Origin of the sequence: Rhodococcus sp. SORGH_AS_0301 (genome assembly GCF_030818285.1) — a bacterium.
Lineage (GTDB): Bacteria > Actinomycetota > Actinomycetes > Mycobacteriales > Mycobacteriaceae > Rhodococcoides.
In genome coordinates this window covers 2,632,038-2,689,708 of record NZ_JAUTAC010000002.1, presented here as the reverse complement: position 1 = coordinate 2,689,708, position 57,671 = coordinate 2,632,038, and the positions used below count along the sequence as shown (strand labels likewise).

The window sequence follows — 57,671 nt, the reverse complement described above, 5'->3', positions numbered from 1 at the left end:
TGCCAGGTGGACGGGAACACCGCGTTGGTGTCCACGACGAGGCTGTTCGGTCCGGCGATCGCGCGCACACGCGGGTCGATGTGACTCTGGATGGCCGCATCCCCCTCGTGCGGCCACCGCAGGATCGCATCGTCCCGCGCACCGTCGTAGACGAAACGCCCACGGGCGTCGCTGACGCCGTAGCCGACCAGAACGGTGGTTCGGGCATCCACCCCGAGAGGGGGGAACGACGCCTGGATGACCGTCATCGCGCGGGACGGGTCCGCCCAGTCGAGACTGCCGAAGACCACCGGGCCGCCCTGTGCGGGTCCGAAGTCCTGGTCGAACGTCGTCCACGAGTAGATCCTGTCCGCGTTGGTGCCCCAGCCGTCGCCGAGCGCGTCCGGCATGTCCGGGATCCGGCCGGACGCTGCCGCCCGCATCAGCAGTCGCGTGGTGTTCATGCTGCCCGCAGCCATGATCAGGGTCGGCGTGGTGAGGATCTTGTTCTCCACGACCGCCCCCGAGGTGTCGATGCGGTCGACGTAGACCGTCCACCGGCCGTCGGACGCCCGTTCGACGTCGGTGACCTGGTGCAGGGTCTGTACCGTCGCCAGCCCGGTCGCCTCCGCCTCGGCGATGTACGTGACGTCCACGGAGAACTTGCCGCCGTTGTTGACGCCGATGGCGCCGTCGCCGTTGGTGTAGGACGGGGCCATTTCGCCACGAAGTTCGTCGAGCGCGAAGTTCCAGTCGATGGGCATCGGGATCTTCGACACGGGGAGTCCGAGTCGTCGTGCACTGTCCCGGAATGCTCGTGGTGCAGCGTAATTGGGGCTGTCGACCAACTCGTCGGGCGCGACCGCGAGGTGCAGCATCCGGGCGACCCGCGGGTAATGGACGTGATCGAGCAGGCCCCAGTCCAGTGCGCCGGGGAACTGCGACGCGAACACCGCCTCGGCCGGCTGCAGCGTCATCCCCTGATAGACGAGGGACCCGCCGCCGACCCCGGCCGCACACAGCGCGGTCATGTTCTCGCCGGGAACCGCCTCGACGAGGCCGGTGTACGCCGGGACGTCGATCGGACGTCCGAACACGTTCTTCGCGGATCCGTACCAGAGGAAACGACCGTCGGGTGAGCGAGCGTGCGGAAAGGTCTCGGCGTTCGGACCGGTCGGCCATCGCAGACCGCGCTCGAGCACGGTCACCGGAACGCCTGCCTGTGCGAGGCGCAGTGCGGCGACGCCGCCGCCGAACCCGGAGCCGACGATCACCACGCGGTGATCCTCGCGGGAGAGCGGAACTCGTTGTGTGCGTGCGGCGATGCCGTGAGCAGAGGCGCGGGCGGCATGGTTGCCGGCGATCAGCGCACCGCCGGCCGCGGCGGCGCCGGAGAGGAACGTGCGGCGAGTGAACGGTGACATGCGGCTTCCCCCGGATCGTTCGTGGAGTCCGCCGATACCTGTGGGCACCCCCCGGCGAACACCCGATCTCGATGCCGGGTGCTCAGAACCTAGACAGTTCTGTCAGCGAGTGTCAAGGTTTCGTCCCGACTAGGCTCGAACGATGGCTACCAGACGCATCGCAGTGATCCCGGGTGACGGCATCGGCAAGGAGGTGGTTCCCGCCGGTATCGAAGTACTGGACGCCGCGGCGGCGGCGTTCGACCTCGACCTCGAGTACGAGTACTTCGACTACGCCAGCGCCGACTACTACGTCGAGCACGGAAAGATGCTTCCCGACGGCTGGTTCGAGGAAATCCGACCGTTCGACGCGATCTTCTTCGGAGCGGTGGGCTGGCCGGAGGTGGTGCCGGACCACATCTCGTTGTGGGGCAGTCTGCTCCAGTTCCGACGTCACTTCGACCAGTACGTGAATCTGCGGCCCATCCGGCTCATGCCGGGCGTCACCAGCCCGCTCGCGGGACGCGAGGTCGGCGACATCGACTTCTACGTGGTGCGGGAGAACACCGAGGGGGAGTACACCGATCTCGGCGGCCGGATGTTCGCGGGGACCGAGCGTGAGACGGTGATCCAGGAGACGGTCATGTCGCGCATCGGCGTCGACCGAATCCTGAAGTACGCCTTCGAACTCGCCGAGACCAGGCCGAAACGCCACCTGACGTCCGCGACCAAGAGCAACGGCATCTCCATCTCGATGCCGTACTGGGACGAGCGGGTCGCCGCCATGGCGTCGCATCACCCCACGGTGGACGTCGACAGCTATCACATCGACATCCTCACGGCGAACTTCGTGCTGCACCCGGACTGGTTCGACGTGGTCGTCGCGAGCAATCTGTTCGGGGACATCCTGTCCGATCTCGGACCGGCGATCGCGGGCACCATCGGCATCGCCCCGAGTGGAAACATCAACCCGGAGGGGCTCTTTCCCAGTCTGTTCGAGCCGGTGCACGGATCGGCACCGGGTATCGCGGGCAAGAACGTCGCCAATCCGATCGGACAGATCTGGAGCGGCAGCATGATGCTCGATCACCTCGGCGAACCCGATGCCGCGCGCACGGTCCTGACCGCGGTCGAGAACGTGTTGGCACGGGGCGGCGCCGCGCTCACCGCGGACATGGGCGGAACGTCGGGGACCGACGAGTTGGGGCGCATCGTCGCGGACGAGGTGACCGCTCTCGCTCGCTGATGATGTTCTCGAAATTGACACCGTTTCGGGGCGTTGTCTGTGAGCACGACCAAGTCAGTGACAGGTCACCACACCGTTCATCGTCGTCCGTGACGACGGGTCCTTCATGATCTGTGTGCGCGAAACAATCGCGACATCACTCACTCGGGAGACATCATGCTCAGCATTCTCAACGGCCTCAGCTTCCTCAATTTCTCGTTCGGAGATCTGCTGCCTCTGACCGATTTCCTGAACATTCTGAAGAGCCTCTCGATCGCGTCCTGACGCCGACGGCCGGGCGGGTCCACCCGCCCGGCCGTTGCGTCCGACGTCAGCGAGGAATGATCCGCGCGTCCCGGTACCGAGCGAGGTTCTCCGCGAAACTCTCACTGGTCGAGCGGAATCCGAGGAACCCCGCCTTGCGGCTCTTCGTCATGTCGGTCAGGCACTCCATGTCGCGGCCGAGGTCGCCGTCGGTGTGCCACCACGATGCGAGTCGAGTCACGTCCGACTCGACGAGGTCGTACTTCTCGGCGATGCGCCGCCACGCGTCGGGTGCATCGTCCATTCGCGTCGCCAACGGTCGTGGTTCGGTGTCGAAACCGACGGGTTCGACACCGAAATGGTCGGCGATGCGCGGCCACAGCCATCGCCAACGGAACACGTCGCCGTTCGCGACATTGAATGGCTCGTCGGCGCCGTTCTCGTTCGTGGCGGCCCAGATCATCTGCTCGGCGAGCAGATCGGCATCGGTGACATCGGTCAGACCGTTCCACTGGGTCTCCGAACCGGGGAAGACGAACGGCTCGCCGGTCTCCTTGCAGAGAGTGGCGTACACCGACAGGGTGAGTGCCATGTTCATGGCGTTGCCCACGGCGAACCCGAAGATGGTGTGTGCCCGGTGCACGCTCCAGGTGAAGCCCAGTCGCTCTGCGCCCGAGAACAACTCGTCCTCCTGGGCGTAGTAGAAGTTCGGTGTGTCGAGGCGCTCCTCGCTCTCGTGGAACGGGGTCTCCGCCGTCACCGCGGCGCCGTAGGCGTCGAACGGGCCGAGGTAGTGCTTCAGACCCGTCATGAGAGCGACGTGCTTCACCGAGTTCTCCGGCGCCAGCGCGTCGAACGTGTTCCGGAGGGTGGCGGTGTTCACCTCGATGTTCTCCGCCTCCGAGTCCTGCATCATCCACGCCGTGAAGAACACGAGGTCGGGCGCCGTTCCGCGCAGTGCCTCACTCAGCGCATCGGCGTCGAGAAGGTCGGCCGTCACGGGTGTCACGCCGTCGACCGGCAACTCGGTCTTGCGCGACAACCCGTAGGTGCGCCACCCCGCGTCGACGAGTCGTCGACAGATGGTCTGCCCCGAGATGCCGGTGGCTCCGACGACGAGCGCCGTGCCCGGACTTCGTGCTGCCATGTGTGTGATGCCTCCGATCGGTGATCGTGTCTCGATCCTGCATGGGCTACCCATGGGGGCAACGGAGCAACCAGTGGGGCCGAGTGGCGCGGCGCACTGGTCCGCTACGAGGCGCCGAGCGCACCGCCCGGTGCCGAGCGCGCGCTGCACCGTGCGCGGAACGCCGTGCGCAGCGCGCGGGCGCCGGAACAGCTCGAGTGGTGCGGCGCACTCGTCGACGTCACGGCCGATCGCCTCTCATCGAGCCGGGCGAAGTGGACAACTTACCGGCGAGTAAGGAAGCTTCAGCGCATCCGCTGCCCGTCCGCGACGCCCGCGATCACCTGCACCGGGTGGAGAGAAGCGTCGACATGCAGTGGTCGAGAAGACAGTTCCTGGGCGCGATGGGCGTCGCGGGCCTGATCGGGTCGACGGGACCGGGAGCGGTGTCCCGCGCGGCTCCGATACTCGACGGTCTGTACCGGTCGGCGGTGCCCGAGCTCTACGCACCGATCGATCCGGCGCCGGCGCATTCGGAGGCCGTGGTGGTCGGATCGGGCTTCGGTGCCGCGGTCACCGCGCGGCGCCTCGCCGAGGCCGGCGTTCGCGTCACCGTCCTGGAGCGCGGGTCGCAGTGGCCCACGGATCCGCGTCGACAGATCTTCGCCAACGACTTCCTGCCGGACGGGCGCGCGTTCTGGCGTCGCGGTGGCACTGCTCCGCTGACCGGACTGCCCACGGTTCCCACCGACCGCTTCGGCGGCATCTTCGACGTGAGTGAACACGGCACCATCGACGTGTGGTCCGGAGCCGCGGTCGGCGGTGGTTCGTTGGTGTTCACCGGCGTGATGATCGCCCCCGAACGACGGTTCTTCGACCAGCTCTTCACCGGGCTCGTCTCGTACGACGAGATGCAGGCGCTGAACTACCCGCTCGTCCGTTCCGAGCTGCGGCTCGCACCGATGCCGGAGGACGTCTATCAGTCGCTGCCGTTCACGCATTCACGGGTGTGGGATCACCAGGTCCGCCGCGCCGGGTACACACCACAGCGCATCGACGGTATCTGGGACTGGGACGTGGTGCGCGGAGAGATGGCCGGTCGGTCCCGTCCGTCCGCGATCATCGGGGAGTCGAATCTCGGCAACTCCAACGGCGCCAAGTTCGACCTCAACCGCAACTATCTGGCCGCTGCTCGCGCCACTGGCCGGTGCACGATCCATGCGCGTCACGAGGTCACCGCCGTGACCAGGGAGGCGGACGGTCGCTATTCGCTGACCGTGGATCTGCTCGACCCGTCCGCCGAGGTCCTCTCCACCCGCACGGTGACCTGCGACGACCTGTTCCTGGGAGCCGGGTCGATGGGAACGTCGCGGCTTCTCGTGCATGCCCGCGACACCGGACTGCTCCCCGACCTGAACGAACACGTCGGTGAGGGATGGGGCACCAATGGTGACGCGGCACTCGTCCGCGGCATGAGCCCGGAGGGCAACGGCATCGTGCAGGCGTCGCCCTCGGCGTCGAGGATCTCCGACGACTCGGGCGCCCCGCTCACCCTCGAGAACTGGTTCGTCCCCGGATCGCCCGTCGATCTGACGCTGATCGGCTCGTTGGGCATGGTCATGGACCCGACGAGAGGGCGGTTCGTGTGGGACGAGTCGACGCGGTCGGTACGGCTCGACTGGCCGGAGGCCGGCAACATCGCCGTCTCGGACGCCCTGCGACCGGTGCACGACCGCATCGCGGAGCGCTCCGGAATCGGTGTGGGGTATCCGCCCCTGCGGGTTCCGGACGTGAACACCTCGTTCACGGCGCACCCGTTGGGAGGGGTGGTGCTGGGCCGAGCCACCGACGCGCACGGCCGCGTCCTCGGCCACGACCGGTTGCACGTCGTCGACGGAGCGCTGATCCCGGGCAGCACCGGCAGAGTCAATCCGTCGCTCACCATCGCGGCGCTCGCCGAACGCAACATCGCGACGGTGATCGCCGATCGCTGAGCGCCCCGTGGAGCGAATGACGGGAATCGAACCCGTGTGCACGGCTGTGCAGGCCGTTGTCTCACCACTCGCCCACATCCGCAGTGAGTCCCACGTCGGGAAACCCGGACCTGTCGGGACAGAGTTGCGCTCACGGTGATTCTCGGGCTGTCGCGGTGAGATACCTCGCGGCCTCCGCCGGGTTCTCGTCCGCCAGTGACGCCAGCGCTCGACACAGTGCGCCGAGTGAGGTTCCCTCGGCGTGCGCGGCCGACTGCAGGAGTGCCGCCGCGGTGTCCCGGTCCACCGCGAGGTGTTCCATCGCCATGCCGATGCTCTGATCGAGCGCGGCCGCGGAGCGCAGTGCCGCGGAGTATCGATCCGAACGGGACGTCGTCGCCACGTCGATCTCCGTCTCGAGGCGCCGAGACAGCATCGCGAGTCGGACGGCCGTGTGTTCCGGCCCGAATCCGCGGGTCTGGAGCGCGACGAGGGTGGCAGCGACCGCCGCGGCGGCCTCGGTGCGCGCGCGTCTCTGCACAGCCTGCCGTCGACGGGACCGGAGGTGCTCAGACGACCGTGCTCGCAGCAGTGACGGCGGGTGGAACCGAGTCGTGTCGCCGTGCTCGACGCGGTCACGACCGAGACGCTTCGCCCGGTACATCGCATCGTCCGCGCGGGAGATGAAAGAGTCGAGCGTCGACTCCACGTCGCCGAGGGCGAGCGCGGCGCTGTCGGGAGCCGTGGCCACGGCCGTCGTGGTGCCGATGCTCACCGTCACCGAGCACCGTGTGCGCACCGATCGCAGGACACGGTCCGCGAGATCGGCCGTACGCGCACCGCGGGCGACGACCAGGAACTCCTCGCCGCCGAGACGAGAGACGACGGCGCCCGCCGGAGTCGCCAGCACCACCGCTCGCGCGACGGACTGCAGCGTCCGATCACCGTGGGTGTGTCCGTGGGTGTCGTTGACGGCCTTGAAGTTGTCGATGTCGATGACGAGGGTGGTGACCGATTCGTGCCGCGACGCCGCGGCACCCAGCAGTTCCGTCAGACGGGGGAGTACGCCCCGGCGGTTCAACAGGCCGGTCAGGACGTCCGTGCGTGCGAGCACGTCGAATCGGTGACTCACCCGCACCATCGACCGCCGCAGGCCCCACACCAACACGACGGGGACGACGACGATGGTCAGGGACGCGCCGGCACTGATGAACGCGATGGCCGCAGATCCTGCCGAGGCGAATGACACCACGACGGCGGCTCCACCGGCAGCCACGGTGAACGACCACGCGATCGCGGGCGGCGACGCGGCCGCGGAGAGCACCGGGACGATGGTGAGCAGCGCGGCGATCGCGAGGGAACCCGCCGGATCGGTCACCGCCACCGCGGAGAACGTGCGTACCGCACAGCATCACCATGCCCATGGCGACGAACTGGCGTTCGGTCAGCCGCCCCGAGCGCCAGATGATGCCGGCTCCCACCACGGCCGCAGCGACGGCGAGAGCGGTGGCGAGCATCGGGGCGATGCCGGGGAAGAACAGACCGGGCACCACCCAGCCCGCTCCCAGTGACAGGGCGGAACCGGTGATCGCCGCTCCCATCGCGATCGACCGGATGTCGAGCACCTGCCGTGCGGGTGTCTCGAGAGGCGACTCGGTGAGCGACGTCCGCGCGCCGCGGTGCGCTCTGTCGATGTGTGGCGTCACGCGAGCACCCCGGTCCCCGTCACCGGTGATCCGTCGTCGGCTGACCTCCACCGTGTACCCCGTGAATGTACCGACCGGGACGGTTCCGTCGCGGCGATCCGGCGCACGTCTGGCCGTGAGACCTCGGGCGCGTGACCACCGCGAACACGCGGTCGGTGCGGTTGTCACCCTTTCCGGTCATCCTGATTCGAACTCGACGGAGCCGAAAACTGTTGCGCGATTTGACGTCTCGAGACGTCGGCGCTACATTTTCCTCACCATCCAGAGCGACCGAGAGACCTGGCTCGTCGACGTCGCAGCAACCCGCCTCGAGTTCGAGTGTGTGGGTGCTACCGCCAGGACCGATGGAGGAGATCCGCCGATGAACACTGTGACGAGCCGACGCCCGCACGTCCTTCGCCTGCACCTCGAGTCGTGTCGAGAGTGCTGCTGCGCCTGTACGCGGCGCTGACCGGGTCCCTCACTTCGTCCTCTCGAAAGGCACAGCGATGTTCGCTGCCCTCACGCACCGGTGCAGCCGGTGACTCAACTCCACGATCGACCGGTCGCCACCGACGCCGGTGACGTCTCGGATCACGACCTCGTCGTCGCACGCACGGTGCACCCGTGGCGGTGGATCATCGCCGTCGCGACCCTGGTCCTTCTCGCACAGTTCGTCCACGGGCTGGTCACCAACGCCGGCTGGGACTGGGGCACCTTCGCTCAGTACTTCACGGCGCGGTCCGTCGTCACTGCTCTGTGGCTCACGATCCAGCTGACCTTCTGGGGCACCCTCATCGGGTTCGCACTCGGCATCGCTCTCGCGGCGGCGCGGTTGTCGCAGAACCCGGTCCTGCAGATCATCTCCTGGTTCTACATCTGGGCGTTCCGGTCGATCCCGCTGATCGTGCAACTGCTGTTCTGGTTCAACATCGCCTACCTGTATCAGCGGTTGTCCCTGGGCATTCCGTTCGGACCGAGCTTCGTCGAGTTCGACGTCAACAGTGTCATCAGCGGGTCCACGGCGGCGATCATCGGTCTGGCCCTGCATCAGGCGGCGTACTCGGCGGAGATCGTGCGCGCCGGCATCATCTCGGTCGATCAGGGGCAGCTCGAAGCCGCTGCGGCGCTGGGGATCCCGAAGCGACGCGAATTCTTCGCGATCGTGCTGCCGCAGGCCATGAGGGGAATCCTCCCCAACGCGGCCAACGAGGTGATCAGTCTCTTCAAGGGCACCTCGATCGTCTCGGTCATGGCCATCGCCGAGCTGTTCTATCAGGTCCAGGTGATCTACGGACGGACCGGCCGCGTCGTCCCGATGCTCATGGTCGCGACGGTCTGGTACGTGATTCTGACGTCCGTCCTGTCCGTGGTGCAGTTCTACGTCGAGCGGCACTACTCCAAGGGCGCACTGCGCACGGTGCCGCTCACGCCGATCCAGAAGTTGCGTTCGCGCATCGCTGCGCTGCCGCTGTCACCGAGGGGAGCAACTCGATGACCGCCGAGATCGAGACTGCGCGGTATGCGGTCGAGGTACGGGGAGTGCACAAGTCCTACGGTGCTCTCGAGGTCCTGAAAGGCGTGGACCTGACCGTGCGGCCGGGGGAGGTCGCGGCCGTTCTCGGACCCTCCGGGTCGGGCAAGTCCACTCTGCTGCGCACGGTGAACCACCTCGAGAAGGTCGACGCCGGATCCGTCCGAGTGGACGGTGCCCTCGTGGGATACCGCCGCAGAGGGCGGAAACTGCACGAACTGACGCCGAAGGAGATTCGGCGCCAGCGCTCGCAGATCGGCTTCGTCTTCCAGAACTTCACCCTGTTCCCGCATCTCACGGTGCTCGAGAACGTGGTCGAGGCACCCGTGTCCGCACAGCGACGTCCGCGGTCGGAGGTGGAACCCGAGGCTCTCGCACTCCTGTCGCGGGTCGGTGTCGGTGACAAGGCGCACGACTACCCGCGGCGGTTGTCCGGCGGACAACAGCAACGCGTCGCGATCGCCCGGGCGCTGGCGCTGCGCCCGAAGGTGATCCTGTTCGACGAACCCACGTCGGCACTCGATCCCGAGCTGGTGGGCGAGGTGCTCGATGTCATCCGCGGTCTCGCCGCAGACGGCGCGACGCTCGTCATCGTCACGCACGAGATCGGCTTCGCACGCGAGGTCGCCGACACCGTGGTGTTCATGGACGGCGGCGTCGTCCTCGAACAGGGTTCTCCTGCAGAGGTGTTCGACACCCCGACCCACAGTCGCACTCGAGAGTTCCTCTCCCGGGTTCTCTGATTCCCACGCACACCTCTCCCGAAAGTGACCTCTCCCATGTCTCGATCGTCCCGTCGCCTCGCGTCGGTCCTGTCCTCCGTCGCCGTCCTCGCGCTCGTCGCGTCCGCGTGCGGCGAACCCGCAGCCGAGAACACCGTGGTGTCCGAAGCCGGTGTCTCCTATGATCTCTCGCCCGAGCAGTCCGGGCGCATCCACACCGAGAAGGTGGACGACATCGCGGCGAAGGTGCCGCAGGCAATCCGTGATCGCGGAACCCTCGTCGTCACCGGAACAGCGGGTGCGACTCCGCCTCTCGGCTTCTATGCCACCGACGACACCACCGTCGTCGGATCCGAGATCGATCTCGCGAGCCTCTTCGCCGACGTCCTCGGTCTCTCGGTCGACCGCCGCACCGCGGACTGGGCCCAGAACTTCGTGAAGATCGATTCGGGCGAGAACGACGCCTTCATCTCGAACGTGACGGTCACGGAGGAGCGCAAGGAGAAGTACGACTTCGCCACCTACCGCCTCGACAACGTCGCCCTCGAGGTTCCGACGGACTCCGACTGGACGTTCACCGACCGCAAGGACATCGCCGGCAAGAAGATCGGTGTCTCGTCCGGTACCAACCAGGAACAACTGCTCGTCGACTGGAACACGCAGAACGGGGCGGAGGGCATCGCGCCCGCCGAGATCGTCTACTACCAGAACGCCGCCGACTACTACCTCGCCCTGTCCTCGAAGCGCATCGACGGGTACCTCGGACCCAATCCGTCCGCGCAGTACCACTCGTCGAGCACAGGGGAGTCGAAGATCATCGGCACCTTCTCCGGTGCGGGCGAGGCGCTCCAGGGTGAGATCGCCGTCCTGGTGAAGAAGGACAGCGGGCTCGCCGAGGCGTTCGCGGAGGCCATCGATCACACCATCGAGAACGGGACCTACCAGCAGGTGCTGGACAAGTGGGGGCTCGGCGGCGAGGCCGTGTCGGCCTCGGAGATCAATCCACCCGGGCTCCCGAAGAAGTGACCTCGGTCCGACAAGGAGCACCCGTGGCCGGCAGCGATCGCCCGCAGCTCGAGGTCGCGCGAGTCGACCAGGGCGATCCGCTGGCACGACCCCTGCTCGCGGAGCTGGCGATCGAATACAGCACCCGCTACGGCGGGACCGCCGACCAGATGTACTCGGCTCTGTCCACCCATCCGGCAGAGGACTTCGCGCCGCCGCACGGCGGGCTGATCGTGCTCCTCGAGAACGGTGAACCTGTTGCCGGCGGGGCGTTTCGGCGTCACGACGAGCAGACCGCCGAACTGAAGCGCATCTGGACGTCCGCATCGCACCGCCGACGAGGACTCGCTCGGCGCGTTCTCACCGAACTCGAATCGGAGATCGCTGTCCGAAACTACGAGAGCATCCACCTCACCACCGGGTGGCGCCAACCGGAGGCTGTCGGCCTGTATCTGGCGGCGGGGTACACACCGCTGTTCGACCCGGTGGCCCCGCCGGCCGAGGGCGTGCCCCGTGCGTTCCGGAAGACGACTCGACCCACCAACTGACCCCCGTTCTTCGTTCCTGCACACACACCTCTTGGAGTTGACCCAGTGATCGACCGCCATCAACGGACACCCGCCGTCAGTGCCGCGATCGGCCTCGTCGCCCTGACCACGGCCCTCACCGCCTGCGGCGGCGCTGCTGGTTCGGCGGGCGCCGACGCCGGCCCCGCTCAGCCGGGAGGCACCCTGAACTACGGACTCTCCACAGCGCCGACGTGCTCGGATCCCGCGCAGGCAGGGACCAACCAGACGATCTACGTCACGCGCGCCGTGGTCGACTCACTCACCGATCAGGATCCCGACACTGGCGAGATCGTGCCGTGGCTCGCCGAGAAGTGGGAGACCGACGCGGATGCGACGTCGTTCACGTTCACACTGAAGGACGGGGTGTCGTTCAGCGACGGCACACCGGTCACCGCGCAGTCGGTCAAGAACAACTTCGACGCCATCGTGGGCACGCTCGGGGCGGCGAAGGCGCCGCTCGCCGCCAGCTATCTCGCGGGATACGTCGGGACGACCGTGGTCGACCCGCGGACCGCGCAGGTGACCTTCTCGTCGCCCAATGCGCAGTTCCTGCAGGCATCGGCGACCTCACAGCTGGGACTGCAGGCCGATGCCACCACGTCGCTGTCCGCCGAGGAGCGCTGCCAGGGAGGAAACATCGGCAGTGGCCCGTTCACGTACACCGACTACCAGCAGGATCGATCGGTGAGTGTGGCCAGGCGAGCCGGCTATTCCTGGGGTTCGCCGGCGTTCGGTCACACCGGTGAGGCCTACCTGGACGGCATCGAGTTCACGGTGGTGCCGGAATCGGGCGTCCGGACCGGAAGCCTGTCGTCGGGTCAGCTCGACGCCGTCAGCGACGCGCTCCCGCAGGACGCACCGACCATCGAGGCGACCGGCGGTCGAGTGCTGACGACGTCGAATCCCGGAACACCCTTCGGTATAGCGCCCAATGTCTCGCGAGGCGTACTGGCCGACCCGGACGTGCGCCGCGCACTCGTCCCCGCGATCGACCGTCAGCAGTTGGTCGACACCGTCCTCGGCCCGAACTTCCTGCCGGCGACCAGCACTCTCGCGAGCAGGACGCCCGGCTACGTGTCGTTGCCCGACGTGACCTTCGACGCCGACGCGGCGCGGACCGAGCTCGACCGTGCGGGTTGGGTACCGGCCGCGGACGGGATCCGCGAGAAGGACGGTCAGCGGCTCAGCTTCTCGATCCTGTTCAGCGCAGTGTTCGCGGGCAACCAGGCAATTCTCGAGTTGCTGCAGCAGCAGTTGCGGGACGTCGGTGTCGATGCCCGGCTCGAGCTGACGTCCGTGCCCGAGTCGATCGCACGACAGAACGCCGGTGACTTCGACGCGACGTACTACAACAGCACGCGTGCCGACGGCGACATACTGCGGACGTCGTTCGCGGCGGACGGCCGAAATCTCAACCAGCGTGGCCCGATCGCCGATCTGGATGCCTCGTTGACCGATCAGCTGCGCACGACGGACACGACGCAGCGCGGCGAGTACCTGGCGAACGCACAGCAGCAGGTGCTCGACAACGGACTGTGGATCCCGACCGTCGAACTGTCGCAGGCGGTCGGCGCGAGCTCGGCGGTGCAGGACCAGAGGTTCGACGCGTCTGCTCGGCTGCAGTTCTTCGACACCTGGTTGAGCAGGAGCTGACATGCTTCGCTACCTCGGCCTGCGCGTCCTGCAGGCGATCGGTGTCCTGTGGGCCGCGTTCACCATCTCCTTCGTGGTGCTGTTCCTGCTGCCCTCCGATCCGGTGAGCATCGCGGTCGATTCCGGCGGCGGCAGTGGCACCCCGGTGGACGCGGCCGCGGTCGCCGAGCTGCAGGCCCGGTACGGACTGGACAAGCCTGTCCTCGAGCAGTACTGGACATCGCTCACCAGCGCGATCCGCGGTGACTTCGGCACGTCCATCTCCACGGGTCAGCCGGTGACCACCGCGATCCTGGGCGCCGTTCCGAGCACCCTCGCCCTGGCCGGTCTCGCGCTGATGCTCGCCGTCGGTGTCGGTGGGGGGCTCGCCTTTCTCGCTACCTACACCCGCGCACGATGGTTGCGTACCGCGCTGCTCTCCCTCCCTCCGCTGGGCGTCGCGGTGCCGACGTTCTGGGTGGGACTCCTGCTCCTGCAGGTGTTCTCGTTCGGGCTGCCGATCTTCCCGGCGTTCGGCGACCGCGGGTTCGGATCGCTGGTGCTGCCGGCGATCACGCTGGCGGTACCGACCGGGGCCGTCATCGCGCAGGTGCTCGCGACCAGCCTGACCACGACGTGGCGGCAACCGTTCACCACCGCGGCCGAGGCGAAGGGTGCGTCCCGGTGGCGGATCCAGACTCGCCACGTGCTGCGCCTGGCCAGCGTGCCGGCGTTCACCATCGCCGGCGTCCTCGTCGGCGAACTGTTGGCCGGTTCGGTGGTCGTCGAGACCGTGTTCTCCCGGGCCGGCGTGGGCCGACTGACGCAGACATCGGTTCTCGCGCAGGACATCCCGGTGGTGCAGGGAATCGTGGTCCTCACGTCGCTGGTGTTCGTGGTCGTCACGCTGGCCGTGGACATCGTGTACCCCCTGATCGATCCCCGGATCGTCCAGCGCACCACCCGACCCACGAAGGAGCCGGCCCATGTCTGACGTCCTGGTACGTGAGACGGTCCACGCGAGCGTCTCGCCCGAGCCGACGTCCCGTCGACGGCGAGTGACCCCGCGGGCCGTCGGCGGCAGGATCGGCGTGGCGGTGTCGGTGGCCGTCCTGATCGTCGCCATCGGGTTCGCCATCGTCCCGTCTCTTTTCGCCAGTGGGGATCCCTTGCGCGGCGTCCCGGCGGAGAAGTTGCAGGGACCCAGCGCCGCTCACTGGTTCGGCACCGACAACATCGGCCGCGACGTCTGGACCCGGGTCGTGCACGGTGCCGGGTTGTCGCTCAGCGCGACGCTGATGGCCGTGGCCATCGCGCTCGTGGCGGGATCGATTCTCGGCCTGATCGGAGGCGCTGTCGGCGGAATCGTCGACGCGGTGCTCATGCGTCTCGTCGACGTGCTGTTGTCCATCCCGACTCTGCTGCTGGCCCTGGCCCTGGTCACCGCTCTCGGTTTCGGAACCGTGAACGTCGCGATCGCGGTCGGTGTCACCCTCGTCGCGAGCTTCGCGCGCGTGATGCGGTCCGAGGTGCTGCGCGTAAGGCGGTCGCTGTACGTGGAGGCCGCCTTCGCGTCGGGTTCGCGGTGGCACACCGTGCTGTGGACCCACATTCTCCGGAACGCGTACCCACCCGTGATCGCCCTGGCGGCAGTGCAGTTCGGCATGGCCGTGCTCGCTGTGTCGTCGCTCAGTTTCCTCGGTTTCGGAGCGGTACCGCCCACACCGGAATGGGGTTCGCTCGTGTCGGAGGGGCGCAACTTCCTCGCCACCTCCTGGTGGCTCACCACGCTGCCCGGTCTCGTCATCGTGGCGGTCGTGCTGTCGGCGCACAGAGTGGGCCACGCGCTGGATCGGGGTGATCGAGCATGAGCAGCAGGAGTGGAGCCGGCGGAACGACCCGGTCGAGCCTGCTCAGGGTCGACGGTCTGCGCGTGTCGTACGGGGCGACAGAGGCCGTGCGGGGTGTCGACTTCGAGATCGCGCGGGGTGAAGTGCTCGCCCTGGTCGGCGAGTCGGGCAGCGGCAAGACGACCACGGCCCAGGCGATCATCGGTCTGCTCGCCGGATCGGGCACCGTCACCGGGGGCACCGTCACGTTCGACGGTGACCGTGTCGACGACGCGGGACACCGTCGGTGGGAGAAGCTTCGCGGTGCGCACATCGGTCTGGTGCCGCAGGACCCGACCACGTCGCTCAATCCCGTGAAGCGAGTGGGGGAGCAGGTCGCAGAGGTGCTCCGCATCCACGGCCGGGCCGACCGGCGCAGCGCCGCGGCGGCGGCCGTGCGGATACTCGACGAGGCGGGGATCGACAATCCGGAGCTCCGTGCTCGGCAGTATCCGCAAGACCTGTCCGGCGGGCAGCGTCAGCGCGTGCTCATCGGTGTCGCGCTGGCGTGCGAGCCGGAGCTGGTGATCGCCGACGAGCCGACCAGCGCTCTGGACGTGACCGTGCAGCGCCGCATTCTCGACCACCTCGCGGATCGGATCGCCGAGCACGGCACCTCGGTACTGCTGATCACGCACGACCTCGGGATCGCGGCCGACCGCGCCGATCGGATCGCCGTCATGCGTGACGGTGAGATCGTCGAGATCGGGCCGGCGCGAGAGGTGTTGGAGAACCCGACCGCCGACTACACGAGAAGCCTGATCGCGTCCGCGCCGTCTCTGACGTCGGTACGGCTGCCGCGTGCGACGCGCGAGGCGCAGCCGGTCCTGTTGTCGCTGAGACACGTGTCCAAGACGTTCCGCATCGGTCGTGGGCAGAACCTGACGGCGGTGGACGGGGTGTCGCTCGACGTCGAGCGCGGACGGACGGTGTCGATCGTCGGGGAGAGCGGCTCGGGAAAGTCCACCACCGCTCGCATCGCCCTACGGCTCGAGAACCCGTCGGCGGGGTCGGTCGTCTTCGACGGCGACGACATCACGTCCGCACGCGGCAGGGAGTTGCGCACCCTCAGGCGACGCTTCCAGATCGTGTATCAGAACCCGTACGCATCGCTGAATCCCGCACTGCGCGTGCGGGACATCGTGGCGGAACCGCTCGTCGCGTTCGGGCTCGGATCACGCTCCACGCGTCCCGCCCGGGTGGCCGAACTGCTCGAGCAGGTCGCCCTGGCGCCGGAGTACCTCGACAGGCGCCCCGCCGAGCTGTCCGGTGGGCAGCGCCAGCGGGTCGCCATCGCCCGCGCGCTGGCTCTCCACCCGGAGTTGCTCGTGCTCGACGAACCGGTGTCCGCACTGGACGTCTCGGTGCAGGCGCAGATTCTCGAACTCCTCACTCGGCTGCAGGACGAGCTGGATCTGAGCTATCTGTTCATCTCCCACGATCTCGCGGTCGTGCGGCAGATCAGCGACACGGTGCTGGTGATGCGCAACGGGCGAGTGGTCGAGTCCGGGTCGGCGGAGGACGTGTTCGATCGACCGCAGCACGAGTACACCAGGGAACTGCGCAACGCCGTTCCGGGAACGGGAGTCGACGCACGACCGTCGTGACCTTTCCGATCACGCCGAGCAGAACTGTGTCTCCGCGCGCCGCGCGGCTCTAGCGTCGGGCCATGACCTGGAACTCGATCATCGATTCGATTCGTCACTGGGTGTCCGACTGGAGCGACGAGTCTGCCGCCGGCTGCGTCGAGGCCGCGGTGCGCACCTCGTTCTGAGGGCGCGCGACGACGCTGTCAGCGTGCGGCTCTCGGCCGTGTCGCCGCGACGACCGCGGCCCCCAGCGCGGTGATCGCCATGACGACGATCACGGCGTGGTTCCAGCCGTCGAACACCGCGGACGGCGCGGTGCCGGCCGACAGGACCACCACCGACACCACGGTCACGCCGATCGCCGAGCCGAGGTAGCGCGCGGTGTTGTTCGCCCCGCTTCCCATGGCGGCGCGCCCGGCTGGGACGCTCGCGACGGCCTCGCGGCCGAGGGCGGCGTTGACTATTCCTGTCGCGGCGCCGGCCAGGACGAGACCCGGCACGAGGCGCAGGGGCGACGACGTCTCGGACAGTCCGAGTAACAGCCCCGTCCCGACGGCGACGCCGACGAGGCCCAGGGCCAGTTGCGTTCGGCCGGAGACGGACGCGGGTATGCGCCGCGCGAGCAGGGCGGTGATCACGCTCGTCGCCGACCTGCCGAAGAGCAGGAAGGCGCTGTGGAGTGCGTCCAGACCGAATGCGGCGCCGACGAATCCGGCCATGTACGACATCAGCGCGATCACCCCGGCTCCGGTGGCGAGTGCGGCGACGGTGGCGGCGAGGAAGGCGGGTTGGCGCAGCAGCGTGAGATCGAGCATGGGCGACGCGGTCCGGCGTTCGTGCAGAACGAAACCCGCGAGCAACAGCGCGGCCACGGCGAGCAGGACGAGGGGTAGGGGTCGCGTCCACCCGGCACGGCCCTCGACGAGCGCGGCGAGGAGGGCCGACAGACCCCCGGACAGGGCGACGGCGCCGATCAGGTCCAGCCCGCGCGGTGTCTCCGTGCGGGATTCGGCGAGGAGGCGCCCTGCGACGACCGCGGCGACGAGTGTCAGCGCGGTGAGCAGCCAGTACCCCTCGCGCCACGTGGCGAGACGATCCGAGGTCGCGGACAGCAGGGGCCCGAGGGTGATGCCCGCGCCGACGGCCGCGCCCCAGATGCCGCTGGCGCGGGCGCGCAGCGGGCCGGGTTCGAAGGCGTGCGCGATGACGCCGAGACTCGACGCCAGCACCGCGCCCGCGCCGACGCCCTGGACCACGCGGGCGAGGACGAACACGAGCGTGGACGGCGCGGCCGCGCACACAGCGGACGCGAGGGCGAGGACGACGAGACCGAGAACGAAGGTGCGGCGACGGCCGATGTCGTCGGCGAGTGCGCCGGACACCAGCAACGCGGCACTGAGGCCGATGCTCATCGAGCTCAGGATCCAGGTTCTGCCCGACGCGTCGCTCCCGAGCGTCGCGGCGGTGCTGCCGATGGTCGCCAGGGGAAACGTGAACGCAGCCAGGGCGAGGAGGGTCCCGAACGCTGCGACGGGCAGGGGACGGGCGAGAGGTGGTGCGGATCGCTGCTGAGTCATGCCCGTCCTTCGGTTCGGTGAGCGAACCGTAACCCGCCGATATGGTTCGGTCAACAGACCGTTCGAGGTAGGCTCGAGCCATGGCGATGGGAACGGATTACGCCGCGCAGGACTGCTCGCTCGCTCGCGCCCTGGAGATCGTGGGGGAGCGGTGGACACTTCTCGTCGTGCGGGACTCCCTGTTCGGTGTGCGCCGGTTCTCCGACTTCCAGCACCACCTCGGCATGTCGAAGGCAGTGCTGTCGCAGCGCCTGTCGGCCCTGGTGGACAACGGGTTGCTGAGCAGGGAACGAGTCGGTGGGCGTGAGGAATACCGTCCCACCGAGATCCTCGTCGACCTGTGGCCCGCGCTGCACGCGCTGACGGTGTGGGGTGAACGAGCAGTGCCCGCGCAGGACGGCCCCCGTCGGGTGTTCCGACACGAACCGTGCGGCGGTGAGCTCGACGATCACGGCAGCTGCCCGCAGTGCGGGACCGTGCCCGCTGCCGGTCGGGTCGTCATGTCGCCGGGGCCGGGTGTGACCGCGACCCCGCGGCCGAACACCGTGTCCCGCGCGCTCCGCGCACCTCGTCGGTTGCTCGAGCCGATCAGGTGACGGCGACACCCGGCGCGAGGTGAAGGGGGGCGGTCGCGCGACGGCCCCCGGGGCCTCGCTCTATTCTGGACCGGGTCGGAAACACAGGTCCGCGACACGGTCGGTTGTCATGGGCGTCGAGAGTGGGGAACACATGACGGTGCCGTACGGCGATCGCGGCGATCTCGTCCGCACCATCGACGAGGACACCTCCGTCGATCAGCAGGCGTCTGCGCTCGGCAGCATCGCCGAGATGGCCCGCACTCTCCGCGGAACCCGTCGATCGGTGGACGACACGCTGACAGCCCTGGTGCGGTCGGCCACGCAGCTCATGCCCGGCGTCGACCATGCGTGCGTCACCGTGATGACCGGTGCGCGGCGCACCATCCACGCCCGCACCGACGACGTCGCCGCCGATCTCTGCCGTGTGCAGTTCGAACTGGGTGAGGGGCCCACCGAGAACGAGATCTGGCAGATCGACACCGTCGTGGCCGAGAATCTCGGCAGCGAGCGGCGGTGGCCCTCCTTCGCCGCGGCCGCACGCGACAGGGGAATCGAGTCGATGGCGGCGTTCCGCCTCTACACCGATCCGTCGGCGCGTGATCTCGGCGTGTTGCTGCTGTTCAGCAGGACTGCCGACGCCTTCGACGCCGATGCTCAGATGGTCGGATCCGCGCTCGCCGCCCACGGCGCGGTGGCGCTGCTCAGTGCCCGCGACGACCAGAACTTCCGGGACGGCCTCGCGAGTCGCGACATCATCGGCCAGGCCAAGGGGATCCTCATGGAGCGATTCGACGTCGATGCCGTGCAGGCCTTCACGATGCTTGCGCACATCTCCCAGTCCGAGAACCGCCCGCTGCGGGAGGTCGCGCTGTCTCTGATCGAGGAGTCGCATCCCACGAGGTCCGTCGAGGTTCCGCCCGTCGCGTGACGGCCCGCCGGAACTGCCCGTCGGAACAACGCGGTGCGCGCGGACGTTGACGGAACAGAGTGTTACTGCGACAAGAGGAGACACCATGGCGGACAGCACACAGGCAGGTTCCACGACCGAGACGGCCATCCTGGCGGGTGGATGCTTCTGGGGTGTCGAGGAACTGATCCGCAAGCAGCCAGGCGTGCTCTCCACGCGCGTCGGGTACTCGGGCGGAGACGTGCCGAACGCGACGTACCGGAACCACGGCACGCACGCCGAGGCGGTCGAGATCGTGTTCGACCCGACCCGGACGACCTACCGCGACATCCTGGAGTTCTTCTTCCAGATTCACGACCCGTCGACGAAGAACCGTCAGGGCAACGACCGCGGAGTGAGCTACCGCTCGGCGATCTTCTACACCTCCGACGAGCAGAAGCGCGTCGCGCTGGACACGATCGCCGACGTCGACGCGTCCGGTATCTGGCCCGGAAAGGTGGTCACCGAGGTCACCGCGGCGAGCGAGTTCTGGGAGGCCGAGCCCGAACATCAGGACTACCTGCAGCGGATCCCCAACGGATACACCTGCCACTGGGTCCGCCCCGACTGGAAGTTGCCGCGTCGGAACGCTGCGGTCAGCTGAGCCGTTCGACCATCGACGCCCGTCGTTCCCTCAGGGGCGGCGGGCGTTTCTCGTCAGCTCGATCGTCGCGGCACGGAGATCGTCGAGTGACGCCAACGGCGACGTGTAGCCGACTCGCGTGTAGGACACGCCTCTCGGTGTGGTGACCGTGATGTCGAGTCCGTAGCGGTCGGCGCCGGTGCACACAGCGGACGTCGCATCGGGGAATCCGCCGAATGCCGCGGTCATCGCGGTGAGTGCGTCCGCGTGGTCGGCGTTCAGGTGCTCCACCGCAGGCCCGCTCACCGGCCGTACCGGATCCGGTACGGCGGCTGCGTAGTCCGCCGCCGTGGCCGAGTCCATGCGGCCGTAGTCGCCCACCCATCTGACTCGGTCCACCGACAGGATCCAGACGGTGAAGTCGCTGTAGTCGATGTAGTACCGCGCCGCCGGGACGGCCGCCAGGTGCGCCTCCCGCGCAGCCTCGACGTCCGAGCCCGACGGCCGAAGCACGGTGCCCGCCAGCGTGATACGTCCGCTCGCGAGCGGATCACTGTTCTCGCCCGGAGCGACGACGGACAGACTCACCCGTGGATCCGCCGCGAGATTGCGACCGTGCTCCGCCATGTGGGAGACACAGAGCACGGGGTTCCCGCCCAGGAGGCCGTACGTCACGTAGGACGCCCACGGATGACCGTCGGCCGAGAGGCTCGCGAGCGTGGCCGTGTTGGTCGACGCGGCCACCGTGCGCGCCTCCTCCGCCGCGGACGGCCGGCGAGGGTGGGTGACGGGAGCGGTGGGCGTCGGCATCGACGGGGCGTCGCCGGGGTCGCCGTGATCGAGAGTGGCCATGGGCGAACACTACCGGCGCCCGGCGCCGACCGGTGGCGCCGGAATGCCCTAGCGGACGGGCGGTCGCAGCAGGAGGGCAGCGCCCGAACCGACACCGACCACCATGAACATCAGCAGCATGACGACGTTGGCCATCTCGTTCTCCGTCTTCCGGGCGGGTACGTCCACATCGCGACCCGTGTGGACAGTTCTCTACCCCCGGCCGTGTGACCGCAAACACTCACGCATGAGCGTGCATCTCCCACACCAGGATCTCGGCCGACGACGTTGTGTGGACGACATGTCCGCCGGTGTCGGTACCGCGGAGCGCGTCACCGTGACCGAGTGTTCCGATGCCGTCGATCTCGACGGTGCCGCGCGCGACGAAGAGGTGGAGGAACGGCGCGGTGGGGAGGGTGACGGGCGTGCCCGGCCGCAGCCGCGCCACGTGGAGCGCCGCCTTGCTCTGGCCCAGTCCGACGGCCGTGCCACCGCGGTCACGGTCGAGTCCCGACGCGACCGTGACCAGGCGGCCGGAGGCCAGTTCGCCTGCCGCCGCGTACTCCTCGTACCCGGGCGGCCGCCCGTTCTCGTCCGGCGGAAGCCACATCTGGACGACCCGCAGCGGTGTCCCGGCGGAATATCCGGCCCCGTTCCGCTCGGAGTGGACGACGCCGGAGCCCGCACTCATCCGCTGCGCCAACCCGGGCGTGATGGTCCCCTCGTTCCCGAGCGAGTCACGGTGCACCAGTGATCCGTCCAGCACCCAGGTCACGATCTCGACGTCGGCGTGCTGGTGGCTGTCGAATCCCTCGCCCGCGTCGACGGTGTCGTCGTTGTGGACGAGCAGCAACCCGTGCGCATTCGCGGCGAGATCGAAGTTGCCCGCCACGGGGAAGGACTGCCAGGAGTCCAGCCACTCGTTGCGCCAGTGGATTCGATCGGCAGCGGGTACGACGACGTCGGGCATGACACGCACAGTACGCGGGCACATCGACACTGCGACGCGATGTGATGACAGCTATCATCAGATGATGGTGGGACGACGGCGACCGTTGGCGGACCTCGCAGGCAAGGTGGTGGTGATCACCGGAGCCGGATCCGGCATGGGCCGCGCGTACGCGGCGGCCTACGCCGCACGCGGGGCGGTCCTCGCGCTCGGCGACATCGACGGCAACGCCCTCGCGGAGACGGTGACGAGCCTGCCCTCTGGCGGCACGGTGCTCACCGAGGTGTACGACGTGGCCGATCGCGACGCCGTCGCGGCCTTCGCCGCCCGCGTCGCCCGGGAGGTGGGCCCGGCGACCGTCGTCGTCAACAACGCCGGCATCGAGGGCGGTTTCCGGCCCGCCTGGCATCTCGACGACGCGTCCTACGACCGGGTGATGGCGGTCAATCTCGGTGGGGTGGTGCACGGGACGCGCGCCTTCCTGCCGCAGCTGATGTCGCGGCCGGCGGCTGCGCTGGTGAACGTGTCCTCCATCTTCGGACTGCAGGGGACGCCGAACCACACCGACTACTGCGCCAGCAAGTTCGCGGTGCGGGGATTCACCGAGGCCCTCGCGACCGAACTCGCCGGGTCCACCGTCTCGGTCCACCTGGTCCATCCGGGCGGCGTGGCGACCAACATCTCGCGGGCCGAGGGATCCCAGCAGTTCGCAGCGAAGTACTACGCCACCTCGCCCGAGGCGGTGGCCGAGCGCGTGGTGCGGGACGTCGAGTCCGGACGGATGCGCATCGTCACCGGACACCGGTCGCGCCAGGTCGCCTTCGGGGCCCGGTTCCTGCCGCTCCCGCTCATGGTCCGGCTCGTCCGTCGCGACATGAACGACATCCTGGACCCCGGCGACTACGCCGACTGAGCCTCGGCGCCGGGCGACCGCAGGACCAGTGCCCACAGAGCGGCGACGACGGCCAGTGCGATGACGAACGCGGCCATGGCTGACCAGCCGTAGGCCTGATACACGACGCCGCCCGTCCAGCCGACGATGCTCGAACCGCCGTAGTAGAAGAGGTTGTAGAGCGACGCCGCCTGAGCGCGACCGTCCGTCGCGCGATGCCCGGTCCATCCGGACGCGATGGCGTGCGCGGCGAAGAATCCCATCGTGAACACCACCAGGCCGAGGAGTACGACGATCAGCGAGTGCGCGATCGTCAGGGCGACCCCGGCGATCATGACGCCCGTCGACCCGGCGAGCACCGCGGAGCGTCCGAACCGGCCGGCCAGCTGTCCGGCGACGCGAGACGAGACGGTTCCGCTGAGATAGGCGATGAAGATGAGGCTGATCAGCGACTGGGGGAGTCCGAACGGGGCTGCCTCGAGGCGGAAGCCCAGATAGTTGTAGACGGTGACGAAGCCGCCCATGAGCAGGAACGCCTGCCCGAACAGCGCGCGCATGCCGGGGTCCCGGAGGTGTGTGGTGACGCGTTTCCCCAGCCCCGGGCCGCCGTCCCGCGCAGGGAGCGCGCGCCGCGGTGCGGGGGCGAGGCGCAGGAAGGCGATCGCGGCCACGGCGGCGATGATCGAGACCGTCAGTGTTCCGATGCGCCAGTTCGTGTACTCGGCGACGGGTCCGGCGACGATGCGGCCGAGCAGCCCGCCCAGCGTGGTGCCCGAGACGTAGGTGGCCGCGGCCACCGCGGTGTTCCGGCGGTGCACCTCCTCGCTGAGGTAGGCGATCGCGATGGCCGGCAGCCCGCCGAGGGCGGCGCCCTCCACGAACCGCACCGTCAGCAGCATCGGCAACGACGTGGAGAGCGGGACGACGAGGCCCAGGACGGTGGCCGTGACGATCGAGATGCTCATGGCACGCACCCGGCCGACGCGGTCGGCCACCACGGACCACGGCAGTACGGCGACCGCGACGCCGACCGTGGCGCAGCCCACCGCGAGCGAGGACTGCGACGGCGTGATCGAGAGGTTCGAGGCGATGAGCGGGAGGATGCCCTGGACGGAGTACAGCTGGGCGAAAGTGGCGACACCGGCGAGAAGCAGCCCGGCGACGAGCCTGCGGTACTCGCGGGACCCACGGGTGTGTCCGTCCCAGTCGGTGTCGGTCGCCTCGTCGATGGTCACGGGATCCGACGGTAGGCCGGACGCGACCTATTCGTCCAATGCATTGCATCTCGCACAATCATGATCGTGACGTATCGTTCGATTCATGCGTGAGGAAGCCGAGGCACTCCTGCCTCTGATCCCGACACTGCTCGCCGTGGCGGAGACCGAACACATCACCGAGGCGGCGCACGTCCTCGGCCTCCCGCAGCCGACGGTGAGCCGGCAACTCGCCCGCGCCTCGGCCGCGTTGGGAGTGGCGGTCGTCGAGCGTCGTGGTCGGGGCATCGCCCTCACGCCTGCGGGACGTGCACTGATGCCCTTCCTCGACCGGGCGGTCCGCGAACTCGAGGCCGGGCTCGACGCCATGACCGAGCAGGACGCCCGCACTCGTGGCCGCATCTCGGTCAGCTTCCAGAACACGGTGGGCGAGGGCGTGCTCCCGCTGCTCATCAAGCGCTTCCTCGCCGATCATCCCGCCGTCACGTTCACCCTCGACCAGGGGCGCGCGGGCCCGGTGCCTCGACAGACTGGAGGACGGGAGCGCGGACCTCGCATTCGTGGCGCTCGGCACCGAACACGGCACCGACACGTCCTTCGGGCTGTACGACGAGAGGCTCGTGTTGGTCGTCCCGTCCGATCACCGACTGGCGGGCCGCCGATCGGTGGACCTCGTGGAAACGGCGGACGACCCGTACGTGGCGATGGAACACGGGTACGGCATGCGTTCTCTCTGCGAGACACTGTGGGCCGCTGCGGGAATGGCCCCGACCATCGCCTTCGAGGGGCAGGACATCCACACCGTGCGCGGGCTGGTCGGGGCGGGCCTCGGCGTCAGCGTCCTCCCTCGCACGACCACTCCCGCCGGCCGGCTGCCCACGGTCGACATCGCGGTGAACGACCCCGCGGCGCGGCGGCGCATCGGCGTGGTGTGGCCCGCACGCACCCTGCCGGCGCAGGCCCTCGCCTTCCGCGACATGGTGGTGCGGCGAGGGGCCGCTGTCCTGGCGCGCTGACGATCGGCCTCAGGAGCGAGCGCGACCGTCGGTTGCCATCCCGCGGTGCATCACCCGGTCGCCCACCACTCCGCTGTGGTCGGCCCGGTGCATGACGCACCGGTTGTCCCACAAGACGACGTCGCCCGGCTGCCACGTGTGCCGGTGCACGTTGTCCTCGGCGGTGGAGTGGTCGTAGAGGAACCGGACGGTCTCGGCGGTCTCGTCGGGCGACATTCCGCTGATCGACGCGCATCGCGCGGGAGTCGACAGGTAGAGCGAGCGCCGTCCGCTGATCGGATGGGTCGCCACGAGCGGATGCACTGCGGACGACTCGGCATCGTCGGCGAGATCGAGACCGGTCACGACGTGCGTGAGCGTGCGGTCGACGAGCTCGTCGCGAAGGTCGTCGGGCAGTGTGTCCCACGCGCGGTACTGGTTGCTGAAGACGGTCTGTCCTCCCTCCGACGGCACGGTGACCGCACGGAGCGAGGTGTACGCCGGTGGGTGTGCCACATAGCTCGTGTCCACGTGGAAGGTGGAGCGCGGCGTCGTCGTCCGGCCGACATTGCTGATGACGTTGAGATCCGGGTGTCCGGGGACCGGTGTCTCGCCCTCGGTGAACACGAGTTCGCCGAACGCACGGAGGAACTCGGTGAAACGGTCGTCGTCGAGCGACTGCCCCCGGAAGACGACGACGCCGTGATCTGCTGCGAGGCGGCGTGTCTCGTCGATTCCCGCCGCGTCGAGGTCCTCCACCCGGACGTCCTCGACGTGTGCGCCGACGGGTTCGAGGGTGGTGTGTCGCATCATCGTGCTCCTTCGATCGAGAGTTCGCGCAGTCCTGCGGCGAACAGGTCCTCGAGACTGATTCCCGCGGCCGCAGCCATCACCGCGACCACGCTGCCCCGCGCGTAGGAGCAGTACAGGCCTGCCTCGAGAAACCACGGTCGACCGTCGGGGTCCACCCGGAAGTCGAAGAGGCTGTAGTGCCGACACCCCAGCGCTCGGTGGCACTCGAGGGCCACCGCGTGGATCCGCTCGGTGATCGGATCGTCCTCGGGGACGATCCACGCCTTCGTGGCGTTCTTGGCCACCAGGTACAGCGCCCCGTCCTCGTCGCGGGACAACTTGTCCTCGCGTGTGCGGATCGGACGATCGTCCGCGTCCACGGCGTACTCCTCGAGCGGCAGGCACACCGGTTCACCGTCCACCACGACGATGCCGCAGCGCACCTCACGTCCCAACTCGACGTAGCGCTCCACCAGCACCCGGCGGGAGAACCGCGTAGCGTCCGCGAGCGCGTCGGTGTACTCGTCAGGAGTGCGCGCGAGCGACACCCCCACCGAGTTGTCGGAGTCCACCGGCTTGACGACCACCGGTAACGGGACGGGCGACCGCGTGCCTGACCGTGGTGCGTCCGGGGGCACGACGACGACGTGGCCCTCCGGCACCGGAACGCCCGCCGCAGCGACCACCGCTCGGGTCAGCGCCTTGTCCGCCGCGAGTGCCATCACGTCGGCGGTGTTGCCCAGCAGAGCGAGACCCACGACGTCGACCAGCGCCCGGTAGGACGTCATGCCGGGCAGGCAGAACATCTGCGGCACGACGACGTCGACACCCAGAGCCTCGATGTGACGCAGCGCGTCCGCGAGCGACAGAGGCGGAGCCGCCGCCACAGCGTCGTCGGTGAGATCGACCGGGAAGCGCCACGTGCGGTCGGGCGAGACCAGTGCGACGTGGAACTCGTACCGTGCGGGATCGGCGAGCGCGGACAGCGCGTCCGAGGCGTACACCCGCGACAGGTCCGAGTGGAACTCGTCCTCGGCGGACCCCGCGAGGTGCAGCACGGTCACCCGTGCGGTCGGGTGGACGAAAGCCGTGTCGTCAGTCACCGCCGGCCTCCACGAGTTTGCCGATGTTGAAGTCGATGCGGCTCCACGAGCGACCGGCGCGAAGGTTCGCCCAGATCAGCGACGGCATGTGGAGGTGGTGAAGCATGAAGTAGGGCAACGGATCCCACCGCGTGAACACCGCGTCCTTCCCGGTGGCGATGGTGCGTGCGCGGGCGAGGCGGCCAGGCTGGGTGAGCAGCCGCCAGATCTCGTGGTAGATCCAGTAGGTCGGCCGGGCGGACGGGAGCGGCGTGATGACGGGGTGCCCGTCGTCGAGGTACGCAGCCGCCACGTCCGGGTGATCGTGGAACATGGTGATGGCCGAATGCGTTCGCGGATTGCACTCGATGGCGTAGGCGTGGCCGTCCGCCGCCTCGATGAAGTCGAAGGACACCTGGCCCGTGAGCCCGAGCTCGCCGACGAAATGCTCCACCCACGACCGGATCTCGGGCTTGTCCACCATGGCGTAGTTGATCTGGAACGCCGACGACTCGCAGCACCCGTACACCTGCACGCGCCCGTTGCGGACAGTCGAGTGGGTGCAGTACTCCTGACCGGTGACGAACTCCTGCATGATCCACGGATCCTCGTCCGAGATATCGAGCCCGGAGACGAACGCGGCATTCGCCGCGCGGTCCCGTCCCGTCAACGGCGTGAGGTCCATACGACCCACCGGGTTGTACGCGATGCGCTTGAGGATGTAGGTACGGCCGTCGGGGAAGTCGAAGTCCTCGACCTGCCGACGGTCGGTGACGAGGTGTGATTCCGGCACGCGCAGACCGAGCGACTCCGCGACCTTCGAGAACTGCACCTTGTCGTCGAGCATGCGCACGGTGGCCGAGTCGACGTGGACGACGTCGCACCGCCCGTCGAGCAGACGACCGACCTCGGCGTCCGGCACGCTGGACGCCGGACTCGACACCGGCACGAACACGTCCGCTCTCTCGCTCAGCACGATGTCGGCGATCGCGCGCGCATATCCGGGTTCCGACGCCTCGGGGACGGTGTGGAACACGTCCACCGCTCGGGAGAACCGATGCGCGGTGTACCGGTACTTGGCCGATTCGACCAGTACCACCCGGTGGCCGGCGCCGTGGAACGATCTCGCGAGTTGTAGCGCCTTGGTCATCTTGCCGCCATTGATCACGACCGTCCTACGTTGTGCGGCAGGCGAACCGGGTGCCGTGCGCGGTCGGGCGAGCGCCGCCAGGACGGGCACGAGGTCGAGCGGGGCGGTGACGAGCGAGCCGGCGAGGACCGCCACGGACCGGCCGACGCTCGTCACGACGCGCTCGATCGACGGATGAGCGTCAGTCCGTCCCGCAGCGGGACCAGGACCTGCTCGACGCGGGAGTCCGCCGCCACGGCGCGATTGAACTCCGCGATGGCGGAACCGTTGTCCGACATGGCCGTACCGAGGTACGGCTCGGCCTGCAGGAGTGTGTTGTCGACGGCGACCACGGCGTCCGGCGTCAGCAGCTCGGAGTCGAGAAGCGCCGTCAGGTATCCGAGGTACCCGGCCTTGTCGGCGTCGATGAACACCAGGTCGAACCGACGTCCCTCGTCGGCGAGACGGGTGAGGGACTCCGCCGCAGGACCGACGAGAATCTCGATCGCGTCACCTGCCGGCGACGCGTCGAAGCACTGTCGGGCGAACGCCGCGACGGGTTCGTCCAGTTCACAGGCGACGATGCTTCCGCCGGGTGGAAGTGCCTCGGCCATGGCGAGAGCGGAGTACCCCGTGAACATGCCGATCTCGAGGACCGACGTGGCGCGGGTCATCCGCACGAGGAAGTCGAGGAAACGTCCCTCGACGTGGCCGGACAGCATCTCCTGCTCGAGCGCGCTGCCGGACCATTCCGCGGATCGGGTGCGTGCGGCCAGATCCGCGAGAGCGGGTGATTCCGGGGTGGTGCACTCGTCCAGGTACGGGTCGAGGCCCGCGATCACGTCACGCGCACGCCGAGCGCGGCCGAGAACGGCTGCCGGGACCCCGAGGTCGTCGAGGTCCCGGCACAGCTCCGTCAGCTCGGCCGCGGCGATGGTGGTCGGTGTGACCGGCCGTGCATCACTCATCGTGGGACGAACCGACCGCGACCTCCGGTTGCGGCGCGGTGAACATGTCCACGCCGTCGCCGTCGCGGTCGTGCTCGAGGCAGATCTTCTTGTGCAGGGTGAGCGTGTCCGACAGCTCGTCGACGGTCACGTCGTTCAGGAATTCGCAGGACCCGATGGGCGCCGGCACCGCCGCGCGGAGAATCCCGTCTCGGGTCTTGAGGATGGACGACGTGGCCTCGGCGAGCAGGTCGGCCGTCAGGTACGAGCTGTCGAGCGCGAGCCCGATCCCGCTCATGACGCCGAGCACGCGGTCGCGGTCGTCGGCCGTGATGTGGCCGCGCTGCTCCGCGAGGGTGGTGGACAGCGCCATGTCGATGTTGATGGCGTGTCCGTGGAAGAACGGCGCGGGCGGGGTGAGCTCGAGCGTCGGACTCCAGGTGTGGCCGAAAGCGATCACGCGATCGAGGTCGATCTCGTGGAGGTTGGGCGCTTCCAGGTCCAGCATGGTCGCGATGGCCTTGTAGGTGAGGCGGTCAGCGATCTCGCGCAGTTCCGCGGTGCCGTCGAGGTGACCGAAACGCGTCGCGAGCAGCTCCGGGCCGTGCTTCTCGAGCATCTCGAAGATCTCGAGATTGCCCACGACGGAGATCTTGATGAGTTCCGCCATGCCGTTGCGGACCTGGTCCTCCGGCAGGGTGCCCAGGAAACTGAAGTCCAGCAACACCTTTTGCGAGGCGTGGTACGCGCCCAGACGGTTCTTGTGCTTGCCGTAGTTGACGGCGACCTTGATGCTGACGCTGGCGTCGATGAGACCGATCAGCGTCGTGGGGATGCGGATGTACGGCGTGTTCCGGCGGTAGCTGGCGCACGCGAAGCCGGCGACGTCCGTCGTGAGTCCGCCGCCGACGACCAGGACGGGCTCGGTGCGCACCAGGCCGAAGCGATCGAACTCGCCCACGATCCGCTCGAAGGTCTCGATCGACTTCGCCGTCTCGCGGATCTGCACCGGGACGATGGTCAGCGCGATGTCGTGATGGCGGAAATAGGTGTGGATCGCGTCGCCGTACAGCGCGAGGACGCTGTCGTCCACCACCATCAGGCAGCGGCCGTACGGCCGGTAGCTGTCCGCGAGCTCGGTGTTCGCGGTGTCGAAGACGCCGTCGACGTACACGAGGTCGTACTCGATCTTCTCGTATCCCTCGACGTGGAAGGTGCGATCGTCTGCGGTGACACGTGCCTGGAGGTTGCTCACTACTTCTCTCCCGAGGAAAACGGTTCGCGAGCATCGCGCTCGACGGGTGAACCGGGGTTGGCGTGGATGTGACTCGACAGGGTGTGGAGTCGACCGGTGAAGGTCACTGTCGAGCCGTCACCAGAGATTCGATGCGAGCGGGGTCGAGGGATTCGACCGTCTCCGATGCCGAGGAGAAGTCGCTGCCGGCCGTGTTCTCGTTCGGGAACGCGACGCAGGTGATGTCGGCTGCGGCTGCGGCGGCCACACCACCGGCGTTGTCCTCGATCGCGACGCAAGCGGAGGGCTGTTCGCCCAGCTTGTCGAGGGCGAAGGCGTAGGACGCGGGGTCGGGCTTGCCCTGCTCGACGTCGTCCGCGTCGACGAGGACGTCGAAGGAGTCGCGAGTGACCTCGGGGGACAGCGCCTCGAGCACGGCGTCGACGTTCTCCTTCGACGTGGTCGTGACGAAGCCGAGCTTGGCGCCCGACTTCTTCGCCGCGGCGATGGTGTCCACGACGCCGGGTCGCGGGCTCACACCGGCCGAGGAGAGGAGGGACCGGAAGATCTCCGACTTGGTCGCGTGCACCGCGGAGGCGTCGACCTCGACGCCCTCGGACGCCGCGAAGTCCTCGATCCGGTTCGCGCCGCCGTTGGAACCGAGCATGGACCGGTAGTCGTCGCGTGACCAGTTCCAGTCGAGCCCGTGCGAGGAGAACGCCTCGTTGAAGGCGCGTCGCTGGAGCTCGGACGTGTCGGCGAGAGTGCTGATGGAGCCGAAGAGGATGGCAGACATCGGTGTCCTTCCGTGGACCGGCCCGACGCTGTGCTGCGCCGAGGCCCGAGGCGACGGATGACCCGTCGCGAATGATGGTGGGGGAGTTCGCGGTCGAAATGCCGTGCACGAAGCTGGTCCAACAGTACAGTAATGAACATTTAGTTCAATAGGTCTGCACCCGAAATTCGCGTAACTTCAACCCTCGAACTTCGATGCCCGAATTTCGAAGCACAGCGACCGAGGAGGTGAGTGACGTGATGAGTGATACCCCGTCGGACGAGAACGGAATCGGAACAGAGCCCGACGCCGTGGCAGAGGACGCCCGCGTCGCTCGCACACGCGCGGACGTCTCGCGCGCCGCGCTCGAGGTGCTGACAGGCGAGGGGTGGGAGGCGGTGACCCACGCGCACGTCGCACGGGTGGCCGGTTACTCCAAGACCACGCTGTACACGCACTGGCCGTCCCGTTCCGACCTGCTCACCATGGCTCTCGAGGCGATCGGCGACATGCCGCATCACGACCTGGTCGGCGACGTCCGCACGGACCTGATCGGTGAGCTGCGGATGCTCCGTGACGCCATCGCCACCCAGCGCCTCGATCGCGTGCTCATGGCCATGGCGCAGTGGGGGGCCACCGTCGCCGAGATCGGCCGGGTGCGCCGCCGCATCGTCGACGACGGCGAGAAGCACACTCGGCAGATGCTCGGTGCGGTGATCCAGGGCCCGGAGCTCGAGGCGGCGGTGTCCATGCTGTCCGGCTCCGTTATCTGCCCGACGCTGATGTACGGGACGCTGCCCGACGATGCCACCATCGAGGCCGCCGTCGACATCCTCCTTCGGGGCATCGAACTTCGGGGCAACGAACGCTGACTCAGCGGCTGCTGTGCACCAGGTCGGCCAGGGACTGCCGCGACTGCGCGGACTCGGCCAGTGCCGCCGTCAGTTCCTCCCATGCGCGCTGGACGCGGAGTTCGTCGTGGGCGAGACGTGCGCGGGCGCGAGCCACGCGCCGGTGCTCGGCGTCGCGGGTGAAGGTCGCGTGTTCCTGCCGTCGGACGAGCAGGAACACGTCGGGATCGGTGGGATACATGCGTGCGTCCTCGAGTCGTGGTCGGTTCGATGTCGGCCGGCCTCCGGCCTTCCCGGTGGTCGGTTCGCACCACTGAAACACCCGAGGGGGGACCGCGTCGACCGAATTACTCGGGCTCGGCCGCACCGACCACCGCGGCGAGGAACCGGGCGGTCCCGTGAACGAGATCGGTTCTGTCCGCTCGGTATCCGTCCATGAGCCAGGTCATGGCGGTGTGGCTGATGCCGCCGACAGCGGCGGTGGCCAACCTGTCGAGGGAACTACCGACGGCAATGTCCGGCGTGTGGCGACCGAGGAGCCCCACCATCAGCTCACCGAATCCGTGCATCGTGTCGAGATACGTGCGGTCCACCCGTGGGCTCACCCCCAGCACCTCGAGCCACACGATCCGTGCGAGCTCACGGTCCTCCACGGCGCGGAAGAAGCCGTCGAGGCCGTGACGCGAGAGCGTCAGCGGGTCCGTCCCGGCGGGCAGGTCGTCGACCGCCGCCGTGGTGGATCGGGTCAGTGTGGCGATGCACTCGCGGTACACCTCGACCAGGAGGTCCTCGAGAGTGGGGAACAGCTCGTAGAAGTAGCGATCGGCGACATGCGCGTCACGACAGATGCCGCGCACCGTCGACGCTCGGAAACCCACCGATCCGAAGGACGCGCGCCCCGCGTCGAGCAGTTGGCGCCGGCGACGAGCCGTGCGCTCCTCGGCGCTCTCCCCGCCGTAGGTACGTGCGGGCGATGGATCGGTCACGCCACCATTCAACCGGTCGACGCGAGACCGCGCGCCGTTCCCCCGTCCACGGCGACGCAGTGCCCACCCGATCGCTTCGCCCGGTACATCGCGGTGTCGCCCCGATCGACGAGTTCGGTGAGTGTGGCCGACAGGCGCCGGCGATCGTGCAGCAGGGTGGTCGTGCTCGCCATCGCGAGCCCGACACTCGCGGTGACCGCCGGCCCCGAGATCGTCTCCGCCACCGCGTCGCGGACGGCGCGGGCGGCCCGCAACGCCGCGAGTGCGTCGTCGTACAGATCGAAGACGAGGAACTCCTCGCCGCCGTGGCGTGTGACCACGGCGGCGGATCCGGCCGCGCGCACCAGGCTCTGTCCGACGCGCACCAGCACCTCGTCGCCGACGTTGTGCCCGAATTCGTCGTTGATCGCCTTGAACTTGTCGAGGTCGAGCACGATCACGGCGGCCACCGGGTGGGCAGCGGCGGCGCGGGTGGTCGTGGAACGCATGTCGTCGGCGAGAAGCATCAGTCGCGACTCGAGCCCCCGGCGGTTGCTGAGGCCGGTGAGCGGATCGGTCAACGACTTGTCCGCGTCGACGCGGATGAGATGGACACCCAGTTCGATCACGATGGGGACCACCACGCCGACGACACTCAGCATGATCGCCTTGGCGGCGGCGATCGCCAGGTCGTACTCGGGGTCGAGCGCGACCTTGACGGCGAGCACCGCGATGGTGAATGCGCACCACACGACGTGCGCGAGTAACACCCGTGGCCCCAGCAGGAAGGTCGCGTAGGTCCCGAGGAGCACCAGCAGACCGGCACCGCTCAAGCCGGCGAGCGAGCTCGAGTCGAGGAAGCAGACCACGGCGATGGCGACATCGGCGTAGGCGAAGAAGACGACCGATTCGCGGAAGGACGGCCAGTGCGCCACGTTCCAGCGCACGGCCCAGCCGATTCCACCCACGATGGTGACGACGACGACGGCTCGATCCGCGAGACCCTGGGCTCCGGACGGCGATCCGAGCGACAGGACAGCGATGGCCGTGACGACGAGGGTGAGGCAGGAGATCAGGCCGCGCATCCATCGCGCGAGGCCGCGCGACTCCACGAAGAGCCGCAACTGCTGCGTGTCACGCTGGGCGGACCAGCATTCCCGGAGCAGGGCGGCGAGCATCATGCATCGGAACGATACCCGTGATAACAGACACTGTCGGTACTAATCACCAGTGTGCGGGTCACAAACGGGGAAATAGCCGAATCAGGGCCGGCGGCGTTCGAGCCGCGCGACGAGCGTCCGGATCGTCCGGTCCTTCTCCAGTACGACATCGGACAGCGGGTTCGCGATCCCGCGCATCGCCGAATAGGCCCGCCACCGTCCCGGAAGCTGGATCCGTGCTGCTCGTCGCTCGATACCGTCCACCGCTCCCGCCGCGAGAGCCTCGGGGGAGATGGGCGTGAGAAGGGGTGCGGGGAAGGCTCGCGCCACCAGAGCGGTCGCGATGTCGTCGGCGCCGAAGGCCACGTCCGCGATGGGGGTCGCGACCCACCCCGGGTACAGGACTCCCGCGGTCGCGCCCGTGTGAGCGAGCTCGGCACGCAGGGCGCGACCGATCTGCTCCACCGCGGCCTTGGTCGCGGCGTACGGAGCGTTCGCCAGGCCGTTGAGATAGGCGTAGGTCGACGACGTGATCAGCACGTGGCCGCGGGCGGCGACGATGTCCGGCAGTGTCGCCCGGATCGTGTTCCACACGCCGTTCAGGTTGACCGAGACGACACGCTCGAAGACCCCGTCGGGAACGGTCGCCACGGTGTACGCGGTGTCGCCGCTCGAGATGCCCGCGTTGGCGTGCACCACGTCGATCCCGCCGAACCGGTCGTGGACAGAGGCGACGGCCGCACGGAGTTCGTCGGGAGACGTCACGTCCACGCGGAGGGCGATCGCCCGGTCGCCCAGGGCACGAGCGACGTCGTCGACGGACGGAGCGACGTCGAGCAGCGCGACCGCGGCGCCGCGGGAGACGAGTTCGCGTGCGACGGCGGATCCGATGCCGCCGCCGGCCCCCGTCACGACGGCCACGCGCCCGTCGAGGCGGAGCCGCGGGGATCTCCGGAACATGCCCGTGGTGCCGGAGGTCATGACGCTGCCACTCTCTCGGTGTCGGTCGACGCGGGCCGCAGGACGTGGTCGTCGTCCCGGAACGAGCCGGCCAGTCTGCGGTAGGTGAAGCTGAAGCCGGGGAACATGGCGATCACGCGTCCGGACGCGGACTTGTACCAGCTCGTGCAGCCACCGTTCTGCCACACCGTGCGTGTCATCTCGTCGTGGATCATCGCGGTGTAGCGCTCCTCGGCGGCGCGGGTGACCTCCACCGTGCGCGACGACGTCCGCCGAGCGTGCTCGATGGCCGACATGATGTACCGCATCTGGGCCTCGATGACGAAGATGGCGCTCGTGTGGCCGATCCCGGTGTTCGGCCCGGTGACGATGAACAGGTTCGGGAAGTCGGGGACGGTCGTGCCCAGATAGGCCCTCGGGTAGTCGGACCACACGTCGCGGAGCGCGCTGCCGTTCCGGCCGATGACCGGGTAGGAGATGACGCCGTCGGTGGCGTCGTATCCGGTGGACCACACGATCACGTCGAGGGGGATCTCGCGCCCCGTCGCGGTGGTGATGCCGGTGGGGGTGACTTCGGCGATGCCGTCGTCACGGTCGTGGAGCGTCGTGTTCGCGGAGCTGATGGCGGGATACAGCGTGTTGGACAGGATGATCCGCTTGCACCCGATCGTGTAGTCCGGTGTCAGCCTGGCCCGGAGATCGGGGTCCGCCACCTGGTTGCGGAGCAGATTCCGTGCGTGACGCTCGGCGAACAGCCAGAGGCCGACCTTCGAGTACTTGAAGCCGATGATCCGGGCCTCGAGCTTCCAGTAGATGGCCGCGCGCAGTGCTCGACGCACGAAGCCCACCCGCAGGGCACGGCGTTCCCAGGGTCGAAACTTCCGATCGGGTCGGGGCATCACCCAGTGCGGGGACCGCTGGAAGACGTGGAGCTCGCCCACCTCGGGCTGAACGGCCGGGATGATCTGCGCCGCGCTCGCACCACTGCCGACGATGGCGACACGCGCGCCGGCGAGGGGGACGTCGTGGTTCCACGCGTTGGTGTGGAACTGGGCGCCCGCGAAACTCTCGCGACCCGGGAAGGGCGGAACGACAGGCGTGCTGAGCGGCCCGGTCGCGTTGACCACGAACTGCGCACGATAGTCACCCGCTGTGGTCGTGACGTGCCAGGAGTCGGCGACCCACTCGATGCGCTTCACCTCGGCGCCGAGCACGGTGAGATCCCCGAGACCGTGCTTGTCCACGACGTGGCGGGTGTAGTCCTCGAGCTCGCTCTGCACCGCGAACATCTGCGACCAGTCGTACGGCTCGGACGCGATCGAGTAGAGCGGGCTCTGCACGTCGACGGCCGCTCCGGGGTAGGAGTTCTGCCGCCAGGTTCCGCCGGCGAACTCGCGTCGTTCCAGGACGACGATGTCGTCGATGCCGCGACGCAGCAGTTCGATGGCGGCGCACTGCCCACCGAACCCGCTGCCGATGATGACGACCGTGACGCTGCGCATCGCGCTCCCGAGTGGTGGGGCGCCCGTTCACGGACACCGCGGCAAGTGATGACAGCTATCATCACACCACATCTGGTGTACTCCGGGGAACGGATCCACCCACCCATTCACCCGACGAGGGGTTCCATGCCTGACGTGTCGCTGTCCGCACCGCTGACGTTGCCCAACGGACAGGTCCTGCCGAACCGGATCATGAAGTCCGCGCTCAGCGAAGCGCTGGGTACCCGTGACAACGCCCCGGACGAGAGACTGTCGCGTCTCTACCGCCGCTGGGGCGATGGTGGCTACGGGCTCCTCGTCACCGGGAACGTCATGGTCGACCACCGGCATCTGGGCGAGCCCGGCAACGTCGCGGTCGCGGACGGACGCGACCTGGACGCCCTCTCCCGCTGGGCGAAGACGGCGCAGGACGGTGGCAGTCCGATCTGGATGCAGATCAACCACCCCGGCCGTCAGGGCAACCCGGTGACGACGGTCGGCGGCACCCTGGCGCCGTCCGCGGTGGGCCTGGACATCCCCGGGATCCCGGCGCCCCGCGCGGCCAGCGGCGCGGAGATCGAGGACATCCTGTCGCGGTTCGCGACGACGGCCGCGGTGGCCGAGGAGGCGGGGTTCGACGGAGTGCAGATCCACGCCGCCCACGGTTATCTCGTCAGCCAGTTCCTCTCGCCCCTGACGAACCTGCGGACCGACGAGTGGGGCGGCGACATCGAGGGCCGCGCGCGTTTCCTGCTCGAGGTGGTGCGACGAGTACGGGCCGCCGTCTCCCCGGGCTTCGCCGTCGGCATCAAACTCAACTCGGCGGACTTCCAGCGCGGCGGTTTCAGCGAGGACGAGTCCCGTGAGGTGGTCTCGATGATCGGTGATCTGCCGGTCGATCTCCTCGAGATCAGCGGCGGCAGCTACGAGTCGCCCGCGATGATGGGCACCGCGGTGTCGGCCGGTACGGCGTCGCGCGAGGCGTACTTCCTCGACTACGCCGTCACGGTGCGCGACCTCGCTCCCCACATCCCGCTCGCCGTGACCGGTGGGTTCCGCACGCGCGACGGAATGTCGGACGCGGTGCGGTCCGGTGCGTGTCAGATGGTGGGACTCGGCCGCCCGACCGCCGTCCTGCCCGGAGCGGCACGGGACGTTCTCGACGGCACCGTCAGCGCACTGCCCAGCCCGTCCATCTCCGTTCCGGTGCCGGCCCGCTTCGCGACCCACCGCTCGGTCCGGTCGCTGGGGGGACTGCTCGATCTGCAGTGGCACACCGATCAGTTGCATCTGATGGGTGCCGGCAAGGATCCGGATCCGGCTCGGCCCGTGGCGAAGACGATGCTGTCGTCGTTGCAGCGCAACGGGATCGACGCTTTCACCGCGGCGCGGCGAGGATCCGCTGGCGGTGCGAGCTCCCCCGTGGGGACGGTGTTCGCGCTCGCACGCCATCGGATCCTCGATCCCGCCGTCCGGCTCGTTCGGTCACGCACCGGACGCTGATCGGCTGTCAGAGCGTCGGGATCAACCCCAGCGCCTCGAGATCACGCACGTACTTCGCGACGAGATCGCGCGACAGGTGCGGGATGTCGTCGATGTCCGCCAGTGCCGACCCCGGTGTCGACGTGTCGCGGACCGCGGCACGGAACACCTCGGCCGGTAGGGGTGACCCGGCGGTCGGCAGGTCCGGCCGCGAGTAGGCGTGCCGCAGCGGCAGCACCGAGGCGGACCGCTGCGCCGACGGCAGGGACTCGAGCGCGTCGGAGAACTCGGCGAACCACGTGTCGTAGTCGGCGATGCGCCGAATCGTCCTGCCGGACTCGATGATCCAGTCGACGACGGTGTCGAGAGAGATGCCGTCGTCGTGCGGATTGAGCACGTCGAAAGTCCGGTGTCCCGACGTCGCGCTGCCACCGAGCTCGGTGATCGCCGCTGCGGTGAAATCGGCGGGGAGTCCGTCGTAGTGTGCGCGCGGCCGCCCTGCATCGTCGACGGGTGCGCCCGTGTCCTGCCGGTAGAACGTCTCCGGGGCGATTCCGGTGGCGATCAGCGACAGCACCGTGCGGGTGAAGATGTCCGGGACGTTGAGCTGACCGGTCCACCGGGGGTGCGCCAGGATCATGTCCGAACGGAAGACGGTCACGGGGAGTCCGAAGGCGTCGGAGGCGTTGCGCAGCACCACTTCACCCGCCCACTTGGAGGTGCCGTATCCGTTGGCGTACGACTCGTCGAGGGCGCGGACCGGACTGATCTCGCGGATGTCGCCGTCCTCGGAGAAGGCCTCGACGCCCGCCGCGACGGCCACGGTGGACAAATAGGTCACCGGCTTGAGGTGATGCGTCAGGGCGAGCCGGGCGATCTCGGCGGTGCCGATCACGTTAGGGCCGAACAACTGCTCGTACGGCAGCGCGTGATTGACGAGCGCCGCGGGATGCACGATGCGGTCGACCCGCTCGGCCAGCGACGCGTACTCCTCGTCGCTCACGCCCAGGTTCGCCTCGCCCACGTCGCCGACGACGACCTCGAGCGCGGTGTCGGCCAGCGTCGTCCACCGCGACCACAGGGCCGGGTCGCCGGTGTCGAACGCGGTGTCGAGACGGGCACGAGCGTCCGCCGCGGTGCGTCCGCGCACGAGGCACACGACGGTGCCGCCGACCGCGGCCTGGCGTTCGAGCCACTCCAGGCACAGGAAGCGCCCGAGGTATCCGTTGGCGCCCGTGAGCAACACGGTCCGGGTGTCGGTGCGCACCGGTCCCACGTCAGCCGCGGACGAGAGGAACTCGTCGCCGAGGACTGCGCTCAGCGTCAGCTGATCGGCACGGGCCTGCGTCGCGTGCGCTCCGTGCACCGAGGCGAAGGTCGCGGCTCCCGTGGCATCCGCGTCGCCGCGTCGCCGCTCGATGTGGGTCGCGATCGCCGCGAGGTCGGACGACGGCGCGATGACGACCGTGACGGGGACGTCCACCTCGAAGATGTCCTGCAGCAGGGTGGCGAACGTCAACGCGGACAACGAGTCACCGCCGAGGTCGGTGAAGTGCGCATCGGGTGAGACCTCCGTGCCGGCGCATCCCAGCAACGCCGCGGCGGCCTCGCCGACGGTCTCCAGGACGGGTGCGTCGGCGCCGCGGCGGCGTAGTTCGCTCATCTTCGCCGTCTGGCCCTCGTCGATCTCGCGGTACCTGTCCTCGAGCGCCTCGCCGTAGCGCGCGGTCAGAGCGGGACGCAGCTGCTTGTTCGCTCCCGAGAGCAGACCGTTCTCCTGCGTGAAGGGCTCCGCGGCCAGGACGATGTCGCGCGGGACCTCGTAGGACTCGAGCTGCTCCTCGCGCGCGAGCGCCTGCAGGGAGTCGAGCACGGTGGCGGTGTCGGCTCCGTCGGCGGGCACGACCACGGCGAGGAGGTAGGACCGCTCGCCGCTGCCGTGCAGATGGATCTGGTCGACGGCGTCGGCGGACGCGTAGATCGACTCCAGGCGCGAGAGGGCGACGAACTCGCCCTGCGCCAGTTTCAGCACGTTCTTGCGGCGATCGACGTACACGAGATGGTCCGGCTCCGTCTCCGCGACCACGTCGCCGGTGCGGTAGAAGCCGTCCGCACTGAACATCTCGGCCGTCACGTCCGGCCGCTTGTAGTAGCCGGGCACGAGGGAATCGGTCTTGAGGAGAAGCTCACCGCGCGGGTAGGGGCGGTCGGTCACCGCGTACCCGAGCTCCGGAACGTCGTCGAGGCGGTACTCGAGCACCGGCGGCCGCTGGACGACGCCGTCGAACAACACCATGCCGGCCTCGGTGGAGCCGTAATTGTTCTGCACCGTCGTGTCCAGGAGTTCGGAGACGAAGTCGATGACCTCGGGGGAGGTCGGCGCGGTACCCACCACTGCGGAGAGGATGCGGCCACCGAGAGTGGTGGATCGCATGTCCTCGAGGACCTCGGCGCGGACGGCGTCCGCGCTCTCGCCGGTGCGGTGCGCCCGGGTCTCGATGCGTCCGAGGGCTGTCTGACGCAGTAGATCGCACACGCGGGGAACCAGCATGGCCACGGTCGGCCGGGCGAGTGCGTAGTCGTCGAGAAGCGTGGACAGATCGCTCGAACTCGCGAAGTACACGATGCCGCCGGCTGCCAGGGTCGTGAACACCGCCGCGCGCCCGGCGAGATGGCTCATGGGCAGGTAGTCCAGCGTGATCGCACCGGGTCGCCCGGCCTCGTCGGACTCCGCGCTCTGGTCGTACCAGTGGGACGTCGACCACAGGCGCGAGACGATGCGCTGGGTGTGGATGGCGCCCTTCGGGGTCCCGGTACTGCCGGAGGTGTAGATCAACGTGGCGATCCGGTCGGGATCGACGGCCTCGGGGCCGGCGAGCCGGGGGAGAGTGCGACCGCGTGCGATCGCCTCCCGCAGCGTCTCGATCGCGAGCACCGTGCCCGGTGCGGATCGTCGAGCCTCGGCGAGGCGGTCCTCGTCGTCGTCCACACGGTCGTCGTGGTCGAGGACGACGATGCGGCGGATGCTCGGGCACGCGGCGGCCACAGCCGTGGCGGTGGACAACTGTTCGTTGTCGACGACGAGTGCGACAGGCTCGACCTCGGCGGCGATGTCGGCGAGGCGTCCGGGAGCCGCGCCAGACTGGAGGGGAACGGCAACGGCACCGGTCCGGACCGTCGCCAGTTCGGCGACGACGTAGTCGGCACCGGCGAATCCCAGGGTCGCGACGAAGGTGTCCGGAGTGGCGACGTCGCCGAGTGCGGTCGCGAGATCGAGGGCATCGGACCACAGCGATCCATAGGTGATGGTGTCCATGCGCTGCTGGAGCCGACGCACCCGGCGACCGTCGTCCGCGGGCTCGATGTCGTACGCCCGGCGACCCAGCGCGGGCCGGTCTGCGTAGCGGTCCATGACCACCTCGACCATGGCGTGCAGATCGGGCGTCAGGTCCGCCACCTGTGCCGACACCGCGGGATCGGCGGCCGCGGCGCGCACCTCGGCATCGGTGTCGAGCAGGTGTGCCGCGCGGGCGGCGGCAGCGTCGGTCCGTGTGTCTCCTGATGTGATAGTGCTGGTCATGCTGTGTTTCCCCCTCTGATCGACGTCGCGCGGTCCCCGTCGCGCGGTATATCGTTACTCGAAGTAAGAGTAAGCCCTCGCGGACCTACGGAAACGTGATGTGCGACATAGCGTGCCCGAGATGTCCGGTGCGCCAGAAACTTCCGGGTCTGCGGTGCCGCGATCGATCGAGCGCAGGCACGGTGCGGGATACTGGGGAAGTGCCGGAGAAGATGCCGACGTCCAGGGTGGCCCGGGGCGCCGAGGTGGGTCGCCTCGTCGCGGGTCGCACGGCGCGTAACGCCACCATGCGAGTACGCATGGCGGGTCGCACCGAGGAACTGCGTGCCGCCCTCACGGCGAAGGAGGCGGTCCGCTCGGCCGAACGGCTGGTGACCGTCCTGGGCGGTCTCCGCGGAGCGGCGATGAAGCTGGGCCAGATGCTGTCGATGCTGGACCTGTCGTTCGTCCCCGACGAGCACCGCGACGAGTTCCACCGCAAGCTCGCCGAGTTGCAGAGCCGCGCACCCGCCGTCTCGTTCGACGACGTGCGCACTGTGATCGAGGCGGATCTGGGCGAGTCGATCGAGTCGCTCTACGCCGAGTTCGACGAGAGCCCGTTCGCCGCCGCGTCGATCGGTCAGGTGCATCGTGCCCGCTTGCACGACGGCCGGGAGGTGGCCGTCAAGGTGAAGTACCCCGGTATCGACGACGCGGTGCGGGCCGACCTGAAGAATCTGTCGTTCTACGTCAAGCTGTTGCCGGCGTCGATCCCGATGCTGTCTTCCCGTGCCGTCGTCGACGAGTTGCGCCGAAACCTCGAGGCGGAACTCGACTACCCGGCGGAGGAGCGGACGCAGCGCCGCGTCGCGGCACTGTATCGGGAGCACCCGCACTTCTTCATCCCGGACACCGTGCCGGAGCGGTGCGGCGCGGCGGTCCTGACGACCGAGTTCGTCGACGCGGTGCCGTTCGACAAGATCCGTGCGATGTCGGCGGAGGTGCGAGACCGGGTGGGTGAGACGGTGTTCCGCTTCTACATCGGGTCTCTGCACACGCTCGGCGAGTTCTGCGGTGACCCCCATCCGGGCAATGTCCTGCTGGCTCGGGACGGGCGCGTCACCTTCGTCGACTTCGGTCTGTACCTGCGGATGAGTCCGGCGGACGTCCGTTTCGAGAGAGAGTGCCTGCGAGCGGCGATCGAGGGTCGCGGAGACGATCTGCTCATCGCCATGTCCGCGCGGGGGATTCTCGACCCCGGCGCCGCCGTGACGGCGAGCGATTGTCTCGACTACGTCTGCGCAGCAGCGGAACTCAGTCTGAACGACGGGTCGGTCACCGTGACGCCAGAGATGGCGGGGGCGTGTTTCGTCCTCGCCGTCGACCCGCGATCGGGCAGTTTCGGCACCATGACCAAGCAGTGGTTGCCGCCCGAGCACGTCTTCTCCCGTCGCGCGGACTTCCTGACGTTCGGCATCCTCGGGCAACTTCGTGCCACCGCGAACTGGGGGCGGATCGCGCGCGAGTGGTTGTACGACGAACCGCCGAGCACCGCCATGGGTGTGGACATCGCCGCATGGCAGCCACCGCCCGCGTGAGGGAACGCATCCTCGCGGCGGCGGTGCGACGCCTCGAGCTCGGTGGTTTCGACGGCGTGACCATCAGTTCCGTGGCCGACGAGGCCGGTGTCTCCCGCCCGACGGTGTACGCGCACTTCGGTACCCGCGACGCCCTGGTGTCGGACGCGTTGCAGGACGTGAGTTCGCGTGTCATCGGGTCCGTCGTGTCCGCGGTCGGCGAGCGGGAGTCGGTGTCCGAGTTCGTCGTCGAGGCCATGGTCGCCGCGCGTGCGGCGTTCCGGTCGTCGCCGGCGTTGGCGCCGCTGGTGCATCCCGGCCGTGGAACGGTGATCTACGACGGATCCGCCTTCGGGATCGACGCGCTGAGCCTGACCCGATCTTTCCTCACGCCTCTGGTGGGAGCGCCCGCCGAGGCCGGCGGCGACCTCGACGAGGTCGCCGACCTCTGCATCCGCATGTTCCTGTCCGTGGTGCAGTTCGACAGCGAGGCGACCCGTTCCGACGACGCGCTCCGGGGCTATCTGCGCCGCCGCCTCGTGCCGGTCCTCGACCTGCCCGGCGCGTGACCCACCCGGCCGAGACCCTCCCGGACTTGACAATCTTTACGGGTATGTCAAAGGTGTAAACCCTCCGGGGGGACAAGCAGATCCGGACTGCCCAGCAGTGCGCTCACGAGGCGTGGGGCTCACATCATCCGCATCTCGCGCATCGGGGACTCATGCCATCGTTCGACCGTCGATCCTTCCTGTCCGCATCCGCCGCCTCGGCCGTGGCCGCCACGCTCGCGGGAGTGCTTCGACCTGCTCTCGTGAACGCCGTTCCGGCGGGGACCGACGGTTCCGGGCCGGTTCCACCCGACTTCCCGCCGGGAATCCCGCTGTTCCGGCAGCGGTACCAGAATTGGTCGAAGGAGATCGTGGTCGACGCGGTGTGGACGTGTTCGCCGCGATCCGCCGACGACGTGGTGACGCTCGCGAACTGGGCTCACGCCTCCGGTCACCGGCTGCGGCCGCGCGGCGCGATGCACGGGTGGACCCCGTTCACCATCGAGAACGGCGAGAACCTGGACCGGGTCGTGCTCGTGGACACCATGACCGCGCTGACCGGTGTCACCGTGGACACCGCGTCGTCCACCGTCACCGCCGGTGCCGGCGCGACTCTGTCCGACGTCCTCCAGGCGCTGGAGGACCGCGGTCTCGGATGGTCGAGTGTGCCCGCGCCGGGGGTTCTGTCCATCGCGGGCGCTCTGGCTGTCGGGGCGCACGGCGCCGTGGTACGCGCAGTGGGAGAACAGGTTCCGATCGGTTCGTCGTCGGGATCCTTGAGCAATCTGATGACCTCGATGACGGTGGTCGCGTGGAACGGGACCGGGTACGCACTGCGGACCGTCGCCCGGTCGGAGGCCGACGCGCCGGATCTCGCGGTCCATCTCGGCCGAGCGTTCGTCACCGAGGTGACGATGCAGGCGCATCCGGCGACTCCTCTGCGATGCGAGAGCATCACCGACATCGGCTGGGCGGAGTTGTTCGGAGCGCCGGGGGCACCGGGGCGTACGTACGTCGATTTCCTGGACCGGTCCGGCCGCGCGGAGGCGATCTGGTACCCGTTCACCGACACTCCGTGGCTCAAGGTGTGGACGCCGACTCCCGTGCGACCGCCGTCCTCCCGCGAGGTCGACGGACCGTACAACTACACGTTCTCCGACACCCTCCCGGAAGCGGTGTCCGACGCGATCGGTGCTGTCGTGTCCGGGCGGACGGAACTGACGCCCGCGTTGGGTCAGGTGTTCCTCGCGACGACGGTGGCGGGGCTCGCGGCCACGGGGTCGTCGGACATCTGGGGAGCGCCGAAGAACACGCAGTTCTACATCCGTCCGAGCACACTGCTCCTGACGGAGGGCGGCGGTGCGGTGATCACGGCTCGCGCGAACGTGGCTGCGGTCCTGCACGACTTCACCCGCTGGTTCCGAGAGCGCACCGAGCACTACGCGTCCCTGGGGCAGTTCCCGATCAACGGCCCAGTCGAGATCCGGTGCTGTGGTCTCGACCAGGGCTCGGACGTCCTCGTCGACTCGGCCGGCCCGCCGACGATCTCGGCCATGCGTCCGGTACCCGATCGTCCCGAGTGGGACACGGCGGTGTGGCTCAACGTGCTGGGCATTCCGGGAACGCCCGGGATGTTCGCGTTCTATCGCGAGATGGAGCAGTGGATGCGAGAACGTTTCGACGGTGCCGATGCGGTGTTCCGGCCGGAGTGGTCCAAGGGGTGGGCGTTCGACGAGGACCGCCCCTACCGAGACGTGCAGGCGCTCACGGCCACCATCCCCGACTCGTTCCGCGACGGGTACTCGGGCGAGCGGGACTGGGACTCCGTCGTCGGCACCGTCGACCGACTGGACCCGCACCGCGTGTTCGGCAATGCCTTCCTCGACCGATTCGTCCGGTGACGTGGTGATGCGGGCCACAGGAGCGGCGAGAACGTTGACGTGGGTAAGGATCGGTGCCTAATTTAAAACAGCTGTTTCAAACTAGCTGAGAAGAGACTCGACCCATGTCCTCACCCATCGCTGCCACGGCCGAGACGGAGGAGACCGGAACCGGACGCATCGTCGCGGTACTGGCCTTCGCCGGCATCACGGTCGCCCTGATGCAGACACTGATCATCCCGCTGGTTCCCCAGCTCCCCGCTCTGGTGAACGCCTCGGCCGCGAACACCGCGTGGGCCATCACGGCCACCCTGCTGGCGGGTGCGGTCGCCGTTCCCGTGACCGGCCGACTCGGCGACATGGTGGGCAAGCGGCGCATGCTGCTGGTCAGCCTGGCGCTGCTCGTCGCCGGATCGGTGGTCGGTGCCCTTGCGAACAGCCTCGTGCCCCTCGTCGTGGGGCGGGCACTGCAGGGTCTCGCCGCCGGTGTGATTCCCCTCGGCATCAGCGTGATGCGGGACGTGTTGCCTCGCAACAAGCTTCCCGGTTCGATCGCGCTGATGAGTGCGTCGCTCGGAGTGGGCGGCGCCCTGGGTCTTCCGGCCGCGGCGATCATCGCCGAGTACGCGGACTGGCACTTCCTGTTCTGGACGGCGGCTGCGCTCGGCGCACTGGTGGCGGTCGCCGTGGTCGTCGTCGTTCCCGAGTCGACGGTGCGCACCGGCGGCACGTTCGACATCGGTGGAGCGCTCACGCTGTCGGTCGCCCTGGTGACCCTGCTGCTCGGGATCTCGAAGGGTTCCGACTGGGGGTGGAGCAGCGCGTCGATCCTCGGCCTGCTGCTGGTGTCCGTCCTCGCGTTCGCGGCGTGGATCGTGTGGGAACTGCGCACTCCCCAGCCACTGGTGGACCTGCGGGTCTCGCTGCGGCGGCAGGTGCTGTTCACCAACGCCGCGTCGATCATGCTCGGTTTCGCGATGTTCGCACTCAGTCTCGTTCTGCCGCAGATCCTTCAGTTGCCCGCCGCGACCGGTGTCGGCCTGGGACAGTCGATCCTCGTCGCGGGCCTGGTGATGGCGCCGTCCGGACTGATCATGATGGCCGTCGCGCCGGTGTCCTCGCGCATCACCACCACGCGCGGACCGAAGATCACGCTCATGGCCGGCGCGGCGACGGTTGCCGTCGGCTACCTGCTGGGCATCGTGATGATGGGCGCGGTGTGGCAGCTGATCGTGGTCTCGCTCGTCATCGGTGCGGGCATCGGACTGGCGTACGGAGCGATGCCCGCCCTGATCATGTCGGCGGTGCCCGCCTCCGAGACAGCGGCGGCCAACAGCTTCAACACGCTGATGCGGTCCCTCGGAACGTCGTTCGCCAGTGCGGTCGCGGGGGTCGTTCTCGCGTCGATGACCGTGTCGTTCGGATCCACCGCGGTGCCGTCCGAGGCCGCCTTCCGGATCACCATGGCCATCGCCGCCGGCGCGGCGATCCTCTCGGTCGTACTCGCCTCCTTCCTTCCGCGTCACCAGGACGGCGAGGGCGAGGCGTCGGAGGTCGTCGGAGGTGCCGTCACCGACCGGGCCACCGAGCCGGTGGAATGAGCCAGGCCCGGTCGACGCGAGCCCCGTCCGCGCGCTCCGAGGCGACGCGCGAGGCGATTCTGGGTGCCGCCGAGCGGCTGTACGCGGAGAACGGTGTCGTGTCGGTGTCGAACCGTCAGGTCGGCGACGCGGCGGGGCAGAGTAACAGCGCCGTGGTCGGTTACCACTTCGGCAGCAAGGAGGATCTCGTCCGCGCGATCGTCGTCCGCCGGACGGGCGACGTCGAACGGATCCGCTCCGGCCACGTCGCGGCGATCGGAGAGGGTGCCGACCTGCGAGCCTGGGTGTCGGCACTGGTCCTGCCGTCGACGCAGTACTTCTCCGAGTTCGGCGCCCCCACCTGGTACGCGCGGTTCGCCTCCCAGGTCATGACGGATCCGGTGCTGCGGCCGATCCTGGTGGACGAGGCACTGTCCTCGGCGACGCTGCGAGAGACGGTGGCCGGCGTCACCTCGTGTCTGCCCCCGATTCCTGCCGACGTCCGCTCGGCCAGAGGGGCCATGGCACGCACTCTGCTGACGCACGTGATGGCCGAACGAGAGGCGGAGTTCGCCGCGTCGGGCGCCGATCCGACGTCGTACTGGACCGCGTGCGGCATCGACCTCGTCGACGCCATAGTGGGGATCTGGTCCGCTCCTGTCTCCCGCTGACGTCGCGACGCGTCGTCAGCGGGCTCGCCGCGCCGACGACCGGGCACCCGTCGACCTAGACTTTCCGGATGCAGACTGCCGGGAACAGGCTCGAGCGACGGAAGGCGCGCACGCGCCAGGCTCTCGTGGACGCCGCGCGCGAGATGATCGCCGACGGGCGTTCCTCCACCGCGAGCATCGCCGACATCACGGCCGCCGCCGACGTCGGGTTCGGGAGCTTCTACAACCACTTCGAGGACAAGCCCGCACTCTTCGCCGCCGCCGTGGAGCAGGTTCTCGAGCAGATGGGGGAGACGCTCGACGGAGTCTCGCCGCGCTCGGACGATCCGGTGCAGATCTTCTGCGACGCCGTCAGGCGGACCGGTCGTGCCGCCGTATCGCATCGTCAGGCCGCGGAGATCGTCGACCGGTCGGGGTTCGCGTTGCTCGACGCGCCCGGTGGTCTCGGGCCGCGGGCCCGCCGGGATCTCGCGGCGGCGGTGGACGCCGGACGACTCGAGATCGAGGACCTGTCTCTCGCGACGGCGATGACGGCGGGTGTGCTGTTCGCCCTGGTGCACCGGTGGCTCGAGGACCCGGGCTCCGTCGACGATCGCCGGATCGACGACGCAGCGGAGCGGCTGCTGGTGATGCTCGGAACGGACCCCGACACCGCTCGGGCAGTGGCGCACACGGACCTGGAGATGCCACAGATCTCCTGACGATTCGGGACCGTCCCGACCCGGCGACGTCTTCCAGTGACGGCGAGTACCTGATAACCTCTGTCACAGTTAGTCACGGAGATGTACCCGCCCACGGAAGGACGACGCCATGACCAGCACACTCGACCCGGAACTCACCGTCTCGGACGCCGAGGACGTGTCTGCTCGGCTGCTCGATTCCGTCGCAGCGCTCTCGTACGACCCCATGCAGGAGGTCGACTGGGAGGCTCCCCTCGACCCGGAGCAGTTCGGCCTCAATCCTGAGTGGAGCACCCTCTACGGCACTGATCTGTGGAAGGAGATGACGGCCGAACAGCGCGTCACCCTCACCCGCCACGAGGTCTGCTCGATCATGAGCACCGGCATCTGGTTCGAGATGATCCTGCAGCAGATGGTCCTGCGTGATCAGTACTGCAGCGACTCGTCGTCCTCGGACTTCCAGTTCGCGCTCACCGAGATCGCCGACGAGTGCCGCCACTCCCTGATGTTCGCCAAGGCGTGCCGCACCATGGGCATCAAGGCGTATGTCCCGCGCCGGCTCAGCATCGAGCTCGGTCGTGGCTTCAAGACCCTCGCCGTGTCGGAGGCCGCCTACGGCGGCATCCTCGTCGCCGAGGAAGTGCTCGACGTCATGCAGCGCGACTGGATGCGCGGCGAGAACGTGCTCCCGTTGGTGCGCACCACCAGCAAGATCCACGTCGTCGAGGAGTCGCGGCACATGACGTTCGCGCGTCAGCAGATGCGCGAGAACATGGCGGGAATCTCCGCCGCCCGCCGTAAGTCCGCGGCCCTGCTCATCGCCATCGCCGCCCGAGTCATCGTGTCCAACATGGTGAACAAGGACGTCTACGCCGCGGCCGGTCTCGACCGGGACCGCGCCGTGCGCGAGGCGAAGAACAACACGCACCACCACGTCATGATGCGCACGAGCAGCCAGCACCTGATGGCGTTCCTCAGCGACTGTGGACTGCTGACCAAGCCCGCTGCGGCCGTCTACCGCACCATCCACATGGTCTGACGCTCCCATGGCCTTCGCGATCACCCAGAACTGTTGCAACGACGCATCGTGTCTGTCGGTCTGTCCGGTCAACTGCATCCACCCGACGCCGGACGAGCCGGACTTCGGCAAGACCGACCTGCTGTACATCGATCCGCGGTCCTGCATCGACTGCGGCGCCTGCGCGGACGCGTGCCCGGTGGACGCGATCACGCGGGTGTCGCGGCTGTCGCCGTCGCAGGCGATCTACGCGGAACTGAACGCCGACTACTACCGGGACCGGCCGGTCGATCATGCATGGGGCGCACCGACGTTCCCGCCGGCGGACATCGGCTCCGTGTCGCTGAAACGGGTCGCCGTGGTGGGAACCGGGCCGGCCGCCTGCTACACCGCGACGGCGCTCCTGCGGCAGACCGATGCCGCGGTGACCTTCTTCGACAAGCTGCCCGTGCCGGGTGGTCTCGCGAGATACGGTGTGGCACCCGATCATACGAGTACCCGGCGCATCGGTGAACACTTCCGGTCGCTGTTCGTGCACTCGCGCGTGACGATGCGCCTCGGCGTCGAGGTCGGGGTCGACGTCACGGTGGAGGAACTCTCGCGGAACTTCGACGCGGTGGTCTACGCGGTGGGTGCCGATCAGGACAGGCAGCTTCCCCTCGAGTCCGAGGTCGTCCCGATGAGTGCCCGCACCCTCGTCGGCTGGTACACCGGTCACCCCGACGTCCCCGCCGACGCCGTGGATCTGCGCGGCGTGACGCGCGTCGTCGTGATCGGCAACGGGAACGTGGCGCTCGACGCGGCGCGAATTCTGACAGCTCCCGTCGAGGACCTCGTGGGCACGGAGATCTCGGCCCACGCGCTCGCGGCGCTACGGGACAGTGCGGTGCGGGAGGTCACCGTGCTCGGTCGACGCGGTCCCGAGGTCGCCGCCTTCACCCGGTCCGAGTGCCAGGCGCTCGTCGATCGCACATCGGTGCCCGTTCTGGTCGCGGGCGACGACGATCTCTCCTCGGTCCTGGCGGCGCTGCCGCTGTCCGCGTCCGCTGCACCGCTCGTCACCGCACCGCGCGCCGACGAGGCCGAGACGGGTGACGGCGCGCCGCGCATCGTCTTCTCGTTCGGGCGCGCACCGGTGGCGGTACGCCCGGGAGCGCTCGACGTCCGCGGATCCGGCACGTCCGACGCGGGGATCGCGAGCTCGATTCCCGCCGATCTGGTGCTGCAGGCGACCGGGTATCGCGGGTCCGCCCTGCCCGGACTTCCCTTCGACGCGGACCGCGGAACCGTGCGCAACGTCGAGGGTCGCGTCGTGGACTCCGAGGACCGCCCGGTGGCCGGGGCCTACGTCGTGGGATGGGCCAAGCGTGGCGCCACGGGGGGTATCGGCGACAACAAGCTCGATGCCGAGCGCACCGTCGAGCTGATGCTCGCGGACTCCCTCTCCGCAGCCACGTCGTCGGGTCGCGCGACGGCCGGCCGACGACCATTGTTCGGCCGTACCGGCCGATAGGCGAGCCGCGGCGAGCGACCGTTCCCGGCCTCCACCGTCAGCCCCGGACAGCACCTCCAGGAGGTGTGGTCCGGGGCTGACTGCGTTCCCGGGTGTCGGTGTGACGCTGTGAGAGCGCCCGAGTCGCCGTCGTGGGGCGCGAATTCGCCACGAATCGCCGATCAGCTCTTCGTGGCTTTTCACGAAATTCAGTCTGCTTCGTCGGTGCAGTTCTACGAAGAGTCACCAAAGCGACCCGGAATACGAACGGGTAACTCGGATATAGGTTGTCGTAACGGGTCAATGACCTGCGGTTCGTTCTCGGGCCTCGAAAAGGGCAGTTCCGTCGCACGTCACCGATTTCGGGGCGGAATCCACTTTTTGCTCGGGAAGCGGGACAATAAGTGTGTGGATTCGTCGTCCGGCGAGTCCGTGGTCTGTTGGTCGGGGCGCCGGACGGCGATCCGACAACTCTGTCCGAGAGGTGTCCGATGTCGACGACTCTGCTCGCCCCCACCCGCCTGATCACACAAGGGAGCACGCGCCTTGCAGATCGTGATAGTGGGACCGTTCTGGTGATGAGTTCCCCGTCCGCCGATCGTGGGCTCTGGGACGAGTACCTCGCCTGCGCCACGCGGTCCTACGAGCGCCACGGAGTGGGCGTCGCGCTCGACGTCGAGCGCGTCGCCGACGGTGCGGACACCGCTGTGTTCTACGCGGCCGTGGACCGTGCGGGGCAGGTCGTCGCCGGCGTCCGCGGCCAGGGCCCCTACCTCAGCGCGGACCAGTCGCACGCTCTGGTGGAGTGGGAGGGCAATGCCGCCCGACCCGACGTCGCGGAACTCATCCACGATCGACTGCCCGCCGGCGTGGTGGAGATGAAGACCGCGTTCGTCTCCGCGGACGCCCAGCATCCCGGTGCGCTCTCCGCACTGTTGTCCCGCACGGCGCTGCCCACCATGGTGTTCACGGGCGCCCGGTACGTCATGGCCACGGCGGCCGATCACGTGCTGCGACGGTGGGAGTCCGGCGGCGGCCGTGTGGCCGAGAACATCGCCCCCGCCGCGTACCCCGACGAGCGCTACCGGACCCGCATGATGTGGTGGGACCGGTTCTCGATCATGGACGACGTGACCGAGGACGTGTGGGCACGCATCACTCGCGAGACGGAGGTGCTGACGGGTCGTGATCTGATTCTGGCGGCGTGATCGCCGGGGTCACCGGTACCAGTCGGCGAGCCACCGAGCGCAACGCCACTGCCGCCACGAGCGGCAGGACCGCCGCGGCCGCCCACGGAACCGCTTCGCCCACAGGCGTGTCCGGCATCACGTCGATGATCGCGCCGAGTGCGACCGATCCCACGAGCACCCCGATCCCGCCCAGCGAGGCCAGCAGGCCGTAGTACGAGCCCGTGCTGCGCTCCCGCGCCATCCGAGGGACGAGGTCGCGCGCGAACGGCATGGCGATCATCTGACCGACCGTCAGCAGCACGACGAACGCGGCGGGTCCCACGAGCCCCGCGGCACCCTCGGCACCGAGCATGGCGGCCACGGCCGCCGCTCCGAACGCGATCCCCATGACGGCGAAACCCAGCGGGAGCACGCGTACCAGCGAGAACCGGCGCAGTGCTCGGGTCACGCTCATCTGGCCGACGACGACGAGTGCCGATGCCGCGGCGAAGAACCATCCCAGGGGAGCCTGCGATCCCCACACCTGCTCGACCCGCAACGGCAGCAGGAGATAGAGCTGGTTGTATGCGACGAGCTGCGCGCTCATCGCTGCGGCGAAGACGAGGAAGAGGCGGTTGCGGGCGATCTCACGCCAGTCGTCGAGCCAGGAGTCCGTGGTCGAGTCGGCACGTCGAGCGGGCAGCAGCGCCACGTGCGCGAGCGTGATGACGACGAACACCCCGGCAGCGACGAGGCAGGTGAGGCGAAAGTCCACCGCGAGCAGCGCGGAGCCCAGCAACGGACCGGTGAACGCGCCGATCTGGCCGAACACGGTGAACAACGCGATCGCGTCGAGGCGGGACTGGCCACCCGCACGTTCACCCTCGCCCGCTTCCAGCGCCACTGCGCTCTCGACCGCCGGCGAGAACAGTGCCGCGGCCACACCGGTGAGGGCCGTGGCCGCCAGGACGGCCGGAAGGCTCTGGGCGAACGCCAGTCCCACGAATCCGAGCACGCGCAGGACGCACCCCGTCAGCACCACAGGTTTGATGCCGAGGCGGTCCGCCAGCGTTCCGCCGACGACGAAGAGTCCCTGCTGCGAGAACGTGCGGACTCCGAGCACGACACCGACCACCGCTGCGCCGAGACCGAGATCGGACGTCAGGTGCACGGACAGGTACGGCAACACCATGAAGAAGCCGATGTTGAACGCCATCTGCGTCAGGACGAGGAGTCTCACGGTGGGGGTGGCCGCGTGGAGGTCGTGCCAGGGAAGCACCCGACCGCGGCGAGATGCCCTCAGCACGCGGAGAGCGCGGTGGGACGGTCGGCCTGTGCGGCAGGATCGCCGGTGGGCCGACGCCCACGGCGGGATCGCACGGCGCTCGACAGCGAGACCGCCGTGACCGACAGTAGAACGAGGCTCACCAGGGGCGCGAGAGCCACCCAGGGCGCCCGTTCCACCGTGGACACCCCGTCGGCCAGCACGAGACCCCAGTCGGGACTGGGTGGTTGCGGTCCGAGCCCCAGGAAGCCCAGGGCGGCGAGCGCCAGGGCGATGCCCGGCAGCCGTAGCACTCCGTGACGCAGAACGGCGGGGCCGACCGCCGGCAGCACCGATCCGAACAGCACGCGGAGTCGACCTGCGCCGAGGGTGGGGAGGACGGCGACGTACGGCCTGGCCGCAACCTCGGCCGACAGCGCTGCGGTGTGCGCGGCCAGGGGCGCCCACGAGACCGACAGGACGGCCACGGCCGCTGCTGCGGCACCGGGGCCCACGACGGAGGCGACGATCACGCCGGCGATGACCGGAGGCGCAGCGTTGGTCACCTCGATCGGACCGGTGAACACCCGCGCCGCCGAACCGAGAACCAGACCCACGAGCACACATCCCAGTGCGACCGTCGCGGACACGGTGACGGTGTGTGCCGCACCGTGAGCGACGCGGGCGAGCACGTCGCGTCCCGATGCGTCGGTGCCGAAAGGATGTGCGAGGGACGGCGGCAGGAATTTTCCTCGCGTGGTGGCGAACGGGTCGCGGGGCAGGCCGACGAGCACCATGATGCCCAGCGCGCTCGCGGCGACGGCGGGCACGACGAACGGGAGCCGACCCGCGGCGACTCGTGCGGTGGGTACCGGGACAGCGCGATCGTGCACCGACCGGCCGAGCAGTGCCCGGCGGGCGGCCTGCGCGGCCACACCGATGAGGACGCTGACCCCCATGAGCAGCAGGATGTCGGCCTGCAGTGCCGGAAGGTCCTGCGACTGAGCATTTCCGAGCATCGATCGTCCGATCCCCGGGATGGCGAAGACGCGTTCGACCGCGACGGCCCCACCGAGGAGCCCCACCATCACGAGGGCCATCTGGGAGGTGAGCGACGAGGCCGCGCGGCGCAGCACCGCACTGGCGAGCGTGCCGCGATCCACGTCGGCGACCGTCCACGTGGTCACCCACGCCTCGGTGAACGACACCGACACGGCATCGGCGAGCAGACGACCCAGCAGCCCGCCGGCCGGGAGGCCGAGTGCGAGAGCCGGGAGGATCGCCGAGGTCGGACCGGTCCAGCCGTACGACGGAAGCGACAGCCACACACTGCCGACGATCACTGCGACGGATGCCAGCAGGAACTCCGGCACCGAGGTGAGAACCGAGGCGCCGACACCCGACGAGCGGGACGGCCGCCCCCGCAGCCCGGCGCGCAGTGCCGGAGCCACGATCACCGTCGCCACCGCACAGGCCACCGCGAGGGCGAAGCCCATCAGGGTCGTCGAGACGGCGAGCGCGTCGAGGGCGCCGGGTAGAACGGGCCTGCCGGTGTTCCACGACGTACCGAGATCGCCCCGCAGGACTCCGCCGAACCACTGGCGCAGCAGCGTGATCGGACCCGCATCGAGTCCCAGATCGGCGCGGATCGCGGCGAGCGCGGCGGGTGTCGGCTCCTGGTCGGCGGAGCGCGCACGCAGGATCGACAACGCCGGGTCGCGGCCCGACAGCCACGGCAGCAGTGCGACCACCACGATCACGCCCGAGACGGACAGCAGGCGAGAGGCGGAGACGAGGACGCGGCCGGACGTCATCCGACCGTGGTGTCGGTGGTGACCAACATCCGTTCCCGCGGATCGCGCGCCGCACCCGACACCGACGCGGCCTCACCCTGCACGACGCGCTCGTGCAGCATCGGCACCACCGCATCGCGCTCGAGTATCAGCCGCTCCGCCTCGAGGACGGCGGCGCGGCGCGCTGCTCCCGGCTCGGTCGCCGAGGCGGTGGCCAGAGCGGAATCGACGGCAGGGTCGCAGAACTGCGCGATCGTGAAGGATCCGGCACAGGCGAAGTCGGAGTACATGTAGGCGACGGGGTCACCCGAGTCGAGCACGGTCGCCCGCGACAGGATGAACGCGTCGAACGCGCCGGCGAGAGCATCGGCCTCGATGAACTGGTACTCCCGGACCACCTGTTCCACCACGAAACCGCGGGCCTCGAGCTCCTGCTGCAGCAGCACCGCCACCTCGGGTAGTTCCGCGCGATCGGTGAAGGTGCCCAGGGTGATCCGTCGTCCCGCGGGATCGCCGGCCGGGGCGGTCGTGCGTGCGGGCCGATCCGCCGTCCACGGCAGGGCGGGTCCCAGAAGTCCGCGGGCGACGTCGGCTCGGCCCTCGTACACCTGGTCGACGAGTCGATCGGCATCGACGGCCTCCCGCGCCGCGGCACGCATCGACGGGTCGGCGAAGGCGCCCGTCCTGTTGTTCAGATACAGGGTGTTGGTGCGCGGCATGGGCACCTCGTGCACGAGTGCCGGATCGACCAGCGCCGCCTGCGACACCGGCACTGCCTCGACGATGTCGGCGGTGCCGTTTCGCAGCGCCGCGGCCCGCGCTGTGCCGTCGGGGACGAAACTCACGTCGATGCCCGAGGCCTTGGCCGGACCACCCCAGTAGTCGTCGTTGCGATCGAGTGTCGCCGTGGACGTGCCGTCCACCGCGGTGAGCACGAACGCGCCGGTGCCGTGTCCGACGGGATCGACGGGGCCACCGCCCGCGTACGCGTCCGGCGAGAGGATGGCCAGCTGCGGACTCGACAGTCGCTGGGGTATCAGCGGATCCACCGTCGCGGTGCGCACCGTCACGGTGTCCGTGCCGTCCGCCTCGACGGTCATGTCGACACCGTCGAGAATGCGGGGCTTCGGCGAGGCGGTGGTGGCCGCGGTGAGCGCGGTGACCACCGCGGCGGCGTCGAGCGGCGCACCGTCGTGGAACCGGACGTCGGGCCGCAGGTCGATGCTCCAGGTCGTGTCGTCGACGCGAGTCCAGGCGGTGGCGAGGGCAGGCTGTGCCTCGCCGAGATCGTCCAGTACGACGAGGGTCTCGGCCGTCGACCACCGGGACAACTTGAAGGCGTCGTCGCTCAGCGGGGTCAGCCCGGAGCGCGGCGGCTGCAGCATCGCCACACGCACTCGGCCGCTCCCGTCGTCGGCGGACGGTGATGCCGCGAAACAGCCGGACAGCGCGAGCACCGACACGGTGAGAACGGCGGAGAGGGGCAGCATTCGGCGGGGGGACCGCATCATGGGCAATCTTTCGAGGGAAGGTCGGACGGAACGAACTACAGGTGCGCGCGGACGGGAAGACGCGGTACCGCATCGACCAGGGCGCGGGTGTGGGTGTGCTGCGGGGACCCGAGAACCGTGGTGGTGCAGCCAGTCTCGACGATCACGCCGTCGGCCATGACCAGAAGACGGTCACTCGTGCGGGCGGCGACGGCGAGATCGTGCGTCACCAGCAGCGACGCGGTGCCGTCGCGGTCGCACACGGTCTCGAGGACATCCAGGACGAGATCTCGCAGGGGCAGGTCGAGTCCACTGACCGGTTCGTCGGCGACGAGGTAGCGGGGTCGGCACGCGAGGGCGCGAGCGATGGCCACCCGTTGTCTCTGGCCGCCCGAGAGCTCACCGGTGCGGGCGCCGACCATCGACGCGGCCACCTCCACCGAGTCCAGGGCCGCGAGGGCGCGAGCGCGGTGATCGCCCTCGCACCGCAGCCACCGCAGCGGTGCGGCGACCGAGTCGAGCACGGTGCGACGCGGGTCCAGTGAGGAACCGGGATCCTGCGGAACGTACTGCACCTCGCGGCGGAACCAGCGGGTCGAGCGGGCCGTTCCCGGCCGGATCGCGGCGCCGTCGAGTGTCACCTCGCCGGAGTCGGTCGTCTCCATCGCCAGCAGCATCCGGAGCAGGGTCGACTTGCCCGAGCCGGAGGCGCCGACGAGTGCGATTCGCTCCGAGGGCGCGAGGGAGACGGTGACGTCGTCGACCGCGAGCGTGTGTCCGTCGTACCGGCGCGTCAGTGCGCGGCCGTGCAGACCGGGAGATCCCGACGTCACGATGCGACCGGGGCGGAGTGCAGCGCCGCGTCGGCGGACCGTGCGCGCGAGACGAGCCTCGCCGTGACGGGATGGCGCGGTGCTGCGAGAATGTCTGTG

50 protein-coding genes, 1 tRNA gene, 1 pseudogene and 1 riboswitch (2 of these 53 cut by a window edge) are annotated in these 57,671 nt (G+C 68.9%); of the genes and pseudogenes, 27 read left to right on the top strand and 25 right to left on the bottom strand.

All coding sequences use genetic code 11. The annotated features are described in order from the left end of the window. On the bottom strand, positions 1 to 1,403 hold the 5' portion of the coding sequence (locus tag QE397_RS13185; RefSeq protein WP_307095221.1) for a GMC oxidoreductase. The gene continues 196 nt to the left of window position 1, outside the view; the window shows 1,403 of its 1,599 coding nt (coding positions 1–1,403); its start codon is at positions 1,401 to 1,403; its stop codon lies off the left edge, out of view. A 142-nt stretch (positions 1,404 to 1,545) separates the two neighbouring features. On the opposite strand from QE397_RS13185, the gene QE397_RS13180 reads away from it, so the two are divergent. Beyond that, positions 1,546 to 2,628 (top strand): tartrate dehydrogenase, encoded by a 1,083-nt coding sequence (locus QE397_RS13180; protein WP_307095219.1) that lies wholly within the window; start codon positions 1,546 to 1,548, stop codon positions 2,626 to 2,628. A 310-nt stretch (positions 2,629 to 2,938) separates the two neighbouring features. Here the strand turns inward: QE397_RS13180 and QE397_RS13175 are convergent, their stop codons facing one another. Next, a complete protein-coding gene (locus QE397_RS13175; RefSeq protein ID WP_056447203.1) occupies positions 2,939 to 4,018 on the bottom strand; it encodes an SDR family oxidoreductase in 1,080 nt (359 codons plus the stop codon). A 350-nt stretch (positions 4,019 to 4,368) separates the two neighbouring features. On the opposite strand from QE397_RS13175, the gene QE397_RS13170 reads away from it, so the two are divergent. Next, positions 4,369 to 5,991 (top strand): GMC oxidoreductase, encoded by a 1,623-nt coding sequence (locus QE397_RS13170; protein ID WP_307095217.1) that lies wholly within the window; start codon positions 4,369 to 4,371, stop codon positions 5,989 to 5,991. A gap of 8 nt (positions 5,992 to 5,999) precedes the next feature. Here QE397_RS13170 and QE397_RS13165 read toward each other — a convergent pair. Together QE397_RS13165 and QE397_RS13160 are read right to left on the bottom strand one after the other, a co-directional pair. Continuing rightward, positions 6,000 to 6,073 (bottom strand) — tRNA-Cys (locus QE397_RS13165). Between the two features lie 48 nt (positions 6,074 to 6,121). After that, on the bottom strand, positions 6,122 to 7,348 hold the full coding sequence (locus QE397_RS13160) for a GGDEF domain-containing protein (protein ID WP_307095215.1): 1,227 nt from the start codon (positions 7,346 to 7,348) through the stop codon (positions 6,122 to 6,124). A 582-nt stretch (positions 7,349 to 7,930) separates the two neighbouring features. Continuing rightward, positions 7,931 to 8,027: riboswitch (SAM riboswitch) on the top strand. Positions 8,028 to 8,196: 169 nt separating this feature from the next. Between QE397_RS13160 and QE397_RS13155 the strand changes: the two genes are divergently transcribed. The 8 genes from QE397_RS13155 to QE397_RS13120 are packed head-to-tail and all read left to right on the top strand — an operon-like array spanning position 8,197 to position 16,613. Continuing rightward, positions 8,197 to 9,153 carry an amino acid ABC transporter permease gene (locus QE397_RS13155; RefSeq protein WP_231476123.1) on the top strand — a complete coding sequence of 319 codons (957 nt, stop codon included), beginning with the start codon at positions 8,197 to 8,199 and terminating at the stop codon, positions 9,151 to 9,153. Continuing rightward, positions 9,150 to 9,932, top strand: a complete 783-nt coding sequence (locus tag QE397_RS13150; protein WP_307095213.1) for an amino acid ABC transporter ATP-binding protein — start codon at positions 9,150 to 9,152, stop codon at positions 9,930 to 9,932. The genes QE397_RS13155 and QE397_RS13150 overlap by 4 nt, the downstream gene beginning before the upstream one ends. A gap of 36 nt (positions 9,933 to 9,968) precedes the next feature. Further along, entirely contained in the window at positions 9,969 to 10,937 is a 969-nt protein-coding gene (locus tag QE397_RS13145; protein ID WP_307095211.1) for an ABC transporter substrate-binding protein, read from the top strand. A gap of 23 nt (positions 10,938 to 10,960) precedes the next feature. Then, complete coding sequence (locus QE397_RS13140) at positions 10,961 to 11,464, top strand: GNAT family N-acetyltransferase (protein ID WP_051612945.1); 504 nt, start codon at positions 10,961 to 10,963, stop codon at positions 11,462 to 11,464. Between the two features lie 45 nt (positions 11,465 to 11,509). Next, positions 11,510 to 13,138, top strand: a complete 1,629-nt coding sequence (locus tag QE397_RS13135) for an ABC transporter substrate-binding protein (protein WP_285188266.1) — start codon at positions 11,510 to 11,512, stop codon at positions 13,136 to 13,138. A 1-nt stretch (position 13,139) separates the two neighbouring features. Then, positions 13,140 to 14,111, top strand: a complete 972-nt coding sequence (locus QE397_RS13130) for an ABC transporter permease (RefSeq protein ID WP_222638255.1) — start codon at positions 13,140 to 13,142, stop codon at positions 14,109 to 14,111. Beyond that, entirely contained in the window at positions 14,104 to 14,988 is an 885-nt protein-coding gene (locus tag QE397_RS13125) for an ABC transporter permease (RefSeq protein WP_222627539.1), read from the top strand. Before QE397_RS13130 ends, QE397_RS13125 begins: the two co-directional genes overlap by 8 nt. Continuing rightward, complete coding sequence (locus QE397_RS13120) at positions 14,985 to 16,613, top strand: ABC transporter ATP-binding protein (protein WP_307095207.1); 1,629 nt, start codon at positions 14,985 to 14,987, stop codon at positions 16,611 to 16,613. The genes QE397_RS13125 and QE397_RS13120 overlap by 4 nt, the downstream gene beginning before the upstream one ends. Positions 16,614 to 16,798: 185 nt before the next feature. Here the strand turns inward: QE397_RS13120 and QE397_RS13115 are convergent, their stop codons facing one another. Then, positions 16,799 to 18,172 carry an MFS transporter gene (locus QE397_RS13115; protein WP_307095203.1) on the bottom strand — a complete coding sequence of 458 codons (1,374 nt, stop codon included), beginning with the start codon at positions 18,170 to 18,172 and terminating at the stop codon, positions 16,799 to 16,801. A gap of 80 nt (positions 18,173 to 18,252) precedes the next feature. Here QE397_RS13115 and QE397_RS13110 point away from each other — a divergent pair, with 80 nt between their 5' ends. From QE397_RS13110 to msrA, 3 genes are all read left to right on the top strand, one after another. After that, a complete protein-coding gene (locus QE397_RS13110) occupies positions 18,253 to 18,768 on the top strand; it encodes a helix-turn-helix domain-containing protein (protein ID WP_307095201.1) in 516 nt (171 codons plus the stop codon). A 109-nt stretch (positions 18,769 to 18,877) separates the two neighbouring features. Further along, complete coding sequence (locus QE397_RS13105; RefSeq protein WP_261775855.1) at positions 18,878 to 19,678, top strand: GAF and ANTAR domain-containing protein; 801 nt, start codon at positions 18,878 to 18,880, stop codon at positions 19,676 to 19,678. Between the two features lie 85 nt (positions 19,679 to 19,763). After that, on the top strand, positions 19,764 to 20,300 hold the full coding sequence (msrA, locus tag QE397_RS13100; RefSeq protein WP_056447231.1) for a peptide-methionine (S)-S-oxide reductase MsrA: 537 nt from the start codon (positions 19,764 to 19,766) through the stop codon (positions 20,298 to 20,300). A gap of 30 nt (positions 20,301 to 20,330) precedes the next feature. On the opposite strand, the gene QE397_RS13095 is transcribed toward msrA, so the two are convergent. Both QE397_RS13095 and QE397_RS13090 read right to left on the bottom strand, forming a co-directional pair. Beyond that, the gene (locus QE397_RS13095; RefSeq protein WP_307095198.1) at positions 20,331 to 21,131 is read right to left on the bottom strand and encodes a HugZ family protein; all 801 of its coding nucleotides are present in this window, start codon (positions 21,129 to 21,131) and stop codon (positions 20,331 to 20,333) included. Positions 21,132 to 21,351: 220 nt separating this feature from the next. Further along, positions 21,352 to 22,080, bottom strand: coding sequence for a pirin family protein (locus tag QE397_RS13090; protein WP_307095196.1), 729 nt, complete (start codon positions 22,078 to 22,080; stop codon positions 21,352 to 21,354). Between the two features lie 64 nt (positions 22,081 to 22,144). Here QE397_RS13090 and QE397_RS13085 point away from each other — a divergent pair, with 64 nt between their 5' ends. Further along, entirely contained in the window at positions 22,145 to 22,972 is an 828-nt protein-coding gene (locus QE397_RS13085) for an SDR family oxidoreductase (protein ID WP_056447585.1), read from the top strand. Here the strand turns inward: QE397_RS13085 and QE397_RS13080 are convergent. Then, on the bottom strand, positions 22,960 to 24,186 hold the full coding sequence (locus QE397_RS13080) for an MFS transporter (RefSeq protein WP_222638250.1): 1,227 nt from the start codon (positions 24,184 to 24,186) through the stop codon (positions 22,960 to 22,962). The genes QE397_RS13085 and QE397_RS13080 overlap by 13 nt on opposite strands. A gap of 85 nt (positions 24,187 to 24,271) precedes the next feature. Here QE397_RS13080 and QE397_RS13075 point away from each other — a divergent pair. Together QE397_RS13075 and QE397_RS13070 are read left to right on the top strand one after the other, a co-directional pair. Further along, a pseudogene (locus tag QE397_RS13075) lies at positions 24,272 to 24,415 on the top strand (LysR family transcriptional regulator); the annotation flags it as partial. A gap of 310 nt (positions 24,416 to 24,725) precedes the next feature. Then, positions 24,726 to 25,181, top strand: a complete 456-nt coding sequence (locus tag QE397_RS13070) for a LysR substrate-binding domain-containing protein (RefSeq protein ID WP_307095192.1) — start codon at positions 24,726 to 24,728, stop codon at positions 25,179 to 25,181. Positions 25,182 to 25,190: 9 nt separating this feature from the next. Here the strand turns inward: QE397_RS13070 and QE397_RS13065 are convergent, their stop codons facing one another. The 6 genes from QE397_RS13065 to QE397_RS13040 form a co-directional block, all read right to left on the bottom strand. Further along, positions 25,191 to 25,973 carry a TauD/TfdA family dioxygenase gene (locus tag QE397_RS13065; protein WP_307095190.1) on the bottom strand — a complete coding sequence of 261 codons (783 nt, stop codon included), beginning with the start codon at positions 25,971 to 25,973 and terminating at the stop codon, positions 25,191 to 25,193. Beyond that, complete coding sequence (locus tag QE397_RS13060) at positions 25,970 to 27,055, bottom strand: D-alanine--D-alanine ligase (RefSeq protein WP_307095188.1); 1,086 nt, start codon at positions 27,053 to 27,055, stop codon at positions 25,970 to 25,972. The genes QE397_RS13065 and QE397_RS13060 overlap by 4 nt, the downstream gene beginning before the upstream one ends. Then, entirely contained in the window at positions 27,048 to 28,340 is a 1,293-nt protein-coding gene (locus tag QE397_RS13055; RefSeq protein WP_307095187.1) for an ATP-grasp enzyme, read from the bottom strand. Before QE397_RS13055 ends, QE397_RS13060 begins: the two co-directional genes overlap by 8 nt. Next, positions 28,337 to 29,131: an O-methyltransferase gene (locus QE397_RS13050; protein WP_285188300.1), complete on the bottom strand. Its 795-nt coding sequence runs from the start codon at positions 29,129 to 29,131 to the stop codon at positions 28,337 to 28,339. Before QE397_RS13050 ends, QE397_RS13055 begins: the two co-directional genes overlap by 4 nt. Then, positions 29,124 to 30,365, bottom strand: coding sequence for a sedoheptulose 7-phosphate cyclase (locus QE397_RS13045; RefSeq protein WP_027504001.1), 1,242 nt, complete (start codon positions 30,363 to 30,365; stop codon positions 29,124 to 29,126). The genes QE397_RS13050 and QE397_RS13045 overlap by 8 nt, the downstream gene beginning before the upstream one ends. 103 nt (positions 30,366 to 30,468) lie before the next feature. After that, positions 30,469 to 31,140 (bottom strand): HAD-IA family hydrolase, encoded by a 672-nt coding sequence (locus QE397_RS13040; RefSeq protein ID WP_027504000.1) that lies wholly within the window; start codon positions 31,138 to 31,140, stop codon positions 30,469 to 30,471. A gap of 239 nt (positions 31,141 to 31,379) precedes the next feature. Between QE397_RS13040 and QE397_RS13035 the strand changes: the two genes are divergently transcribed. Beyond that, positions 31,380 to 31,991 (top strand): TetR/AcrR family transcriptional regulator, encoded by a 612-nt coding sequence (locus tag QE397_RS13035; RefSeq protein ID WP_307095181.1) that lies wholly within the window; start codon positions 31,380 to 31,382, stop codon positions 31,989 to 31,991. 1 nt (position 31,992) lies between these two features. On the opposite strand, the gene QE397_RS13030 is transcribed toward QE397_RS13035, so the two are convergent. The 5 genes from QE397_RS13030 to QE397_RS13010 form a co-directional block, all read right to left on the bottom strand. Further along, positions 31,993 to 32,211: a hypothetical protein gene (locus QE397_RS13030; protein ID WP_027503999.1), complete on the bottom strand. Its 219-nt coding sequence runs from the start codon at positions 32,209 to 32,211 to the stop codon at positions 31,993 to 31,995. Positions 32,212 to 32,317: 106 nt separating this feature from the next. Continuing rightward, a complete protein-coding gene (locus QE397_RS13025; RefSeq protein WP_051612942.1) occupies positions 32,318 to 32,956 on the bottom strand; it encodes a TetR/AcrR family transcriptional regulator in 639 nt (212 codons plus the stop codon). Positions 32,957 to 32,964: 8 nt separating this feature from the next. Then, positions 32,965 to 34,116 (bottom strand): diguanylate cyclase, encoded by a 1,152-nt coding sequence (locus QE397_RS13020; protein WP_307095178.1) that lies wholly within the window; start codon positions 34,114 to 34,116, stop codon positions 32,965 to 32,967. An 81-nt stretch (positions 34,117 to 34,197) separates the two neighbouring features. Beyond that, complete coding sequence (locus QE397_RS13015; RefSeq protein WP_261781642.1) at positions 34,198 to 35,076, bottom strand: SDR family NAD(P)-dependent oxidoreductase; 879 nt, start codon at positions 35,074 to 35,076, stop codon at positions 34,198 to 34,200. Beyond that, complete coding sequence (locus QE397_RS13010) at positions 35,073 to 36,557, bottom strand: NAD(P)/FAD-dependent oxidoreductase (protein ID WP_056447261.1); 1,485 nt, start codon at positions 36,555 to 36,557, stop codon at positions 35,073 to 35,075. Before QE397_RS13010 ends, QE397_RS13015 begins: the two co-directional genes overlap by 4 nt. 126 nt (positions 36,558 to 36,683) lie before the next feature. Here QE397_RS13010 and QE397_RS13005 point away from each other — a divergent pair, with 126 nt between their 5' ends. Continuing rightward, a complete protein-coding gene (locus QE397_RS13005; protein WP_307095175.1) occupies positions 36,684 to 38,039 on the top strand; it encodes an NADH:flavin oxidoreductase/NADH oxidase family protein in 1,356 nt (451 codons plus the stop codon). Between the two features lie 7 nt (positions 38,040 to 38,046). Here QE397_RS13005 and car read toward each other — a convergent pair whose 3' ends face one another. After that, positions 38,047 to 41,598: a carboxylic acid reductase gene (gene car, locus QE397_RS13000; RefSeq protein ID WP_307095173.1), complete on the bottom strand. Its 3,552-nt coding sequence runs from the start codon at positions 41,596 to 41,598 to the stop codon at positions 38,047 to 38,049. A gap of 200 nt (positions 41,599 to 41,798) precedes the next feature. Between car and QE397_RS12995 the strand changes: the two genes are divergently transcribed. From QE397_RS12995 to QE397_RS12955, 9 genes are all read left to right on the top strand, one after another. Beyond that, positions 41,799 to 43,175, top strand: coding sequence for an AarF/ABC1/UbiB kinase family protein (locus QE397_RS12995; protein WP_307095172.1), 1,377 nt, complete (start codon positions 41,799 to 41,801; stop codon positions 43,173 to 43,175). Beyond that, a complete protein-coding gene (locus tag QE397_RS12990; RefSeq protein WP_056447269.1) occupies positions 43,154 to 43,723 on the top strand; it encodes a TetR/AcrR family transcriptional regulator in 570 nt (189 codons plus the stop codon). The genes QE397_RS12995 and QE397_RS12990 overlap by 22 nt, the downstream gene beginning before the upstream one ends. Positions 43,724 to 43,875: 152 nt before the next feature. Then, positions 43,876 to 45,603: a cholesterol oxidase substrate-binding domain-containing protein gene (locus QE397_RS12985; protein WP_307095170.1), complete on the top strand. Its 1,728-nt coding sequence runs from the start codon at positions 43,876 to 43,878 to the stop codon at positions 45,601 to 45,603. A gap of 104 nt (positions 45,604 to 45,707) precedes the next feature. After that, complete coding sequence (locus QE397_RS12980) at positions 45,708 to 47,183, top strand: MFS transporter (protein WP_307095168.1); 1,476 nt, start codon at positions 45,708 to 45,710, stop codon at positions 47,181 to 47,183. Next, positions 47,180 to 47,833, top strand: a complete 654-nt coding sequence (locus tag QE397_RS12975; RefSeq protein ID WP_307095166.1) for a TetR/AcrR family transcriptional regulator — start codon at positions 47,180 to 47,182, stop codon at positions 47,831 to 47,833. Before QE397_RS12980 ends, QE397_RS12975 begins: the two co-directional genes overlap by 4 nt. Before the next feature lie 68 nt (positions 47,834 to 47,901). Beyond that, on the top strand, positions 47,902 to 48,534 hold the full coding sequence (locus QE397_RS12970; protein ID WP_056447278.1) for a TetR/AcrR family transcriptional regulator: 633 nt from the start codon (positions 47,902 to 47,904) through the stop codon (positions 48,532 to 48,534). 109 nt (positions 48,535 to 48,643) lie between these two features. Then, on the top strand, positions 48,644 to 49,552 hold the full coding sequence (locus QE397_RS12965; RefSeq protein WP_307095164.1) for a diiron oxygenase: 909 nt from the start codon (positions 48,644 to 48,646) through the stop codon (positions 49,550 to 49,552). A 7-nt stretch (positions 49,553 to 49,559) separates the two neighbouring features. Next, positions 49,560 to 51,044 carry a 4Fe-4S binding protein gene (locus QE397_RS12960; RefSeq protein ID WP_307095162.1) on the top strand — a complete coding sequence of 495 codons (1,485 nt, stop codon included), beginning with the start codon at positions 49,560 to 49,562 and terminating at the stop codon, positions 51,042 to 51,044. A 557-nt stretch (positions 51,045 to 51,601) separates the two neighbouring features. Next, positions 51,602 to 52,231 (top strand): hypothetical protein, encoded by a 630-nt coding sequence (locus QE397_RS12955; RefSeq protein ID WP_307095160.1) that lies wholly within the window; start codon positions 51,602 to 51,604, stop codon positions 52,229 to 52,231. On the opposite strand, the gene QE397_RS12950 is transcribed toward QE397_RS12955, so the two are convergent. The 5 genes in view from QE397_RS12950 to QE397_RS12930 are tightly spaced (at most 35 nt apart) and all read right to left on the bottom strand, a layout consistent with a single transcriptional unit that may run on beyond the window. After that, positions 52,179 to 53,471, bottom strand: a complete 1,293-nt coding sequence (locus QE397_RS12950; protein ID WP_307095158.1) for an MFS transporter — start codon at positions 53,469 to 53,471, stop codon at positions 52,179 to 52,181. The genes QE397_RS12955 and QE397_RS12950 overlap by 53 nt on opposite strands. A 20-nt stretch (positions 53,472 to 53,491) precedes the next feature. Then, the gene (locus QE397_RS12945; RefSeq protein WP_307095156.1) at positions 53,492 to 55,270 is read right to left on the bottom strand and encodes an ABC transporter permease subunit; all 1,779 of its coding nucleotides are present in this window, start codon (positions 55,268 to 55,270) and stop codon (positions 53,492 to 53,494) included. Beyond that, positions 55,267 to 56,760, bottom strand: a complete 1,494-nt coding sequence (locus QE397_RS12940; RefSeq protein ID WP_307095154.1) for an ABC transporter substrate-binding protein — start codon at positions 56,758 to 56,760, stop codon at positions 55,267 to 55,269. The genes QE397_RS12945 and QE397_RS12940 overlap by 4 nt, the downstream gene beginning before the upstream one ends. Positions 56,761 to 56,795: 35 nt before the next feature. Further along, a complete protein-coding gene (locus QE397_RS12935) occupies positions 56,796 to 57,572 on the bottom strand; it encodes an ABC transporter ATP-binding protein (protein ID WP_307095153.1) in 777 nt (258 codons plus the stop codon). Next, a protein-coding gene (locus QE397_RS12930; RefSeq protein WP_307095150.1) for an ATP-binding cassette domain-containing protein crosses the window boundary here: on the bottom strand, positions 57,569 to 57,671 show its 3' end. It continues 683 nt past the right edge of the window; only the last 103 of its 786 coding nucleotides appear in the window; the start codon falls outside the window, past its right edge — the gene reads right to left on this strand; it ends in the stop codon at positions 57,569 to 57,571. The genes QE397_RS12935 and QE397_RS12930 overlap by 4 nt, the downstream gene beginning before the upstream one ends.

Bases quoted from the DNA above. Each gene is read 5' to 3' on its own strand.
- QE397_RS13180 (WP_307095219.1), top strand. From the start codon at position 1,546: ATGGCTACCAGACGCATCGCAGTGATCCCGGGTGACGGCATCGGCAAG.
- QE397_RS13175 (WP_056447203.1), bottom strand. From the start codon at position 4,018: ATGGCAGCACGAAGTCCGGGCACGGCGCTCGTCGTCGGAGCCACCGGC.
- QE397_RS13170 (WP_307095217.1), top strand. From the start codon at position 4,369: ATGCAGTGGTCGAGAAGACAGTTCCTGGGCGCGATGGGCGTCGCGGGC.
- QE397_RS13150 (WP_307095213.1), top strand. From the start codon at position 9,150: ATGACCGCCGAGATCGAGACTGCGCGGTATGCGGTCGAGGTACGGGGA.
- QE397_RS13145 (WP_307095211.1), top strand. From the start codon at position 9,969: ATGTCTCGATCGTCCCGTCGCCTCGCGTCGGTCCTGTCCTCCGTCGCC.
- QE397_RS13130 (WP_222638255.1), top strand. From the start codon at position 13,140: ATGCTTCGCTACCTCGGCCTGCGCGTCCTGCAGGCGATCGGTGTCCTG.
- QE397_RS13125 (WP_222627539.1), top strand. From the start codon at position 14,104: ATGTCTGACGTCCTGGTACGTGAGACGGTCCACGCGAGCGTCTCGCCC.
- QE397_RS13120 (WP_307095207.1), top strand. From the start codon at position 14,985: ATGAGCAGCAGGAGTGGAGCCGGCGGAACGACCCGGTCGAGCCTGCTC.
- QE397_RS13115 (WP_307095203.1), bottom strand. From the start codon at position 18,172: ATGACTCAGCAGCGATCCGCACCACCTCTCGCCCGTCCCCTGCCCGTC.
- QE397_RS13110 (WP_307095201.1), top strand. From the start codon at position 18,253: ATGGCGATGGGAACGGATTACGCCGCGCAGGACTGCTCGCTCGCTCGC.
- QE397_RS13105 (WP_261775855.1), top strand. From the start codon at position 18,878: ATGGGCGTCGAGAGTGGGGAACACATGACGGTGCCGTACGGCGATCGC.
- msrA (WP_056447231.1), top strand. From the start codon at position 19,764: ATGGCGGACAGCACACAGGCAGGTTCCACGACCGAGACGGCCATCCTG.
- QE397_RS13095 (WP_307095198.1), bottom strand. From the start codon at position 21,131: ATGGCCACTCTCGATCACGGCGACCCCGGCGACGCCCCGTCGATGCCG.
- QE397_RS13090 (WP_307095196.1), bottom strand. From the start codon at position 22,080: ATGCCCGACGTCGTCGTACCCGCTGCCGATCGAATCCACTGGCGCAAC.
- QE397_RS13085 (WP_056447585.1), top strand. From the start codon at position 22,145: ATGGTGGGACGACGGCGACCGTTGGCGGACCTCGCAGGCAAGGTGGTG.
- QE397_RS13065 (WP_307095190.1), bottom strand. From the start codon at position 25,973: ATGATGCGACACACCACCCTCGAACCCGTCGGCGCACACGTCGAGGAC.
- QE397_RS13050 (WP_285188300.1), bottom strand. From the start codon at position 29,131: ATGAGTGATGCACGGCCGGTCACACCGACCACCATCGCCGCGGCCGAG.
- QE397_RS13040 (WP_027504000.1), bottom strand. From the start codon at position 31,140: ATGTCTGCCATCCTCTTCGGCTCCATCAGCACTCTCGCCGACACGTCC.
- QE397_RS13035 (WP_307095181.1), top strand. From the start codon at position 31,380: ATGAGTGATACCCCGTCGGACGAGAACGGAATCGGAACAGAGCCCGAC.
- QE397_RS13030 (WP_027503999.1), bottom strand. From the start codon at position 32,211: ATGTATCCCACCGATCCCGACGTGTTCCTGCTCGTCCGACGGCAGGAA.
- QE397_RS13020 (WP_307095178.1), bottom strand. From the start codon at position 34,116: ATGATGCTCGCCGCCCTGCTCCGGGAATGCTGGTCCGCCCAGCGTGAC.
- QE397_RS13015 (WP_261781642.1), bottom strand. From the start codon at position 35,076: ATGACCTCCGGCACCACGGGCATGTTCCGGAGATCCCCGCGGCTCCGC.
- QE397_RS13010 (WP_056447261.1), bottom strand. From the start codon at position 36,557: ATGCGCAGCGTCACGGTCGTCATCATCGGCAGCGGGTTCGGTGGGCAG.
- QE397_RS13005 (WP_307095175.1), top strand. From the start codon at position 36,684: ATGCCTGACGTGTCGCTGTCCGCACCGCTGACGTTGCCCAACGGACAG.
- car (WP_307095173.1), bottom strand. From the start codon at position 41,598: ATGACCAGCACTATCACATCAGGAGACACACGGACCGACGCTGCCGCC.
- QE397_RS12990 (WP_056447269.1), top strand. From the start codon at position 43,154: ATGGCAGCCACCGCCCGCGTGAGGGAACGCATCCTCGCGGCGGCGGTG.
- QE397_RS12985 (WP_307095170.1), top strand. From the start codon at position 43,876: ATGCCATCGTTCGACCGTCGATCCTTCCTGTCCGCATCCGCCGCCTCG.
- QE397_RS12980 (WP_307095168.1), top strand. From the start codon at position 45,708: ATGTCCTCACCCATCGCTGCCACGGCCGAGACGGAGGAGACCGGAACC.
- QE397_RS12975 (WP_307095166.1), top strand. From the start codon at position 47,180: ATGAGCCAGGCCCGGTCGACGCGAGCCCCGTCCGCGCGCTCCGAGGCG.
- QE397_RS12970 (WP_056447278.1), top strand. From the start codon at position 47,902: ATGCAGACTGCCGGGAACAGGCTCGAGCGACGGAAGGCGCGCACGCGC.
- QE397_RS12965 (WP_307095164.1), top strand. From the start codon at position 48,644: ATGACCAGCACACTCGACCCGGAACTCACCGTCTCGGACGCCGAGGAC.
- QE397_RS12960 (WP_307095162.1), top strand. From the start codon at position 49,560: ATGGCCTTCGCGATCACCCAGAACTGTTGCAACGACGCATCGTGTCTG.
- QE397_RS12955 (WP_307095160.1), top strand. From the start codon at position 51,602: ATGAGTTCCCCGTCCGCCGATCGTGGGCTCTGGGACGAGTACCTCGCC.
- QE397_RS12945 (WP_307095156.1), bottom strand. From the start codon at position 55,270: ATGACGTCCGGCCGCGTCCTCGTCTCCGCCTCTCGCCTGCTGTCCGTC.
- QE397_RS12940 (WP_307095154.1), bottom strand. From the start codon at position 56,760: ATGATGCGGTCCCCCCGCCGAATGCTGCCCCTCTCCGCCGTTCTCACC.